Below are 56,291 nucleotides of genomic sequence, written 5' to 3'. Positions count from 1 at the left end.
TCCGTCACGGCGCACCCGGCCGCACAGCCGCAGGTACGCAACTGGCTGGCCGCCCACCTCCCGGGGGCCGTGTGGGAGTCGGCCGCGTCCAACGCGGACGGTGCCCGGCTGGTCCGGGACGGACGGTACGACGCTGCTTTCGCCGGGGAGTTCGCGGCGGCGACCTACGGGCTCGTGCCGCTCGCCACCGAGATCCACGACGCGGTGAACGCGCAGACCCGCTTCGTCCTCGTCGGCCGCCCGGCCCGGCCCGCCGCGCCGACCGGCGCCGACAAGACCTCAGTGGTCCTCTGGCTGGGCGAGGACCGCCCGGGCGCCCTGCTCGAACTGCTCCAGGAGTTCGCGGTGCGCGGGGTGAACCTGATGCTGATCCAGTCCCGCCCGACCGGCAAGGGGATCGGCGACTACTGCTTCGCGGTGGACGCGGAGGGACACATCTCGGACCGGCGGGTGGGCGAGGCGCTGATGGGGCTGAAGCGCATCTGCCCGAACCTGCGCTTCCTCGGCTCCTATCCCCGGGCCGGAGTGGGCCCGGAGGACGTGGGCCCGCTGCGGGTGGGCACCTCGGATCCGGACTTCGCGGCCGCCTCGGACTGGCTGGCCCGTAGCCAGGACGGACGCGTCTGACCGCCGGGACGGAGGGCGCGACCCGCACATCTGCGCGGGCGCATCCACCGATGGTCGTTTACCCACAGAGTTATCCACAGGGCACCGGTCGAACCTGGGGACAAGTCGACACCGGCGTTCGACATCATCGACAAATCACCCCAGGTGATCTCATCGACCCGTGAAGCCTCCCAGGGCTCCCCATGATCCTCATCTAGCCCGTTCGGCTCAATTACCTTGATCAACGACACAGAATGACGAATTACCACTCGAATGAGTGCCCGAAAGGCGGTTTGAAGGATGAATCCACGAGTCCAAGGCCCGCCGGAACCCCTCCTCGATGGTCGACTTCGCGCATCCACAGTTTTTCCACACAGCCTGTGGATAACTAATCCGAACCGCCCCACCCTGTGGACAACCCCGGACGGGGACCGCCCTCAACTCCCCGGCAGGACAGGGCGGTAGGCCAGGGCCGCAGCGGCTTTCCGCCCGGTTCGGGGTAATGAGCCCGCCCCGACGGACGCGCCCCCGGCACCCCGCCCCGCACCCCCTCCACTCACGCACACTCCAGGATCTCTGCTCGGATTCCAGCACCGCGCGCACGTTCGCTCTCCCGGACGAATACCGGCGGACACCCCTCCCACTCGCACCCCGGCCCGCCTCCCTCGCGAAATCCCGGGATTCCCATCAGAGATACCATTCACGGCAATTCGGGCATAGTGACACGCTTGTCACTATCGATTCGAGTAGCCGAAGTCCCACCGGTAGCCTGGTGGGGTGATTGACCTTCGCCTGCTCCGTGAGGACCCCGACCGTGTTCGCGCCTCCCAGCGCGCCCGTGGAGAGGACGTCGCGCTCGTCGACGCCCTGCTCTCCGCCGACGAGCTGCGCAGGTCGTCCGGCGTCCGCTTCGACGAACTCCGCTCCGAGCAGAAATCGCTCGGCAAGCTGATCCCCAAGGCCTCCCCCGAGGAGCGGACGGAGCTGCTCAAGCGCGCCGACCAGCTCAAGGCGGACGTCCGTGCCGCCGACGCCGCGCAGAACGAGGCGGACGCGGAGGCGAAGCGCCTGCTGCTGCAGCTCGGCAACATCGTCCAGGAGGACGTGCCGGTCGGCGGCGAGGAGGACTTCGTCGTCCTGGAGACGCACGGCACCATCCGCGACTTCGGTGCCGAGGGCTTCGAGCCCAAGGACCACCTGGAGCTCGGCGAGGCGCTCGGCGCCATCGACATGGAGCGCGGCGCCAAGGTCTCCGGTTCGCGCTTCTACTACCTGACGGGCATCGGCGCCCTGCTGGAGCTCGCCCTCGTCAACGCGGCCATCGCCCAGGCGACCGAGGCCGGCTTCATCCCCATGCTCACCCCCGCGCTGGTCCGCCCGCGCGCCATGGAGGGCACCGGCTTCCTCGGCCAGGCCGCCGAGAACGTCTACCACCTGGAGAAGGACGACTTCTACCTGGTCGGCACCTCCGAAGTCCCCCTCGCCGCGTACCACATGGACGAGATCATCGAGGCCGACAAGCTGCCCCTGCGGTACGCCGGCTTCTCGCCCTGCTTCCGCCGCGAGGCAGGTACGTACGGCAAGGACACCCGGGGCATCTTCCGCGTCCACCAGTTCGACAAGGTCGAGATGTTCTCGTACGTCGACCCCTCCGACGCCGAGGCCGAGCACCGCCGGCTGCTGGAGTGGGAGAAGCAGTGGCTGACCGGCCTGGAGCTGCCGTTCCAGGTGATCGACGTGGCCACCGGTGACCTCGGGGCCTCGGCCTCGCGGAAGTTCGACTGCGAGGCGTGGATCCCCACCCAGGGCAAGTACCGCGAGCTGACCTCCGCCTCCAACTGCGACAGCTTCCAGGCCCGCCGCCTGTCGGTGCGCATGCGGGACGGCAAGAAGGTCCAGCCGCTGGCCACCCTGAACGGCACGCTCTGCGCCGTACCGCGCACGATCGTGGCGATCCTGGAGAACCACCAGCTCGCGGACGGCTCCGTGCGCGTGCCCGAGATGCTCCGTCCGTACCTGGGCGGGCGCGAGGTCCTGGAGCCGGTCGCCAAGTGACCTTCCCCTTCAAGCTCGTCGCCACCGATCTCGACGGCACGCTGCTCCGCGACGACCACACGGTCTCCGTGCGGACGCGCGAAGCGCTGGCCGCCGCCACCGAGGCGGGTGCCGCGCACATCGTCGTCACCGGCCGGGCGGTGCCGTGGACGCGGCAGATACTGGACGATCTGGGCTACGACGGCCTCGCCGTCTGCGGCCAGGGCGCGCAGGTCTACCACGCGGGCGAGCACAAGCTGCTCACCTCGCTGACGCTGGACCGGCAGCTGGCCGGGCTCGCGCTGTCCAAGATCGAGGCGGAGGTGGGCCCGCTGCTGCTCGCGGCGAGCCGCGACGGGCTGGACGGCGAGGTCCTGGTCGGCCCCGGTTACCGGGTCCACGAGGGCCCGCTGCCGGTGGTCCACGTCGAGGACGCGAACGAGATGTGGGCGGCGCCGCTGAACAAGGTCTACATCCAGCACCCCGAGCTCGACGACGACCGGCTCACCGCCGCCGCCCGGGCGGTCGTGGGCAGCCTCGTCAACATCGTGATGGCGGGTCCCGGTGTCGTGGAGATCCTCCCGCTCGGCCTCAGCAAGGCGACGGGGCTCTCGCTCGCCGCGCGCCGGCTCGGCGTGAAGGCGGCGGACACCATCGCCTTCGGCGACATGCCCAACGACATCCCGATGTTCGGCTGGGCACGGCACGGCGTGGCCATGGCCAACGCGCACGACGAGCTCAAGGCCGTGGCGCACGAGGTCACCGCCTCCAACGACGACGACGGCATCGCGGTCGTCCTGGAGGAGCTCCTCGCCGGCGGAACGCGGTAACGCCACCCGCGCTCGTCCCCGGACGACCCCGTATCCGTACGACCGACTGCCCGCGGCCCGTGAAGGCCGCGGGCAGTCGTGTGTCCGCCCCCTTTCCGTCGGACCTCTACGCTCCCTCTACGCTTCGGGCCGCAGCTCCTTCAGCCGGTGCGCCACGTCGCCCAGCCGGGCGTCGACCCGCCGCACGTCGTGCGCGACGTCGGCCAGCCGGACGCTCATCGCGCCGACGACCTCATGGGTCGCCCCCAGCTTCCGGTCCAGGCTGTCGAACCGCTCCGACATCCGGCGCAGTACCGGCCCCAGCTCCTGGAGAGCCACACCGACTCCGGCGAGGCAGCTCTCGATGCGGGTGACCCTGAAGTCGAGCGAGTCGTACCGCTCCCGGAGGTCGGTCTCGGCGTCGAGGAGGTACGTACGCACGCAGCGGGCGATGTCGCTTTCGCGAAGAAGCATGGCGACGTTGAGGACCGTGCGGCGGGTGTAGAGCGTCAGCCGAGTGGCCGCCTGTGGATAACTTCCGCCCATTCCACCTTCCTGGCCGCTCCATAGGGACAACATGTCCCTATGGAAGGACCGCAGGTCAGAGCCTCGAAGCAGAATCAGACCGTTCTCCTCCATCTCGGCGCGGTGGCGTTGGGTCACCTTCTTCACTGCTTCTGTGGATACTTCGAAGTAACGAGCCACATCCTCTGTGCGAACGTGAATTCCGTCCGGGAGCATGACAAGGCTCTTCACCTTGTCGAGGATGTCGACGCGCACCATCTGCTCGACGCGCAGCGCGCGGGATTCGAGCAGGGCGGCTTCCGTGGGCATGAGCATGCCTTCCGTACGCAGGGAACAGCGAGGGACGGCCCTCTCCCCGGGCGTCAGGGGCGGAGGTCGCTCACGGGTGCCTCTTGCTCGATGACCGGCTGCCTGCGGTGCTCACGCACCGGGGCCGGCATTCCTCTGCTTCACGTACGCGTCGTCGTCACGGATTCCAGTTGCCTCCACGCGTCCGGTCCAACGAATCGGCCTGTCCACGGTCACGCGGGCCGCTCCGGTCGCTCGCGGGGACGCCCTTCCGGAGCAGCCTTCCCGACGGGGCCGGAGAACACGACAACCCCCGTCCGTCGGACGGGGGTTGTCCTGCGCGGAGCCGCCTCACGGGCCGGCCCGCCGCCTCACTCCTCGCCGGCCAGCTTGAGCGTGCGCAGCTTCTGGCCCGCGTACCAGGTGGCGCCGACGGTCACCACGACCAGCAGCACGGTGGCGAGCGGGAGGTGGACCTCGGCGGTGATCGCGCCCTCCGCGCCGGTCTTCTCGGCGACGGCGAGCGCCCACTGCTGCACACTCAGCGTGCGCGCCCCGGGCACCTGGCTGCCGAAGAGGGCCTCCCACACCAGCGCGTAGACCAGGCCGAGCACGACCGCGTGCCGGCTGACCGTGCCGAGCAGCAGGAAGAGCGCGCTGTACGCGATCGACGCGACCAGCGCCCCGACGGTGTACGCCACCGCGATCTGCTGGCCGTTGCCGTTGAGGATGAGCCCCGCGATCAGGGTGGGCAGCGCGGAGAAGACCATCGTGACGGCGATGGCGACGATCAGTTTGGTGAAGATGATCGTGGGGCGCTTCACCGGCTTCGCCAGCAGATAGACGATCGAACCGTCGTCGATCTCGGGGCCGATGGCCCCCGTGCCCGCGATGACACCGATCAGCGGGACCATCACGGCGAGGGCGAAGCCGCCGAGCACGTCCGAGGTGATCTGGTCGTCGGCTCCCGCCAGGACCCGTACCGCCAGCGCGATCGCGAGCAGCAGCGCGGGCAGGACGAACAGGATGGCGGCCCGGCGCCGGCCGAGCAGGGCCCGGTAGGTGAGCCGGGCGACTGTGGGGTCGTACATGACGCTTCACAGCTCCTTTCAGGCCACTGGTCAGGCCGATACGAGGTACGAGAAGACCGATTCGAGGGACTCGTCGGACGGTGAGACGGCCAGCAGCCGGATGCCGCGCTCCTGCGCCACCCGCGGCAGCAGGGTGGTGAAGCGGCCGAAATCGACCGCCTGGATCAGCAGCGCGCCCTCCTGGTGGTCGACCTCGATCCCGGCCGTCGACGGGTCGGCGATCAGGGCCGCCGCCAGCGCGCGGTCGTCGCTGGAGCGCACGAGGTAGCGGTGCGGGCGGTCCGTCATCAGCCGGCGGATCCGCCGGAAGTCGCCGGAGGCCGCGTGCCGGCCGGCCACGATCACCTCGATGTGCGAGGCGAGCTGCTCGACCTCTTCGAGGATGTGGGAGGAGAAGAGCACGGTGCGCCCCTCCCCGCCCATCCGCCGCAGCAGATCCATCAGCTGCATCCGCTGGCGGGGGTCCATGCCGTTGAACGGTTCGTCCAGCAGCAGAACCGACGGGTCGTGGACGAGCGCCGAAGCCATCTTCACGCGCTGGCGCATGCCCTTGCTGTACGTCTGGATCTTGCGGTCCTGCGCGTACTCCATCTCCACCGTGGCCAGCGCGCGCGCCGCCTGCGCCGCGCCCAGACCGTGCAGTTCGGCGTTGGCGACGACGAACTCGCGGCCGGTCAGGAAGTCGTACATGCCCTCCCGCTCGGGGACGATGCCGATCTCCTGGTAGACCGACTCGTTGCGCCAGATCGGGCGCCCGTCGAGGGTGACCGTCCCCGTGGAGGGGGCGAGAAATCCGGCCATCAAGTTGATCAGCGTGGACTTGCCCGCGCCGTTGGGACCGAGCAGTCCGGTGACCCCCGGGCCGATCGTCATACTCACGTCGTTGACGGCGACGACGTTCCCGAACCAGCGGGAGGCGTGGTCGATCTCGATGGTGGTCACAGCCCGACCCTCCGGTAGCGGCGCAGCAGGGCGGCGTACGAGCCGGCGATGAGCGCGAGGACAACGAACAGATAGACCACGCCCAGCGCGGCCCCCGGGCCCTCCCCGCCCGGGAAGGCGGAGGAGGCGCCGAGGAACGCGGTCTGCACCCCGTCGATCAGCGTGATCGGCGAGAACAGCCCGAACCAGGCGACGGCTCCCTCGGTCCCGGTCGAGAACGCGATGGCCTGGACCGTGGAGACCGCTCCGTACGTGATGGTCAGCACGGCGATCACCGCCGCCACTCCGAAGCCCCGGCGCGGGGTGACCGCGGCCACCACCAGCGCGAGTGCGGCGAACAGCACGGACAGCAGGGCCACCGACACCAGTCCCTGGGCGAACCAGCCGGTCTGGTCGCCGAAGTCGAATTTCGCGAGCAGCGAGCCCACGTAGAGGATGAGCAGCGGCGTCCCGGTGAGCACGAAGACGGCGGACGCCATCGCCGCCAGCTTCGCCAGGACGTAGTCGGCGTGCGCGATCGGCCGCGAGAAGTAGAGCGGAACCGTCCGGAACCGCAGGTCCCGCGAGACGCTCTGCGGGGCCTGGGAGGCCACGAACAGCCCGATGACGGCCTGGAGATAGATCGCGTACGAGGTGTACTTCACGACCAGCTTGGTGGCGCCGGGCGCGGCCATCGACACGGCCACGATGATCGCCGCGACCAGGCACATCACCGCGAGCATCAGCAGCGGAAGCACCTTGGACCGGGCGGAACGCCCGAGCCCGAACGCGCCCTTGAGGGACTGGACGTAGAGCGAGCGGCGGGCGTACGCGCGCCCCAGCCTCGGGCCGTCGTAGGAGCGGTAGCCGATGTCGTGGATGCGGGAGGCGTCGCCGGGCAGCGCGCCTCGGCCCCTGGTCTCAGTGCTCATCGGGACCGCTCCCCTTCTGCTGTACGGCTCCGGATGCCGGAACCTGATGGACGGACCCGGGCGCCGGGACCGGGGACGGGACCTGCGGTACGGCTCCGGGGGCCGGGCCGGACGCGGCCTCGGCGACCGCCGGGGCCGGCTGCGCGTTCTCGCCCGTGCGGAAGACCTCGGCGATGTGGTGGCGGCGCTGCTCCATGCGGACGAGCCCGAGGCCGAGACCGGCGACGCTGTCGCGCACCAGGTCGTACGTCTCCTCGCCGGTCGCCTCGACGAGCAGGATGTGACCGGCTCCCGGCAGACCGCCGGTGTCGACGCCGTCGTTCCCGATCAGCTGCACACCGGCCCCGAGGAGCTTGCGGCGCAGCGCGTCGGTGCCGTCCGGATGGGTGTCGCTGTCGGTGACCTCGACCGCGAGCGTGGTGGTGGTCTGGGTGAACTCGCTGGTGGAGCTGGACCGGAGCAGCGTGCCGCCGTCGATGACGACGACGTGGTCGCAGGTGCGCTCCAGCTCGCCCAGGAGGTGCGAGGTGACGAGCACGGAGATGCCGAAATCGGTGTGCACCCGGCGGATGAGCCCGAGCATCTCGTCGCGGCCGACCGGGTCGAGGCCGTTCGTCGGCTCGTCGAGCAGCACCAGCCTCGGGTCGTGGACCAGCGCCTGGGCCAGCTTCACGCGCTGCTTCATGCCGGTCGAGTAGCCCCCGATGGGGCGGTAGCGCTCCTCGTAGAGCCCGACGTGGCGCAGGGTGTCGGCGGTGCGTTCCCGGGCCGCCGTCGGCGGCAGACCGGACATCCGCGCCATGTGGACGACGAACTCGGTCGCCGAGACGTCCGGCGGCAGGCAGTCGTGCTCCGGCATGTACCCGACCCGTTCCCGGATCGCGGCACCGTGCGTGGCGACGTCCAGCCCGAGCACCGAGGCGGAGCCCTCGGTGGCGGGCGAGAGTCCCAGCAGAATCTTGATCAGGGTGGACTTGCCGGCCCCGTTGGCACCCACCAGGCCGGTCACACCCGGTCCGATGTCCAAGGAGAGCCGGTCAAGAGCGGTCACCCGGGGGTACCGCTTGCTCAAGGCGTTCAACGCGATCACAGTCACCTCGACGACGCTAGTGGCGCGGGCATCTCCGGTCGTCAGCCCTGACGGTCGCATACACGTCAAACTTGAGTTGTAGGGACCCGTAGGGGCGTCGGGCGGAGGAGTGACCCGGGTCCAAGGGCGATGGGGCGACCCGCGCGGCTCGGCGAGCGGTGCGGTGCGGTGCGGTGGGGCGACGATCCTCTCTGCGTACCGGATCTCCACAGGTGGTTGTCCACAGGCCCGGCGTCCCTCTTGACCCCTCGGCGGGCCTGGTCACATTCTTCAGTGTCACGTTACTGGCGCGTACAGCTCGCCAAGTGCGCTGTCCGGGCGCCGGGTTCGGACGGCCGGGGCCGAGGAAGACGGGTGGCGCACGAGCGGCGCCCGACCGAGGAGAGGTGGCGGGATGCAACTGCCGGGAGCGCGCGAACGCTGGGTACGCACGGGCGGCATCGAGCTCTGCGTGGCCGAGCTGGGCAATCCGGACCTGCCCACCGTGGTGCTGGTGCACGGCTATCCGGACAGCAAGGAGGTGTGGTCGCGGGTGGCTCCGGCGCTGGCCGAGCAGTGGCACGTGGTGCTCTACGACGTACGCGGCCACGGCCGTTCGAGCGCGCCGAAGCCGCTGCGCGGCGGGTTCACGCTGGAGAAGCTGACCGACGACTTCCTCGCCGTGCTGGACGAGGTGAGTCCTGGCCGGCCGGTGCACCTGGTGGGCCACGACTGGGGTTCGGTGCAGTCCTGGGAGTTCGCCACGGTCGGGCGGACCAAGGGCAGGATCGCCTCCTTCACCTCGATGTCCGGGCCGTCGCTCGACCACTTCGGCCACTGGATCCAGAGCCGGATGGCCCGGCCCACCCCCCGGCGGCTGGTCCAGCTCGCCGGACAGGGCGCCAAATCCTGGTACGTCTACCTCCTGCACACCCCCGTCCTGCCCGAACTCGCCTGGCGCGGGCCGCTGGGACGCCGGTGGCCACGCATCCTGGAGCGCCTGGAGAAGGTGCCCGCGGGCGACTACCCCACCGCCTCGCTGCCCCGGGACGCGGCCCACGGCGCCTGGCTCTACCGCGACAACGTCCGTACCCGGCTGCGCAGGCCGCGCCCGGACGCGTACGCGCACGTACCGGTGCAGCTGATCACCCCGACCGGTGACGCCTTCCTGTCGGAGTACCTCTACGACGACCTGGAGCAGTGGGCCCCGCGCCTGGTCCGGCGCCGACTCCCCGCCCAGCACTGGGTGCCGCGCACCCGGCCGGACCAACTCGTCTCCTGGATATCGGAGTTCGTGACCGCCAACGAGCCCTCGGCGAAGGCCGCCCGTACGACGGCGACGAGCCCGGTGGGGTCCGGACGGCACGCGGACCGGTTCGCCGGCCGGCTGGTGCTGGTGACGGGCGCTGCCGACGGGATCGGACGGGCCACCGCCCTGGCGTTCGCCGAGGCCGGGGCACGGGTGGTGGCCGTGGACCGGGACGCGGCCGGCGCCGCCCGTACGGCGGAGACGGCGCTGCTCGTCGGGGCGCGGGCCGCCTGGGCGGAGACCGCCGAACCGGGCGACGAGCAGGCGGTGGAGAAGCTCGGCGCGAAGGTGGCGGCGGAGTACGGCACCGTCGAGGTGCTGGTCAACCTCGCGGGCACGGCGCCCTCCGGGCCCTTCCTGGAGACCACGTCCGAGGAGTGGCGGGGCCTCCTCGACGCGGGGCTCCTGGGGATCGTCCACAGCTGCCGGGTGTTCGGCGGGCGGATGGCCGAGCGCGGGCAGGGCGGCCACATCGTCAACGTGCTCCCGAGCATCCCCGGCCCGGCGTCCCGGGCACCGGGCGCCACCCCGTACGGCACGGCGCAGGCGGCCGTCCTGGCTCTCAGCCAGGGGCTGCGGGCCGAACTGGCCCCCCGTACGGTCTCGGTGAGCGCGGTACTGCCGGGGGCGGTCGACGCCGGGGCAGGTGTATCCGGGACGCGCGCGGGAGCGGGTATCGGGACGCTCCTCTCCACAAGGGAGGCGTCATCTGCGGGAGTTGGCGCGAGGGCCGTTACGCCGTCACGCCGGGCTCACGGCCGTACTCCGGAGCAGGTCGCCGAGGCCGTGCTGGAGGCGGTGGTCCACGACCAGGCCCTCGCGGTGGTCCCGGGACGGCCGGTGGGCCTCCGCCGGCTGCTCCGGGGCGGCACGGGGGCGCTCCGCAAACGCCGCTAGGCGAGGCCGAGTCGGGAGCACCGCCGTGCGGGCCGACGGGCGCCGCACCCCAAGCCGGGAGCCTGAGGTGCGGCCCACAAGCCTGCGCCGGGGCGGACTTGGCGTCGAGGCGGGTCATTCGAGCTGTGGCGGGGGCGAGTTCCGGGACGGTGGTCGCCGGGAGGCGTCTCGTACGACCGGCACCGGGCGGGCGGCCCGCTCGCTCCGGGCGGCCGCGGCTCCGGAAGGAATGGTGGTGGACACCGCGGAACCCGGAGCGGCTTTCCCCAGCCGCGGAGGGCAGCCTGTGGACAGAACGGCGTTCAGCCTATGAGCTGTTCGCCGCGGTGGAGCGGGATCGGACACCGTCCACACGACGGGCCATCCGGAGGCATTCCGCCTGGGATGGAACGGAAGGAACGGTTCCTCCAGTGGCGCAAGTGGGTTGTGCCGCACGACGCGTGGTCGTCGACCGGCGGCGACGCATGAGCGAGCAGCCCAGAACTGGAGTTGCGGAGATACCCTTTTGGTGACAAGCGGGACATCTCGCCCATTCAACAATCAAGTTGACCAAAAAGCCCATTTCATAGAGGCGTTGTCCACAGATTCGCCAAATACCCTGTGGATAAGTCAAGTTGCTTGTGGATCAAACACAAACGGACTCACCAGTTTCCCGGCGCTCGGAAAATCGGGATGCACCGGCGGAGGGGGCCGGGCACTCTGGCGGGATGGACGACAGACGCACCGTGAAGGTGTCGAAGTACCTCTCCAAGCACCTGCGGCATCAGCCGGAACGCATCGGGCTGACACTCGACCCGAACGGATGGGTGGACGTCGCGGAGCTGCTGGAAGCCGCGGCCCGTCACCACTTCCCGATCACCCGGACCGAACTCGAACACGTGGTGGCGGTGAACGACAAGCAGCGCTTCACCCTGGAGGGGGACCGGCTGCGCGCCAACCAGGGCCACACCGTCCCGGTCGACCTGGACCTGCCGCCCGCCGAACCGCCGCCGTTCCTCTACCACGGCACGGTGGCCCGGTCCCTGGCGGCGATCCGGACCGAAGGGCTGCGCCCGATGGCCCGCCACCACGTCCACCTCTCACCCGACCGGGAGACCGCCACCCGGGTCGGGGCACGGCGGGGCCGACCCGTGGTGCTCTCCGTGGACGCGGCGGCGATGCACCGCGCCGGTCACGTCTTCCGCGTCAGCGCCAACGGCGTGTGGCTGGCGGATTCCGTACCCCCGGAGTACCTGCGCTTCCAGGGCTGACGGGCGCGGGCGTACAACCGCCGCCGTTGCACCGGCCCCCGTGCCCGGCTCCCGGTCAGCCCAGCTGGGCGAGGGCCTCGGTGGCGATCCGCTCGAAGACGGCCGGGTCGGTGGCGAAGTCCGAGTCCGGAATCGGCCAGTGGACGACCAGCTCGGTGAAGCCCAGCTCCTGGTGGCGGCCGGCGAAGTCCACGAAGGCGTCGACCGACTCCAGCGGGCGGTTGCGGTCCGGGGTGAACGCGGTGAGCAGGATCTTGTCCAGCTCCGCGACGTCCCGCCCGGTCTCCGAGCATGCCTTGCCGAGCTTCTCGATCTGGCCGCGCAGCGCCTCGACCGACTGCTCCGGCGTGCCGTCCTCGAACAGCTTCGGGTCGCCCGTGGTCACCCACGCCTGGCCGTACCGGGCGGCCAGCTTCAGCCCGCGCGGTCCGGTCGCGGCGACGGCGAAGGGCAGCCGCGGCGACTGCACGCAGCCGGGGATGTTCCGGGCCTCCTCGGCCGTGTAGAAGGTGCCCTGCTGCGAGACCGCGCCCTCGGTGAGCAGCCGGTCCAGCAGCGGTACGAACTCGCCGAACCGGTCGGCCCGCTCGCGCGGCGTCCACGGCTCCTGGCCGAGCGCGGTGGCGTCGAAGCCGTTGCCGCCCGCGCCGATCCCGAGGGTGACCCGGCCGCCCGAGACGTCGTCGAGCGAGATCAGTTCCTTGGCGAGCGTGACCGGGTGGCGGAAGTTCGGCGAGGTCACGAGGGTGCCGAGGCGCATGGTTCCGGTGGCCACCGCCGCAGCCGTCAGCGTCGGGAGCGCCCCGAACCAGGTCTCCTCCCGGAACGAACGCCAGGAGAGGTGGTCGTAGGTGTAGGCGGCGTGGAAACCGAGCTCCTCGGCGCGCTGCCACTTCGCACGGCCCCCTTCGTGCCAGCGGTCGACAGGGAGGATCACGGTGCTCAGGCGCAGACTCATGGACCGAGCCTACGTCCCCCGCCCCGTCCCCACCGGGTCGAGGCCACCCGATCCGGCCGCACCACCGGCCGCACCACCCACCGCACCACCGACCGCACCACCCACCGCACCACCCACCGCACCACCGACCGCACCGCCGGTTCCGCCGTCGGCCCCACCGGGGCCTTCCACCCCTCGGCTCCTTCCACCCGTCGGCCCGGCGGCCCCGATGCCGCTGCCGGGCCGCTCCCGCCTCCTCGGGGTCCCCAAGACCCTCAAGATCCCCCAGCAGTGCTCTGGCATATGCCAAAGGTCTATCCCCCTGTTCAAGGGCGTGCGCCTCTCATATGTGCGCCCTCCTGCACGCCCGTGCGCCGAATGCGGGAGAATGGACCGGTGACCACGCCTACCGAAGCACCGCCTGTCGCCGTGCCCCGGCTGATAGCCACCGACCTGGACGGCACTTTGCTGCGTGACGACAAGACCTTGTCGTCACGCACGATCGCCGCGCTCGCGGCGGCAGAACGGGCGGGCGTGCACGTCCTCTTCGTCACCGGCCGCCCGCCCCGCTGGATGGACGCGGTCGTCTCCCATCTGCCGGGGCACGGGACGGCGATCTGCGCGAACGGCGCCGCGGTGGTCGACCTGAGCGCCGGCGGCCGGCTGATCAAGGTCCACCCGCTCGGCCGGGCGGAGGCGCTCGACGTCGCGCACCGGGTACGGGCCGCCGCGCCCGGCACCACGTTCGCGGTGGAGTTCACCACCGGCTTCCACCACGAACCGCTCTACCCGCCGTTCCGCCAGGACCCCGGGTCGGTGGTCGCCCCCGTCGAGAAGCTGCTGGACGAGCGGACACCAAGCACGGGCGCCCCGGTACTGAAGCTCCTGGCCCACCACACCGCGATCGCCCCCGACGCGTTCCTCGCCCTGGCCCGCGAGGCTGCCGGGGACCGGGTGTCCTTCACCCGGTCCAGCCCCTCCGCCCTGCTGGAGGCCGGCGGGGCGGGCGTCTCCAAGGCCCGCACGCTCGCGGAGTACTGCGCGGAGCGCGGGGTGCTCCCCGAGGAGGTCGTCGCCTTCGGGGACATGCCGAACGACGTCGAGATGCTGAACTGGGCCGGCACCTCGTACGCGATGGCCAACGCCCACCCGGCCGCGGTCTCCGCCGCGTCGGGACGGACGCTCACCAACGAGGAGGACGGTGTGGCGGTCGTCCTCGAACGTCTCCTCGCCGCCCGCTGAAGCCTGGCCGCTGAAGCCCTGGTCGCTGAAGCCCGCGCCCGCTGAGGCCTGGACACTCAAGCCCTCGTCGCCCCGGCCCGCGCCCGCTGAAGCCTGGTCGCTGAAGCCGTACGCGCCGGCCGAGTCCCCGGGCCCCTCAGAGGGGAGCCTCCCAGGTCACCGACGTACCGCCGCCGCCTTCCCCGAGTCCCGGGCCGAACCAGCTGGCTCCGCCCAGCGACTCCGCCCGGCGGGCCAGATTGCGCAGCCCGCTCCGCCGGCCGCCCTCCGGGATGCCGACCCCGTCGTCGGAGACGGTCAGCCGGACGGCGTCCCGCCCGTCCGGCAGGGTGGCCGTGGCGTCGACGACCACGTCGATCACCGAGGCCTGGGCGTGCCGGAAGGCGTTGGAGAGGGCCTCGCGCAGGGCGGCGATCAGGTTCTTACCGGTGGACTCGCTCACCAGGGTGTCGATCGCCCCGAGAAAGCGGTGCGAGGGCGTGAAGCCGAGGGGGACCGCCGCCATGTTGAGCTCGCGCAGCACCCGGACGCGCAGTCCGGACGGCGCCTCGGCCGGCTCCTGCTGGAGGGCGAAGATGGCGGTGCGGATCTCCTGGATGGTGGTGTCCAGCTCGTCCACGGCGCGGCCGACGCCCTCCTGTACCTCCGGCACCACCGACCGGCGCTGGGCACTCTCCAGCATCATCCCGGTGGCGTACAGCCGCTGGATGACGAGGTCGTGGAGGTCCCGGGCGATCCGGTCCCGGTCCTCGTACACCGCGAGGCGCTCCCGGTCGCGCTGCGCCTCCGCCATCATCAGGGCGAGCGCGGCCTGCGCGGCGAACTGCGTGGCCAGGGTCCGTTCCGCCTCGTTGTACGGGCGCTGCCCCTGCTTCCGGGGCATGGACAGGGCGCCGAGCATCCGGCCGCCGCTGCGCATCGGCAGCAGCATGTTCGGGCCGTACTGCTCGGACGCGCGGCTGATCAGGCGCGGGTCGGTGGCGGCGTCGTCGATGAAGACGGGTTCCCCGGCGAGCAGCGCGGACACCACCGGACTCTCCGGGCCGATGATGACGCCCAACGAGGTGGACGGATCGTCGGAGGCCACCGCGACGACCTCCAGCCCGCCGGCCCCGTCCTTTCCCACCGGCAGCAGTACGGCACCGGTGGCCGAGCCGGCGAGCCTGCGGGCCTGTTCGGCGACGACGCTCAGGGCGTCGTCCGCGTCCCCGCCGGCGAGCAGCGCCGTGGTGACCGCGACCGATCCGTCGATCCACCGTTCGCGCCGACGGGCGGCCTCGTAGAGGCGGGCGTTGCCGATGGCGATGCCCGCCTCCGTGGCGAGCACCCGGACCATGTGCAGGTCGTAGTCGTTGAACGTGCCGCCGTGGTGCTTCTCGGCGAGGTACAGATTGCCGAAGATCTGCCCCTGGACGCTGATGGGTACGCCCAGGAAAGTGCGCATCGGGGGATGACCCGGCGGGAATCCGGCGTAGCGCGGATCGGTGGTCAGGTCGGCCAGCATCACCGGAGCGGGGTCGTGGATGAGCGCCCCGAGGAGTCCCCTCTGCCCGCTCGGGGGCCGCCCGATCGTGTGCGCCTCCTCGTCCGGCATGCCGTGGGTGACGAAGTCGAGGAGCCCTTCGGCGGACTCGTCCACGACGCCGATCGCGGCGTACCGGGCGTGGGCCAGTTCGGCGGCGGTCTCGCAGATGCGGTCGAGCGTGGAGTGCAGCTCCAGCCCGGTACCGACCGACCGCATGGCCTCCAGCAACTGCGGCACGCGGGCGGTGAGCTCGGGGGAGAGACCCCCCAGATCGCTGGCGGCCCGGGCGGCGGCTTCGAGGGCCTCCGGGTCCCAGGCGCTCCGGCTCGGCCCGTCCGCCCCGCCCCGGCCCGCCGCGCCCTGGTGCCCCTGCCGCTCTGCCATGCGTCGAGCGTACGAAGGGACCCCGCGCACGGAAAGTCGGGATTGCCCCGTTCCCCGACCTGGGCACGCCCGGTCCCGGCACGCTCGGACGTGGGCCGTCCGGGCCGGCTCCGGCGTGTCTCGGACGACGGCTGACCGGGCCGGTCCAGGCGCCTCTCAGACGCCGGCCATCCGGGTCGGCTCCGGCGGGCGGACCACGCGCGGGCCGGCCTCGCGTTCGCGCTCCAGCATCCGGCGCAGCGGTCCGTCCACCGCGGCGAGCTCGGCGTACGCGCCCCGCTGGACCACCCGGCCGCCGTCCAGCACCACGATCTTGTCCACCGCGTCGAGGCCCGCCAGGCGGTGGGTGATGAGCACGGTGGTACGTCCCCGGGTGACGTCGAGCAGGTCCGCGGTCAGGGCGTCGGCGGTGGCGATGTCGAGGTGCTCGGCGGGCTCGTCGAGCACGAGGACGGGGAAGTCGGCGAGGAGGGCGCGGGCGAGCGCGAGGCGCTGCCGCTGGCCGCCGGAGAGCCGGGCGCCGTGTTCGCCCACCAGGGTGTCGAGGCCGTCCGGCAGCGAGTCGGTCCAGTCGAGCAGCCGCGCCCCGGCGAGCGCGTCCCGCAGGTCCTCCTCGGTGGCGTCGGTGCGGGCGAGCCGCAGGTTCTCCCGCACCGAGCTGTCGAAGACGTGCGCGTCCTGGGCGCAGAGCCCGACGTACGTACGGACGGTGTCGCCGTCGAGCGCGGGGGCGTCCGTGCCGCCGAGCCGGTAGGTGCCGCTCTCCGCGTCCAGGAAGCGGAGCAGGACCTGCGCGAGGGTGGTCTTGCCGGAGCCGGACGGACCCACGACCGCGATCCGGCGCCCCTGCTCCAGGGTCAGGTCGACCCCGTCCAGGGCGGGCCGGTCCGCGTCCGGGTAGCGGGCCGTCAGGCCCCGTACCTCCAGCGGGAACGGGGTGGCGGGGGCCGGGGCGGGGGCGGAGGGTTCGCGTACCGGTACGGGGGCGTCCAGCACCTCGTACACCCGCTCCGCGCTCCGGCGGGCGCGTCGGCGGTACTGCACGGCGAGCGGCATCCCGTTCACGGCCTCGAAGGCGGCGAGCGGGGTGAGCAGGACGACCGCGAGTTCCAGGCCGCCGAGCCGGCCGCTCTGCACGGCGGGCAGCGCCACCAGCGCGGAGGCGACCACGGTCAGCCCGCAGAGGAGCGAGGAGAGGCCGCCGCCCAGGGCCGTGGCGGAGGCGGCACGGGCGGCGATCCGGGTGAGGACCCCGTCCGCCTCCCGCACCCGCGCGGTGCGCGAGGGCAGGGCACCGGCGACGGTCAGTTCGGCGGTGCCTCCGAGGAGGTCGGTGACCCGCACGGCGAGATCGGCGCGGGCCGGGGCGAGCCGGCGTTCCGCCCGGCGGGCGACCGCACCGCTGACCAGCGGCACGCCCGCTCCGGCGAGGAGCAGGCCCACGGCGAGGACCACGCCCGCCTCCGGGAGGAGCATCCCGAGGAAACCGGCGGAGGCCGCGCCGACGACCACGGCGGTACCGGCGGGGAGCAGCCAGCGGAGCCAGTAGTCCTGGAGCTCGTCGACGTCCGCGACCAGCCGGGTGAGCAGGTCGCCCCGGCGGGTGGTGCGCAGTCCGGCGGGCGCGACGCGCTCCAGTCCCCGGTAGACGGCGACCCGCAGTTCGGCGAGGAGCTGGAGCACGGTGTCGTGGGAGACGAGGCGTTCGGCGTAGCGGAAGAAGGCGCGGCCGATGCCGAAGGCGCGGGTCGCCGTGACGGCGACCATGAGGTAGAGGACCGGGGGCTGTTCGGAGGCGCGGGAGATCAGCCAGCCGGAGACCGCCATCAGCCCCACCGAGGAGCCGAGCGCGAGACTGCCCAGCAGCAGGGCGAGGGCGAGCCGCCCGCGCCGGGCGCCCGCCGCCTCGCGGATCCGGGCGAGCACCTTGCCCGTACGGGTGGTGGTCTCCCGGAGCGCCGCGGGGGCCTCCACCGCCGGTGCGGCGGCGGGTGCGGGCGGGCGCACGGGGTCCGGGACGGCCCGCCGGGGCACCTCCGCCCGACCGGTCTCCGGTCCGGTCGCGGGCGGTACCGGCGTCGCAGCCGCTTCCGGCGTCCCGGCCGGTGCGCGCGTCACGGCCGGTTCCAGCGTCACGACCGGTTCCAGCGTCACGATCCGGTCGGCCAGCGGCAGCAGTGCGGGGCGGTGGGCGACCAGCAGGACGGTGCGGCCCTCGGCCAGCCGTCGTACGGCGTCCACGATGCCCGCCTCCGTCCCGCCGTCCAGGCTCGCGGTCGGCTCGTCGAGCAGCAGCACCGGCCGGTCGGCGAGGAAGGCGCGGGCCAGCGCGAGACGCTGGCGCTGCCCGGCGGAGAGCCCGGCGCCGTCCTCGCCGAGGAGGGTCTGCCCGCCCTCGGGCAGCGCGGCGACGAACGCGTGGGCGCCCGCGTCCCGCAGGGCGGCCTCCACGGCGGCGTCGTCGGCGTCCGGCCGGGCCAGCCGTACGTTCTCCGCGACGGTTCCGGCGAAGAGGACCGGGCGCTGCGGGACCCAGGCGACGCGCTCGCGCCAGCGTTCGGGGGAGACGGTGGCGAGATCCACGCCCCCCACTCGTACGGTCCCCTCGTCCGGCGCCCTGAACCCGAGGACCACGTCGAGCAGGGTGGACTTGCCGGCCCCGCTCGGGCCGACCAGGGCGACGGTCTCCCCCGGCGCGACCACCAGCGAGGCACCGGCCGGCGAGGGCTCGGTCCGGCCCGGGTGCCGGACGGTCACCCCGTCCAGCTCGATACGGAGCGATTCCGGCACGTCCGCCGTACCGGCCGCCGGGAGCTCGGTCTCCAGCACCGCGAAGATCTCCTCCGCGGCCGACAGCCCTTCCGCCGCCGCGTGGAACTGCGCGCCGACCTGGCGGATCGGCAGATACGCCTCGGGGGCGAGGATCAGCACCAGCAGGCCGATGTACAGGTCGAGTTCGCCGTGGACCAGCCGCATGCCGATGGTGACGGCGACCAGGGCCACCGAGAGGGTGGCCAGCAGCTCCAGCGCGAAGGAGGAGAGGAACGCGATCCGCAGGGTCCGCACGGTCGCCAGCCGGTACTCCGAGGTGATCTTCCGGATCGACTCGGCCTGGGCCTTGGCCCGGCCGAAGACCTTGAGCGTGGGCAGCCCGGCGACCACGTCCAGGAAGTGGCCGGAGAGCCGCGAGAGCAGCCTCCACTGCCGGTCCATCCGGGACTGGGTGGCCCAGCCGATCAGCATCATGAAGGCGGGGATGAGCGGCAGCGTGACCACGATGATCGCGGCCGACACCCAGTCCTCGGTGACGATGCGCGCGAGGACGGCGACGGGCACCACCACCGCGAGGCCGAGCTGCGGGAGATAGCGGGAGAAGTAGTCGTCGAGCGCGTCGACGCCCCGGGTGGCGAGGGCGACGAGCGATCCGGTGCGCTGTCCGTCCAGCCATCCGGGGCCGAGCTGCGCGGCCCGCTCCAGGAGCCGGCCGCGCAGTTCGGACTTGACCGCCGCACTCGCCCGGTACGCCGCCAGTTCGGTGAGCCAGGCGACCAGCGCCCGGCCCGCCGCGACGACGGCCAGCAGGATCAGGGGCGTACGGAGACCGGAGACACTCAGCCCGTCCTCGAACCCGCCGACCACGATCTCGGCCACCAGCATCGCCTGAGCGATGACCAGCACCGCGCCCACGGCGCCCAGAGCCACCACGGCGACGAGGAAGAACCGGGTGGCCCGGGCGTACCGGAAGAGACGCGGATCGATCGGTTTCACGTGAAACATCCCCTGAGGTCGGTGCCGCCGGTTCGCCGGGTGACCGGCGGCGGCGCGTACTCGGCGGCGGCGCGTACTCTGCGCCGGTGCCGGCGGCGACCGGTCGGGCCGCCGCCGGGCAGGGCGCTCAGTGCGCGTCGGCGATGTGCTGGGTGCCTATGCGCTTGCGGAACACCCAGTACGTCCAGCTCTGGTAGAGCAGGACCAGGGGCGTGGCGATCCCCGCGCACCAGGTCATGATCGTGAGCGTGTAGGGCGTGGACGAGGCGTTGGTGACGGTGAGGCTCCACGCGCTGTTCAGCGAGGACGGCATGACGTCCGGGAAGAGCGCCAGGAAGAGCATCGCCACGGCGGCGGTGATGGTGAGGCCCGAGAGCGCGAACGACCAGCCCTCACGCCCCGCCGCGATGGCCGCGATCGCGCCGGCCAGGGCCAGGACGGCGACCACCGTCGCGAGGAGCGACCAGCCGTCTCCGGTACGCGCCTGCGTCCAGATCAGGAACCCCAGCGCCAGGACCGCGGTGAGGAACCCCAGCCGCAGGGCGAACCTCCGGGCCCGTACGCGGATCTCCCCGACCGTCTTCAGCGCCGCGAACACCGCGCCGTGGAAGGTGAAGAGGGTGAGCGTCACCGCCCCGCCGAGCAGCGCGAACGGGTTGAGGAGGTCCCAGAACCCGCCCACGTACTCCATGTGCGCGTCGATCTTGACCCCGCGCACGATGTTGCCGAAGGCCACGCCCCAGAGGACCGCGGGGATCAACGAGGTCCAGAAGATCGCGTGTTCCCAGTTGGTCTGCCAGCGCTCCTCCGGTCGCTTCGCCCGGTACTCGAAGGCGACGCCCCGCAGGATCAGGCAGAGCAGGATGACCAGCAGCGGCAGGTAGAAGCCGGAGAAGAGGGTGGCGTACCAGTCGGGGAAGGCCGCGAAGGTGGCGCCTCCGGCGCTGAGCAGCCAGACCTCGTTGCCGTCCCAGACGGGCCCGATCGTGTTGATCAGGACCCGCCGCTCCTTGCGGTCGCGGGCCAGCGCCTTGGTCAGGACCCCGATGCCGAAGTCGAAGCCTTCCAGGAAGAAGTAGCCGGTCCAGAGGACGGCGATGAGGACGAACCAGACGTCGTGGAGTTCCATCGTTCCGCTCCTTCCTCTCAGTACGAGAAGGCCATCGGCCGGTCGGCGTCGGCGGCGTCGTGACCGCCGATCGTGGCGGGCGGGTTGAGGTCGTCCTCACTGAGCTCCGGAGGCCCGGCCTTGATGTACTTCACGAGCAGCTTGACCTCGACCACCGCGAGGATCGCGTAGATCAGGGTGAAGGCGATCAGGGAGGCGATGACCTCACCCTGCGAGACCCCGGGGGAGACGGCGTCCTTGGTCTTGAGGACCCCGAAGACGACCCAGGGCTGCCGCCCGGTCTCGGTGAAGATCCAGCCCCAGGAGTTGGCGATCAGCGGGAAGAGCAGGGTCCAGAGCGCGGTCATCCAGTACAGCCTGGCGAACTTCGGGCTGAGGGCCTTGTTCTTGAAGAGGACCAGATGCGGCACCTCGTCGTCGCCGGTCCGCATCCCCGGCGGCAGCATGAACTTCTTCCGGGTCAGCCAGAGTCCGAGGATGCCGAGGCCGAAGGAGGCCATCCCGAAGCCGATCATCCAGCGGAATCCCCAGAAGGCGACCGGGATGTTGGGCCGGTAGTCCCCGGGTCCGTACTTCTCCTGCATCTGCTGGTTCAGCTCGTTGATGCCCGGGATGTACGAGGTGAAGGTGTCGTCGGCCAGGAAGGAGAGCACCCCGGGGACCGAGATCTCCACGTCGTTGCGGCCCTCGGAGACGTCGCCCACCGCGAAGATCGAGAACGGCGCGCCTTCCTGCCCCTCCCAGAGCGCCTCGGCCGCGGCCATCTTCATCGGCTGCTGCTTGAACATGACCTTGCCGAGCACGTCTCCGCTGATGGAGGTCAGCAGACCGGCGACGACCACGGTGATCAGACCCAGCCGCAGCGAGGTCCGCATGACCGGGATGTGCTTCTTCCGCGCCAGGTGGAAGGCGGCGATCCCGACCATGAAGGCACCGCCGACGAGGAAGGCGGCCGTGATGGTGTGGAAGAACTGGGCGAGCGCGGTGTTCTGCGTCAGCACCTGCCAGAAGTCGGTGAGTTCGGCACGGCCGCGCTTCTCGTTCATGCGGTAGCCGACCGGGTGCTGCATCCAGGAGTTGGCCGCCAGGATGAAGTACGCGGAGAGGATCGTGCCGAGCGAGACCATCCAGATGCAGGCCAGGTGGATCTTCCGGGGCAGCTTGTCCCAGCCGAAGATCCAGAGCCCGATGAAGGTGGACTCGAAGAAGAAGGCGATCAGCGCCTCGAAGGCGAGCGGGGCACCGAAGACGTCACCGACGAACCGCGAGTAGTCGGACCAGTTCATGCCGAACTGGAACTCCTGGACGATGCCGGTGACGACACCCATCGCGATGTTGATCAGGAAGAGCTTGCCCCAGAACTTGGTGGCCTTGAGGTACTTCTCCTTGTTGGTCCGGACCCATGCCGTCTGCAGCCCCGCCGTCAGCGCGGCGAGGGAGATCGTCATGGGGACGAAGAGGAAGTGGTAGACGGTCGTAATGCCGAACTGCCAGCGCGCCATCGTCTCGGGCGCCAGAGCAAGTTCCACGTCGTCGTCTCCTTACGTCGCCGTAGTGACAGCCGCGGTTCGCCCGCTTGGTCCCTCCCATTACGGGATCAAACGGGTGCGCTTGTGAACGCGTTCACATTCACAAGCAAAAGTATGGCGCACGCGCTTCCGGATCTTCGAACGGGGGGGTCCCCTGAGAGCGACGGCCCCGAGGAGCGGCGGCCGACGGGCAGCCGGCCGGGTCCTCCCCTCTGAAGCTGCCCACCGCGCGCCGGACAGAACCCGCGCACCGACGCTTTCCGGACAGTGGCGGGGAGCACCAGGCAGCGGGGCGGGAGAAGCGGGCCCTCACACCCGTGGCCCCGGCCCCCCGGAAAAAACGGGAGCCGGGGCCACGGGTGCGGGGTCACAGAACGCGGATCACGAGGCGCGGATCACAGGACGCGGGTCACAGGACGCGGGTCGCAGAACGCAGGTCGCAAGGCGCGAGCCGCGCTACAGCTGCGCGCGGAACGCCTCCGCCGCCTTCAGGAAGAGGTCGTTGGCCTCGTCCTCGCCGATCGTGACCCGTACGCCCTCACCGGCGAACGGCCGCACGACCACGCCCGCCCGCTCGCAGAAGGCGGCGAAGTCGCCCGTACGCTCACCGAGCCGGAGCCAGACGAAGTTGGCCTGGCTCTCCGGCACCGTCCAGCCCTGCGCGAGCAGCCCGCGGTGCACCCGGTTCCGCTCGGCCACCAGCGAGCCCACCCGCCCCAGCAGTTCGTCCTCGGCCCGCAGCGAGGCGATCGCCGCGTCCTGGGCGATCCGGCTCACGCCGAAGGGCACGGCCGTCTTGCGCAGCGCCGCCGCCACCGGCTCGTGCGCCACCGCGAACCCGACCCGCAGTCCGGCCAGCCCGTACGCCTTCGAGAAGGTGCGCAGCACCGCGACGTTGGGCCGGTCGCGGTAGATCTCCAGGCCGTCCGGCACGTCGGCGTCACGGACGAACTCCTTGTACGCCTCGTCGAGCACCACCAGCACGTCGGAGGGCACCCGGTCGAGGAAGCGCTCGAGTTCGGCCCGGCGCACCACCGTCCCGGTCGGGTTGTTGGGGTTGCAGACGAAGATCAGCCGCGTCCGGTCCGTGACGGCGTCCGCCATCGCGTCCAGATCGTGCACGTCCCCGTCGGTCAGCGGCACCTTCACCGAGGTCGCCCCGCTGATCTGCGTGATGATCGGGTACGCCTCGAAGGAGCGCCAGGCGTAGATCACCTCGTCGCCGGGGCCGGACGTGGCTTGAAGCAACTGCTGTGCCACGCCCACCGATCCGGTGCCGGTGGCGAGGTGCTCCAGGGGCACACCGAACCGGTCGGCCAGCTCGGCCATCAGGCCCGCGCAGGACATGTCCGGGTAGCGGTTGAGCTCCGAGGCGGCCGCCAGCGCGGATTCCAGCACCCCGGGCAGCGGCGGATAGGGGTTCTCGTTGGAGGACAGCTTGAAAGCGACCGGCCCGTCCTGGGAGGCCGCCCGGCCCGGCACATAGGCGGGGACGCCGTCCAGCTCGGGGCGCAGCTTGGGGCTCTTCTCGCTCACCACAGGTCCTCCTCGACCATCGACGCACGGAGTCGACGCACAGAATCGACGCACAGATGCGTCTCACCTTATGAGGAGCCGCCCGGAGCGACCTGCCGCCCGGGAACCTCCACGGAACTCGTCCGCAACGCCCGTCGACGAGGCCGCCCACGGAGCCGTCCACGGCGCCGTTCACGGATCCGGCCGGCGCGCGTCGCCATCGGCCTCTCCGGCGGCCTCCCCACCGGGGGGCGCACGCATGTTTCTTCGCGCGCCGGTGGCTCGCGCCGTAGCGCGCGTCCCTCGAAGTGGTGAGTTGAGGACTCTTCCCGCCACCACTCCGTGAGCAGACTCAGCCCGATGGATACATGACACATCCGGCAGGTCGCCGCCAACTCCCTTGCTTTGCAAGGCAATCATTCCTCAATGACCTTGCAGAAACGTGTCTGTCAACAGTTGCATATGCGTCCGGCCCACTGGGGCTCCTGAGCCCTACTATCGGCTCGCCATGACAGCAGCAGGGAAGCACCAGGTGAGCCGGACGGAGACCCCCCGGCGCAGCGGCCGGCCAGGACGCGCGGGTATCCGCGACGTGGCCGCCGCCGCGGGGGTCTCGATCACGACCGTCTCCGACGCGCTCAACGGCAAGGGCAGGCTCCCGGACGCCACCCGCCGCCACGTCCGCGAGGTCGCAGAACGCCTGGGCTACCGCCCCTCGGCCGCGGCCCGCACGCTCCGCACGGGCAAGTCGGGCCTGATCGGCCTGACCGTGACCACGTACGGGGATGAACCTTTCACCTTCACCGAGTTCGCGTACTTCGCGGAGATGGCGAGGGCCGCGACCTCGGCCGCGCTCGCCCGGGGGTACGCCCTCGTGATCCTGCCCGCCACCTCGCGCCACGACGTCTGGTCCAACGTGGCCCTGGACGGGACCGTGGTGATCGACCCCTCGGACCAGGACCCGGTGGTCACCGAACTGGTCCGCCAGGGCCTGCCGGTGGTCTCCGACGGACGGCCCGCCGGAACGCTCCCGGTCACCGCCTGGGTCGACAACGACCACCGCGCGGCCGTGCTCGACCTCCTCGACCACCTCGCAGCGGCCGGCGCCCGCCGGATCGGGCTGCTCACCGGCACCACGACCGACACGTACACCCGGCTCTCCACCACCGCGTACCTGCACTGGTGCGAGCGCGTGGGCCAGGATCCGGTGTACGAGTCCTATCCGGCCCACGACCCGTGCGCCGGGGCGGTCGCCGCCGACCGGCTGCTCGCCCGCCCCGACCGGCCGGACGCCGTCTACGGCCTCTTCGACCCCAACGGCACCGACCTGCTCGCGGCGGCACGCCGGTACGGCCTGCGCGTCCCCGAAGACCTGCTGCTGGTCTGCTGCAGCGAGTCCACGGTCTACGCCACCACCGAGCCGCCCATCACCACGCTCTCGCTGAAACCGCGCCGTATCGGGACCGCGGTGGTGCAGCTCCTCATCGACGCGATCGAGGGTGTCGAACACGACGGTCCGGTCGAGCAGGTGATACCGACCGAGCTCATCGTCCGGACCTCCTCGCAGCGCCGGCCGCCCCGCACGACGGTCAGCGCGCCACGCTCTCCGAGCAGGGACTGAACGGATTAATCCGGACCAATGGACAGGTGAACGGCGCACCCGCCCGGATTCACCGCCCCTGGTGCGTCACACGGGGCGATCCGCGTTCCTATGATGGGCGCACGACACCGCGGACCACCTCTACCAGGCAGGGCCCGTCAGGTGTACGGCGGCGCGACGGTGGTGGAGGGGTCGATGACTCAGGGGGCCGGTCAGGAACCCGTGGTGCGTACGGCGACGTTGCGCGACTTCCGCGTTCCGCCGTACGCGCGAACGCCCGTGCCCGGGGGCGAGCCGCATCCGGAGGGTGCGCTCGCCCGTCCCGGCGACGTACACCCCGAGGACGCGCTGCCGGAAGGCAACGTGCATCCCGGCAACGCGCTGCCCGACGGCGGCGTGCCGGAGGGCTACACGCCGACCGAGCGCGACCTGCCCGTGATCACCCCGGCCGGGGTGCCCGTCGTGGCTCCCGTCCCGGGCACGGGCCCCGGCGGTACGGACGGGCTCGGGCCGCTCTACGTCGTCGGCGACGTGCACGGCTACCTCGACGAACTGAAGGCCGCCCTCTCGGACCAGGGCCTCATCGACGTCAACGGCAACTGGTCGGCGGGCAACGCCCGGCTCTGGTTCCTCGGCGACTTCACGGACCGGGGCCCCGACGGCATCGGGGTCATCGATCTGGTCATGCAGCTCTCGGCCGAGGCCGCCGCCGCGGGCGGCTACTGCAAGGCGCTGATGGGCAACCACGAGCTGCTGCTCATCGGCGCGAAGCGGTTCGCGGACACTCCGGTGAACTCCGGCGCCGGCACCGCCACCTTCCAGGCCGCCTGGCTGCTCAACGGCGGCCAGAAGCACGACATGGAGCGGCTGCGCGACGTCCACCTGCAGTGGATGTCCCGGCTGGACGCGGTCGTGGAGGAGGACGGGCATCTGCTGATGCACTCCGACACGACGGCGTACCTCGACTACGGGGCGACCATCGAGGACGTCAACGACACGGTCCACGCCATCCTCACCCGTAACGACGCGGACGAGTGCTGGGACCTGTTCCGCAAGCTCACCAAGCGGTTCGCGTTCCGGGACGACGGCGGCGCGCAGGCGGTACGCGAGCTGATGGCCGCGTACGGGGGCCGGCGGGTCGTCCACGGCCACAGCCCCATTCCGTACCTCCTGGGCGAGGTCGGGTCGGAGGACGGCGAGAACGGCGCGGGTCCGGTGGTGCACGGACCGCACGTGTACGCGGACGGTCTGGCCATTGCCATGGACGGCGGCGTGACCATGGCCGGAAAGCTACTGGTCGCCCAACTCCCCCTGCATGACTGACGGTCCACCGGGTAGGGCTCCGTCGACCTGATCGTTCGCGGTCGGCGGGCCTTTTTCCGGAAACACCCTGTCACCCCTCGCCCTGGGCGCTCTACCATCGGCGTATCAGTAGCAGGCTCTCCTCCGTTTCGTCCGGAATGCCCCGTCATGTGCGGGCTCTCGGGCGCCACGGAGCATCGGGGGATGCAGATGACAAGCGCTCCGCACCTGCTGGCCGAAGACGGGCCCGAGTACGAGCGGATCCTCGGCGACGCACTGCGCCACGCGCACGAGCGGCCGGATCTGGACGGAGTCGGCGAACGGCTCAACCGGGAGCAGTTGCGGACCATGGCGCTGAGCGCCACCGCGCTGATCACCGCGGCCGCCGCCACCGAGTACGAGCACTACGTGAAGGCGCGTGGGGAACTCCGCGTCCCCACCGGCGACGCCGACCAGGAACCCGACGAGGTGCGGGTCCCGCCGGAAGCGACCGGCGAGAGCGTGGGCGTCGGCGCGGTCGTCACCGTGCTCGCCCCGCTTCTCGCGGGCTCCGCGGCGGTGATCTTCCTGGTGGTCGGCTATCTCCTCCGGGCCGTGAGCTCCTCACTGGCCGTCGCGGGCCCGATGGTCACCGCGGGCTGGCTCTTCGCGGCGCTCACCGCGCTGGCGATCCTCGCGGCCGCCGTCGGACTGCTGGTCACGGCGCTCCGTAACGGCACCGACGATCCGGCCGCCGGCCTGGAGGAGGACGAGAACGTGCCGGAGGAGGTCGCCCGGGCCAGGGAGGCCTGGCGGCACGCCCTGCTGGAACGCGGCATACTCCCGTTCCTCCGCGACGCGCTGGACGACCCGACCGCCGCGCCGGCCGCCCGCACCCCGCGGCCGTCACCGAACCGCATCCCGAAGATCGGGTACAGCAGCCCGGATTTCTCGACCCCGCAGGACGGCTCGCGCCACAGCCCCCGGCCGTCCTTCACCAGCCCCGACTTCAGCAGCCCGGATTTCAGCAGCCCGGACTTCGACGGTCCGGGCTTCGGCGGTCCGGACCGGGACGGCTCCGCACCCTGAGGCCGGCCCACGGGACCGTGCCTCTGCCCGCGGCGCCGGCCCCGTGAAGGCCACCCCGGGTGGGCGCCGGCCCCGTGAAGGCCACCCCTCCCGTGAAGGCCTACCGGGCGGGTGCCGGCCCCCTGAAGGCCGGCACGACCCCGGCTCAGTCGGCCAGCGGCAGGTAGACCCGCCCGCCGGAGGCCGCGAACTCCTTCGACTTCGCCAGCATCCCCGCCTCGATCTCCTCCTCGGAGGCGGACGGCGCAAGATCCGGCGCGAACTGCTCGGTGATGCTCCGGCTGATCTTCATCGAGCAGAACTTCGGCCCGCACATCGAGCAGAAGTGCGCCGTCTTGGCCGGTTCGGCGGGCAGCGTCTCGTCGTGGAACGCGCGGGCCGTGTCCGGGTCGAGCGCCAGGTTGAACTGGTCCTCCCAGCGGAACTCGAACCGGGCGTCCGACAGCGCGTCGTCCCACTCCTGCGCGCCCGGGTGGCCCTTGGCCAGGTCGGCGGCGTGGGCCGCGATCTTGTAGGTGATGACCCCGGTCTTCACGTCGTCCCGGTCGGGCAGTCCCAGGTGCTCCTTGGGCGTCACGTAGCAGAGCATCGCCGTGCCCCACCAGGCGATCATCGCCGCGCCGATCCCGGAGGTGATGTGGTCGTACGCCGGCGCGACGTCGGTGGTCAGCGGGCCGAGGGTGTAGAACGGCGCCTCCTCGCAGATCTCCTGCTGGAGGTCGATGTTCTCCTTGATCTTGTGCATCGGGACGTGCCCCGGGCCCTCGATCATCGTCTGCACGCCGTACCGCTTGGCGATGGTGTTGAGCTCGCCGAGGGTGCGCAGTTCGGCGAACTGCGCCTCGTCGTTGGCGTCGGCGATGGACCCGGGCCGCAGCCCGTCCCCGAGCGAGTACGTCACGTCGTACGTCGCCAGGAGCTCGCAGAGCTCCTCGAAGTTCTCGTAGAGGAACGACTCCTTGTGGTGCGCGAGGCACCAGGCCGCCATGATCGAGCCGCCCCGGGAGACGATGCCGGTCTTGCGGCGCGCCGTGAGCGGGACGTACGGCAGGCGCACGCCGGCGTGCACCGTCATGTAGTCCACCCCCTGCTCGGCCTGCTCGATGACCGTGTCCTTGTAGATCTCCCAGGTCAGCTCCTCGGCCCGGCCGTCGACCTTTTCGAGGGCCTGGTACAGCGGGACGGTGCCGATGGGCACGGGGGAGTTCCGGAGCACCCACTCGCGGGTGGTGTGGATGTTGCGGCCGGTGGACAGGTCCATGACCGTGTCGGCGCCCCACCGCGTCGCCCAGGTCATCTTGTCCACCTCCTCCTCGATGGAGGAGGTCACGGCCGAGTTGCCGATGTTGGCGTTCACCTTCACCAGGAACCGCTTGCCGATGATCATCGGCTCGATCTCCGGGTGGTTCACGTTGGCGGGCAGCACCGCCCGGCCGGCCGCGATCTCCTCACGTACGACCTCGGGGTCGACGTTCTCGCGGATCGCGACGTACTCCATCTCCGGGGTGATCTCCCCCCGCCGGGCGTAAGCGAGTTGGGTGACGGGGCGGCCGTCGCGGCTGCGCCGGGGCGCGCGGGCGCCGCCGGGGAAGAGCGCGTCGAGGTTGCGCAGGCCGTCGCGCGAGGCGGGCGAGCGGCCGTCGTCCTCCGGACGGACCGGGCGCCCCTCGTACTCCTCGGTGTCCCCCCGGTCCTCGATCCAGCCGCCGCGCACGGAGGCGAGACCGCGGCGGACATCGGTGGTGACGGCGGGATCGGTGTACGGACCTGACGTGTCGTAGAGCGTCACGTCCTTGCCGTTGGTCAGGTGCACCTGACGGACCGGCACCCGGAGGCCGGGGCGCGAGCCCTCGACGTATCCCTTGTGCCAGCCGATGGACCTTCCCGCCCCGACGCTCTCGTTCGTCGTGGAGGCAGGCGTGCGTGTGTCCGATGTGGTCATGAGACCTACTCCCTACGCCGGCATTACCCGGTAACAGGTTCAGCGGTCGGCGCAGCGTTTCCCGTGAGGATTCACGAGGTCAGCGCCCTCTCAGCCCGGTGCTCCGAGCTCCCGCGTGTGCAAAGGTGCCACCACGCTAGCGCCCTCCCGGCCATGCTGACCAGGGGGCCTCCCCCGTTCTTGCGATGATCGCCCGGTGACCTCCTCCCAGGACCATCCCGAACCTCAGGACCACTCACACGGCCATACGCACAGCCATGGCCCCGCGGCACCCGTCTCGACCCATCTGCGCAAAGTCATCGCCTGCGTGCTGATCCCCTTCGCCGCGGCGGTGGTCGTCGGCCTGGCGGTGCTCTGGCCCGGCGGCACTCCCGCGCACGAACGCACCGGTGTGGGCTTCGACCGGCAGACCGAGCAGGGAGAGGTGGTGAAAGTGGAGCGGGTGAACTGCGCGGACGTCAACGCCGCCCAAGTACCCGCCACGGGCGGTACGTCGACGGACTCCGTGCCGGGTGCGGCGGCCGAGGGGACCGGCGACTGCAAGAAGGCCACCATCGAGGTGACCAGCGGCAAGGACAAGGGCCGCACCTTCGCCGAGATCGTCCAGCCGGAAGCGTCACGCCAGTTGAGCGAGGGTCAGGGGGTGGTCCTGGCGTACGCGCCGGACGCGCCGCACGACCTGCAGTACTCGGTCACCGACGTGGACCGGAAGCTGCCGATGGCGCTGCTGGCGGGCATCTTCGCCGTCGCCGTCGTGGTGGTGGGACGGCTGCGCGGGGTGATGGCGCTCGTGGCACTCGCCGTCTCCTTCGCCGTGCTGACCCTGTTCATCCTCCCGGCGATCCTGCAGGGGTCCAACCCGCTGCTGGTGGCGGTGGTCGGGGCGAGCGCGATCATGCTCATCGCGCTGTACACCTGCCACGGAGTGACGGCGCGGACCTCGGTGGCGGTGATCGGCACGCTGATCTCGCTGGTGCTGATCGGGCTGCTGGGCTCGGTCTTCATCGACTGGGCGGGACTGACCGGCAACACCGACGACAACACCGGCCTGATCCACGGCCTCTATCCGGACATCGACATGAGCGGTCTGCTCCTGGCCGGCATCATCATCGGTTCGCTCGGGGTCCTGGACGACGTGACGGTCACCCAGACGTCGGCCGTGTGGGAGCTGCACCAGGCGAACCCGACCATGGGGGCGCGCGGGCTCTACGGAGCGGGCATCAGGATCGGGCGCGACCACATCGCCTCGGTGGTCAACACCCTGGTGCTCGCGTACGCGGGCGCGGCGCTGCCCCTGCTGCTGCTGTTCACCATCGCGCAGAGCAGTGTGGGCACGGTCGCCAACAGCGAGCTGGTGGCCGAGGAGATCGTCCGTACTCTCGTCGGCTCGATCGGACTGGTCGCCTCGGTGCCCGTCACGACGGCGCTCGCCGCTCTGGTGGTGTCCGCGGACCGCACAGGGCTCGGCGCGGAAGCCGGAGCTCCTGCACCCGTACGGACCGGGAGGGGCCGCCGCCGCAAGAAGTGAGCTCGGGAGAGAGCGTGAGGGCCCAAAGACCAGCGGGCTGACAGCCTGTCAGCCCGCGTTCTGCTCCTCGGCGAGGATCCTTCCGAGCGCCTCTTCGAGGTTGCCGTCGAAGTCACCCTGCGTGTGCTCCTGCCCCAGTGGCACCAGCTTGTCCGTCCGGTCGAGAAACGCCACCAGCGGCGCCGTGCCGGCCCGGAACAGCGCCCGGTCCGCCCCGACCTGGAGCCGGATGTGCACGTCGCAGAGCCCCTCTGGCTCGGTGGGACCGATGTGCACATCACCGTCGCCGCTGGGACTGTTGAGGCCGTCGAGCAGGAGCTCACGGCCAAAAGCCCAGGTGACCGGGGCATCACCCGGCAGGTGGAAGGTCATACGGATCGCGTACGGATCGCTCACCTCGTAACGGAGCTCCACCGGAATACGGAACGAGAGCTCCTCCGAGACGAGGAAACTCATCATGACCTCTGCTTGAACCGACTCGCGCATCGTTCAACCCCGCAGTAGATGAATCTGGCCAGGAATGATCCCCCATGGCCCTATTGACGCCATCGTGGTGCACGCGATAGCAGATCACAAGGAGTGATTTTTCAGATACTGATAGAGAACACGAACGAACGCAAGAGCCGCGCCACTTCGCCACGTAGTTGTTCGACTGCGGGGAGCAACTGCTCCTGGCGGTCCAGGGGTAGAGAAATGGCCATCGCCGCGACGGCCGAACCTGCGGTGATGGGGATGGCGGCGCAGACCGTTCCGAGTGCGTACTCCTGTCGCTCAATGACAGGTTTCATACGCTCCATCGAACGCAATCGCTCAAGTAGGACCGGGCGATCTCGCACTGAGTAACGGGTCAACGGACGCACCGGATGGCGGAGCAGATGGTCCTCCCGCGCCTTCTCGTCGAGCTGTCCGAGCAGACACTGACCCAGCGCGTGGGCGTGCCCGGTCTCGGCGAAGGGGGCCCACTCGTCGACGGCGGGCGTCTCGGCGGAGTCCGCCACGGCGACCAGCTCGATCTCGCCCTCGCGGTAGACGGCGCAGTACACCGGGGCCCCCAACTCGTCGCACCAGCGCGCGAGGGAGTCGTTGAGCCTGCCGCGCCTGCTCTCCTCGGCCGCCCGGCCGGACATCCGCTCGGCGGCGGCACCGAGGACGAAGACACCGTTCTCCCGCCGGAGGTAGCCCTCGTGGGCCAAAGTGCGCAGCAGGTGATAGGTCGTCGGCAGGGGCAGTCCCGCTTCCCGCGCGAGCTGCTTGGCGGGAGCGCCGTCCTGATGGGCGCCCACCGCCTCCAGCAGTCTCAGGGCCCGCTGGACCGAACCGATCAACGTCGGGACAGTGGTGGTCGATGCCGTGGTCACGGTCACCCCCAGGCATGGTGACGGGCAGTCAGCCCTCCCGTGGAGGCCGCCCCCACGGGCGTGCCGCGAGCCCGGGCGCACACTCGACTGTCGCGGAACCATTGGTCAGGATGGTGACGGACAGTTACTTCCCCAGGCGGCGGCAGCGAACCGTCACTGTAGCCGCAGGGGCCATTCGTGGGGCGGTTTCGAGCCTCGCTTAGCTCTGCCGGGCTAATCCGCGCCACTCTCCGTGATCAACACGCCCGACGCGGTCTCCTCGGCGGGCGGTGGGCCGGGAGGTACCGCGTCGCCGCGTCGCCGGTTCGCCGGTTCGCCGGTCCGCGTCTACCAGTCGCGCCGGGAGTCCGAGGAGGACGAGAAGAACTTCCGTACGACGAAGATCAGACCGCCGACGAGGATGACGAACAGAAGCAGTTTGAAGAGCAGGGTGACCACGAAGGTCACCACGCTGGCGATCAGCCCGCCGAACACGGCGATCGCGATCACCGGCACCGCGATCCACTTCACCCACCAGGGCATACCCGCGAATATCTCCCGGACCGCCATCGTCCTACCTCGTCTCTCGTGTCCCTGTCCCGTCGGACCGGGGGTTCCCGGTCCCGGTCCCCGGCCTCCCGGTCACCGACACCGATGCTAGGGCGGAGAGAGCGGCGACGGGCGGTCCGCATCCCCCGGACTCCCCTGATCGATCCCCTAGGGTCTTCCGTCCGGATCGGGCCGGACCAAGCCCGATCGGGCCGGGTCGGAGGACAGCCGAGCCGCGGGCTCGGGGCTCAGGCCTCCGGCGGAGAGAAGACCACCATGACGCGCAGGTCCTCGGTGATGTGGTGGAACTTGTGGGCCACACCGGCCGGCACGTACACGACGCTTCCCCGGCCCACCTGGGTCGTCTCCATGCCGACCGTGATCGACGCCCGCCCGCTGACGACGAAGTACACCTCGTCCTGGCCGTGCGGGCTCTGCGGATCGAGGGACCCGGCGTCCAGCGCGTACAGCCCCACGGACATGTTCCGCTCACGGATGAACTGCAGGTAGGCGCCGTCGTTGGCGGCTCGTTCCGCTTCCAGCTCATCGAGCCTGAATGCCTTCATGACGGTGCGCCCCTCGTGGTCGTCCGGGGTTCCTGTACGGACGGTGTACCCCGTGCTCGGTGTCTGCCACGATCAGACACATGAAGAATTTCGTAGTCAAGACGACCGCCAACGCGGCCGCTCTGGCCGTGGCCATCTGGCTGCTCCAGGACATCACGCTGACCGGTACGGGCACCGGCCGGAAGGTTCTCACCCTCGTCCTGGTCGCGCTCCTCTTCGGCCTGGTCAACTTCCTCGTCAAGCCGGTCGTCAAGCTCCTGACGCTGCCGCTCTTCATCCTCACCCTGGGTCTGATCACCCTGGTCGTCAACGCCCTCATGCTGAAGCTGACTTCGTCGCTGGCCGGAGCGGTCGACCTGAGCTTCCACGTGGACGGCTTCTGGACGGCCGTGCTGGGCGGCCTGATCGTCTCCGTCGTCTCCTGGGCCCTGCACGTCGTCCTCCCCGACGAGGACTGAGACGCTCTTACGGACTTCGCTCCCGGGCTGAGAAAGTGTATGCAAGCACCGGCGACGGCCCGGGAAGGAAGCAAGGAGCGCAGCATGAGCAGCATCGGCGACGGAACGCGGGCGGTACGAGCGGGTCTCCCCGAACCGCAGCAGTACGAGCCCACCCTTCCCGGACCGGTCTTCGCCGCGCACTTCCACCTCTCGGGAGAGCCGGTCGGGCCGTACACCTACGGCCGGGAGACCAACCCGACGTGGACGCACCTGGAGAAGGCCATAAGTGAGCTGGAAGCGCCGGGGGAGGAGGTCGTGACGACCGTCTTCGCCTCCGGCATGGCCGCGATCTCGGCCGTCCTGTTCTCCCAGACCCGCGCCGGCGACGTCGTCGTCCTGCCGAACGACGGCTACCAGGCGCTGCCGCTCGTACGGGAGCAGCTGGAGGCGTACGGCGTGGAGGTCCGCACCGCGCCCACCGGCGGCGACGCCCAGCTGGCCGCCCTCGAAGGGGCCAAGCTGCTCTGGATCGAGACCCCGTCCAACCCGGGCCTCGACGTCTGCGACGTCCGGAAGCTGGTCGAGGCGGCCCACGCCAACGGCACCCTGGTGGCCGTCGACAACACCCTCGCCACGCCGATCGGCCAGCGGCCCCTGGACCTGGGCGCCGACTTCGCGGTGGCCAGCGACACCAAGGGCATGACCGGCCACGGCGACATCCTGCTCGGCCACGTGACCTGCCGCGACGCCGGCCTCGCCGCGGGGGTTCGCCGCTGGCGCAAGGTGGTCGGCGCGATCCCCGGCCCCATGGAGGCCTGGCTCGCGCACCGTTCGCTCGCCACGCTCCAGCTGCGCATCGAGCGCCAGTGCGCCACCGCGCTGACCCTGGCCGAGGAGCTCAGCAAGCGGTCCGAAGTGACCGGGCTGCGCTACCCGGGGCTCCCCTCCGACCCCTCGTACCCGGTCGCCGTGCGGCAGATGCGGCGCTTCGGCTCCGTGGTCTCGTTCGAGCTGGCCGACCGCGAGACCGCCGAGCGCTTCCTGGAGGCGCTGCGGCTGGTCGACGACGCCACGAGCTTCGGCGGTCTGCGGTCCACCGCGGAGCGGCGCGGGCGCTGGGGCGGCGACGCGGTGTCCGAGGGCTTCATCCGCTTCTCGGTCGGCGGCGAGGACCCGGACGACCTGCTCGCCGACGTGGCGCAGGCCCTGGACGCGGCCACCCGCTGACCGGCTGGTCGTACGTACCGCGGCCCCGACGGTCACGCCGGGGCCGGGCCGGGCTCCGGTGCGCGCGGAGGGACGTCTCCGAGCGCGCCGGAGCCTTTCCGGTTCCCGGGAGCGCGCGGGCGTGACGGCTCCCGGGACCACGCGGGCGCGTCCGGACGGCGGGCGGATGCTGCTGCCCGCCGTGCGGGCCACGGGCCGCGAGGAGTTTCAGAAGGGTGCCGGCGGGCCACTCTCTTGCCATGACCGAACGCCCTGTGGTCAAGCGCACCGCACGCGCCATCCTGCTGGACGGCGACCACCTCGTCCTGATCAAGCGGACCAAGCCGGGGGTCGACCCCTACTGGGTGACGCCCGGCGGCGGGGTCGAACCCGAGGACGCGACCGTCGTCGACGCCCTGCACCGCGAGATCGACGAGGAGCTGGGCGCCAAGATCGTCGACGTGGTGCCCTGCTTCGTCGACACCGTCGAGCACATCGCGGACGGCGGGGCGGCGGGGGTGAAGGTCCAGCACTTCTTCGTCTGCCGGCTGGCCTCGATGGACCTCTCGAAACGCCATGGCCCGGAGGTCGAGGCCCCCAGCGGGGAGTACGAGATCGTCCGGATCCCCTTCAGCCGGGTCGGGATCGCCGCCGTCCACCTCGTCCCCCTCTCCCTCCGCCACTACCTGGACGGCAACATCGAGGGCGTACGGGCCATGCACGCACCCGACCTGGGCTGATTCAGGCCTGGCCTGGCAGCACCGGCTCCTCGACCGGATCGTGGTGGATGCGCGCCGCCGGGACGCCCGCGTCCCGCAGGACCCGCACCCCGCTGCGGATCATGCCGGGCGGCCCCGCCAGATAGGCGTCCCGTTCGTTCCACGGTCCCGTCTCCCGTACCGCTTCCGGAATCTCGCCGGTCCGGCCGCGGGTCGGGCCGGCGGCGACCACCGGGTGCACGGCGAGCCAGGGATAGGTCCGCTGGAGCCGCAGCATGGCGTCGAGATCGTAGAGGTCGCGTTCGCTGCGGGCCCCGCAGAAGACGTCGACGCGTCGGCGGTCGCCGTGTTCGGCGACATCCTCCACCAGCGCTCTGACGGGTGCCATGCCCGTACCGCCACCGAGGCAGAGCAGCGCGGTGTGCGTGGTGTGGTCGACCGTCATCGTCCCCTCCGGGGCGCCGATCCGCAGCACGTCCCCCGGCTCCGCCCGGTGGACCAGGGCGCGGGAGACCCAGCCCGCCTGGACCGCCCTGACGTGGAAGGTGAGCAGGCCGTCGGGACGCGGCGCGGAGGCGAAGGAGTACGGCCTCCAGACCCGCGGCCACCAGGGCGTCTCCACCGCCGCGTACTGCCCGGCGAGGTAGGGGTAGGCGCGGTCCGGTCGCACGGTGATCACCGCGATGTCCGGGGTTCTCCGCTCGTGCGCGACGACCTCTCCCTGCCACCAGGCCGGGGACCGCTGTTCCTCCTCGGCCGCCGCGTCGATCATGATCTGCGAGATGGCCGTGTAGGCCCGTACCCAGGCCGCCTCGCTCTCGGCGTTCCAGGTGACGGGCGCATGGCGGCGCAGAGCGTCCAGCAGGGCTTCCCCGAGGGCGGGGTAGTGCGTGGGGTGCGTGCCGTACCGACGGTGCCCCCTCCCCAGCGCCGAGAGGTACGCGGTCAGCGCCACCCGGTCGTCGAGGCGGTCGGCGGCGGTCAGCAGAGCGCGGAAGAGCCGCTCGCGCTGCACGTCCATGGCGGCCGGGAACATCTCACGCAGTTCAGGGCGGTGCAGGAAGAGCACCGCGTAGAAGTGCGCGGTGGCCCGGTCTGCGCCAGATTCCGCCGGATCAGTACCGCGTCGGCCGACGGAGTGCCGTCCTGCCGAGGAGGGGCGGGGCGCGGAGAGCGGGCGGTCCGCCGTCGGCGGGGCGGCGGAGGTGCGGTGGGTGGCTGCGGAGATTCGGCAGCCGGATTACTGGTCGGAGCGTCCATGACTGTGCCTCGCCTCGAACTGTCTCTCGGTCGACTGACTGGCCCGACACGGTTCGCGGCTCCCCGGTCCGCAGTCTGCCGGATCCTTCGGCACAACGGGCGCATCACGGGAATTCCGGTACGCCTCGTCGCCGTCGGCGTGGCCGGGGTGCGTGTTTCACGTGAAACACGGGTCACGGCCGGGCGTGCCACGGGCCCCCGTAGGTCCTCGCACCGACGCCCGACCGCCTACCGGAAGGCGTACGGACGGCGAGCCACCCGGAACAGGCGCGGAAAACCTTGGCGAAGGAAGCGACAAAACGGTGGACGGGCCGCCTCGGTGTCGGAGAGCCTGGCTCCCATGCCCAGCATCCGGCACGGCCTGCCCGACGACCTGCCCATCCGGCACCTCACCAGGGGCGACCTGATCGCCTGTGCCGATCTCAGCGAGGACCGGGGCTGGCCCCGGGACGAACACCGGTGGGGCCTGCTCCTCGGGGCGGGTACGGGGTACGGCATCGACGACCCCGCGGGGAAAGGGCTGGCGGCCGCCTGTGTGGTGACCTCTTACCAGCCGTCCCACGCGGCGCTCGGCATGACGCTCGTCGCCGAGCGGTTCGCACGGCAGGGCCTGGGCCGGCGTCTGCTCCTGCATGTCCTCGCGGAACACGGAGAGACTCCGCTGACCCTCTTCGCGACGGATCAGGGGCGGCCCCTCTACGAAGGGCTCGGCTTCGCGGTGGTGGGGAGTGTGGAGCGGTCCGTGGGACGGTTCCTGCCGGAGGACGTCCCGGTGCGGGCCTCCGAAGAGGCGGACGGCTCGTCCGCCCCGACGACGCGTCGGGCGACGGCCCGGGACCTCCCGGCGATCATGGCGCTCGATGCCTCGGCCTTCGGCGCCGAGCGGACCCAGATGCTCGCGCGGCTCCCCGCCTTCTCGGACCACTTCCGGGTCGCCGAGCGGGCGGGTGAGCTGGTGGGGTTCGCCGCGCTCTGGCCCAGCGACGGGAGTCATGTGATCGGGCCGCTCGTCGCACCGGACTCGGACACCGCCAAGGCGCTGGTGGCCTCGCTCGCCTCGGAGACGGACCTCGTGCTGCGGACGGAGATCGACACCCGCCACACCGAGCTGCGTGGCTGGCTCGCCGAACGCGGCTTGGCGGCAGTGTCCCGTACGGCGGTGATGACCAGGGGGTGCCAGGACGTGCCCGGCGACTGGAGCCGCAGGTTCGCACCGCTGACGATCGCGACCGGCTGACACGACGGGCCGCCGTCCTGCGGGTGCCGGCAGCCGTCCGGCGGGTGCCGCTGCCCCGAAGCCCCGCGGCCGTACGGGCAGCGGGGCTTCGGGGCAGCGGGGCGTCCGGGAGAACCGTCAGACCAGCGAGGCGACGGCGCCGGTGGCGAAGCCGTGGTCCTGCTCGGGGGCACCGCCACCGACACCCACGGCGCCGATCAGCTGACCGTCGCGGTGCACCGGCACGCCGCCCGCGATGAAGAGCAGCGGGCGGTCGAGCGCGGTGGTGAGCGAGTGGAAGATCCCGCCGGGCTGGACGGCGTCCACGAGGTCGGCCGTGGGGGAGTTCAGCTGCAGCGCGGTGTAGGCCTTGCGGGTGCTGGTCTCGCCCGCGATGAGAACGGCGCGGTCGTCCCGGCGGAAGGCGAGCAGGTTCCCGCCGGCGTCGAGCACGGTGACGGCGGCGGCGACACCGGCCGCCTCGGCGGCGGTACGGGCGGCCTCGATCAGGGTCTCCGCGTCCTCGATGGTGAGCGGGGCGACGGCGGTGCGGGTGGTGGTGCTCATGGTGTTCTCCTGCGTGATCCGTGATGGGGGTGGGGAAGGCGGGCGCTCGCGCGAACCGCCCGGAGGGGGTGAGTCAGGACCGGGCCGCGGTCGCGGCGGCCGGTTCGGGGGTGTGCGAGGCGACGATCCGGCCGTCCCGTGCCTGGCGGCGCTCCAGCAGGCTGGACAGCACGGCGAGGATCAGGGCGGCTCCCGCGAGTGCGGCGCCGACCCAGTTGGGTGCGGTGTAACTGAAGCCGGCCGCGATCACCATGCCGCCGAGCCAGGCGGAGAGCGCGTTGCCCAGGTTGAAGGCGCCGATGTTGACCGCCGAGGCCAGCGTCGGAGCACCCGAAGCCTGGTCCAGCACCCGCTTCTGCAGGGGCGGCACGGTGGCGAATCCCAGGGCGCCGATGAGGACGACGGTGACGGCTGCGGCGACCTTGTTGTGCGCGGTCACGGTGAACAGGGCGAGCACGACCGCGAGGGCCCCGAGCGTGACGAAGAGCATCGGCATCAGATGCCGGTCCGCGAACTTTCCGCCCAGCAGGTTGCCGGCCACCATGCCGATCCCGAAGAGGACCAGCAGCCAGGTGACCGAGGACGGCGCGAAGCCGGCGATCCCGGTCATCATCGGGGTGATGTAGGTGATCGCGGCGAAGACGCCGCCGAAGCCCAGCACGGTCATGGCCATGGCCAGCAGGACCTGCACGTTCCGGAAGGCCGCCAGCTCATGACGGAGCCGTACGCCTTCGGGACGGGGCTGCTCGGGTACGAGCTTCGCCACGCCGAGCAGGCCGAGCACGCCGAGGGCGGCGACCACGAGGAAGGTGACCCGCCAGCCGGCGGTCTGACCGATGTACGTGCCCAGCGGAACACCGACCACGTTGGCGACGGTGAGTCCGGTGAACATCATGGCGATGGCACCGGCCTTCTTCTGCGGGGCCACCAGATCGGCCGCGACGACCGATCCGATGCCGAAGAAGGCTCCGTGGGCGAGCGAGGCGATCACGCGTCCGACGATCATGACGCCGAAGACCGGGGCCAGGGCCGACACGATATTGCCGATGATGAAGAGGCCCATCAACAGCATCAGCATGCGCTTGCGGCTGACCTTGGTGCCCAGCAGCGTCATGAGCGGGGCGCCCACGACCACACCGAGCGCGTACCCCGTGACCAGGAAGCCCGCGGTCGGGATGGACACCTGGAAGTCCGCGGCCACCTCGGGGAGCAACCCCATGATCACGAACTCGGTGGTCCCGATTCCGAAAGCCCCGATGGCGAGGGCTAGAAGCGCCAGCGGCATGGATTCACCTCTCCTGAAGATTGCGTCTGCGCCTTACGAGCGTCCACAATAATTGCAGACGCTGGTTAATTGCAAGCGCGGGCTATTGCGTACGTCCCCTATCCTGGAGGCAAGCAGCTCCCGCACGGAGGAGAGACGATGACCGCGACGGACCCCGCCCTGACCGCCCTGTCGCAGGGCTGGTGCGCTCTTTCCCTGCTGCACGGAAGGATCGAGGCGCACATCGAGCGGGCCCTGCAGACCGGTCACGACCTCAGCGTCCGCGAGTACTCGCTGCTGGACGTCCTGAGCCGGCAGCACCAGGGCCCGGGCGGCCATCTCCAGATGAAGCAGGTGGCCGACGCCGTCGTGCTCAGCCAGAGCGCCACCACACGCCTGGTGACCCGCCTGGAGGACAGGGGACTGCTCACCCGGTACCTCTGCGACACGGACCGCCGGGGCATCTACACCGACGTGACGGAAGCGGGCCTCGCCCTGCTCACCGAGGCCCGGCCCACCAACGACACCGCCCTGCGGGACGCCCTGGACGAAGCGGCCGAGCACCCCGAACTGGCGCCGCTCGTGAGGGCGGTCGAGGGGCTCAAGGTCCCGGCGTAGACACTCTCCGGCGGAGCGGGAGTACCGCCCCGACGGGGAGCCACGGCACGCGCTGCGTAGGGTGCCGATCATGACGGAACTGCTGATACGGCCCGCGACCTTGGCCGACGTCCCGGCCATCGTCTCGATGCTCGCCAACGATCCCCTGGGCGCGCAGCGCGAGTCGCCCGACGACCTCTCACCGTACGAGAAGGCGTACCGCCGCCTCACGGACGACGCGAACCAGTATCTGATGGTCGCCGTACGGGGCGACCAGGTGGTGGGCACGGCCCAACTCACCATCATTCCCGGCCTGTCACGGCGGGGTGCCACCCGTTCCGTCATCGAGGGTGTCCGGGTGCACAGCGAGGAGCGCGGCAACGGACTCGGTACCCGGCTGATCCAGTGGGCCGTGGACGAATCCCGGCGCCAGGAGTGCCAGTTGGTCCAGCTGACCTCGGACGCGACCCGGACGGATGCGCACCGCTTCTACGAGCGTCTCGGCTTCACCCCGAGCCACGTGGGATTCAAGCTCGCGCTCTGAGCCCGCCGTTCACCGGCCCAGGGCTGTCCGGTCCGGTGTTTCACGTGAAACACCGGACCGGACGGGGCGCACCGGATGCTGCTCTCAGCGAGCCAGCCCTCGCCAGCCCTCCGGGTCCACGCCCCCGGGGATGGCGGCCGCCGGGTCGTAGGGCTCACGGGTGAAGACGAAGGAGCCCAGGTCGAGATGGGCCACCGACCCGTCGGCGTTCCGCACGATCCGCAGCCGCTCCCCCGCGTGGTACCCGTTGAGTCCGGTCCAGCTGCCGTCCGGCTCAGCCCGGAGTTTCGCACCCCGGCCGGAACCGGTCAGCGGAGCCAGTTCCAGGCAGCGGTCGTCGAGCAGCTTCACCACGTACCGCTGGGTGCCCCAGTACCAGGGTCCGGTCAGGGCCAGCAGGTCCTGGTCGACCTCCGGCAGCGGGCGCCAGGGTTCCGGGATGCGGGGCTCCACCTCCGCGACGATCCGCACGAGGTCCTGGGCCACCTCGGTGATGGGGGGCCCTGAGGTCGCGTTGGTGAGCACGACGGCGGCCACGTCGTCCTCCGCGCACACCCAGAGGCAGGCCAGGAAGCCGGGCAACGAACCCGAGTGCCCGAAGAGGGTGCGCCCGTCCCGGTGGACAACCTGGAGCCCGAGCCCGTACGTACCCGTCCAGTCGCCGCTTTCGAGCGGCACCGAGGGGGCCCGCATCTCCCGGACCGAGGAGGCGCTCAGGACCCGGTCGTCCCCCTCGGCGAGGAAGCGGGCGAAGGTGAGCAGGTCTCCCACGGTCGACCAGAGCTGCCCGGCGGGGGCCATCAGCCCCAGGTCATGGCTCGGCTCGGGCAGCAACACGTCGGCCCACGGGTGCACGGCCCAGCCTCCCGCGTGCGGAGCCTGGGGGTCCGCGCTCGTACGACGCATCCCCAGCGGCTCAAGGATCTCGCGCCGCAGCAGCGCCTCCCAGGAGTCCCCGCGCACGGCCTCGACAAGGGAACCGAGCACGGTGTACCCGGGGTTCGAGTAATGGTGACGGAGACCGGCCGGGTGCCGGACGGGCTGCTCGCCGAGGACGGCGGCCAGGTCGGGGCGGGTCTCCCCCGGCGTCCGCTCCCACCACGGGGACGGGGTCTCGGCGGTGAGCCCGGCCCCGTGGCCGAGGAGCTGACGGATGCTCACGTCCCCGACGCCCGAGCCCGGCAGGTGCTTCTCCACCTGGTCGTCCAGATCGAGCAGCCCCTCGTCCCTCAGCCGGAGCACCAGGACGGCGGTGAAGGTCTTGGTGATCGAGCCGATCCGGTACTGCGTGTCGCTGTCGGGCTCATGTCCGTCGACACAACTGCGCCCCCCGCTCCAGCCGATCCGTCCGTCCCGGAGCACTCCGGCCACCATCGAGGGGGTGCGCCCCTCCCGCTGGGCGGTGGCGGTGCGGTGCAGCAGGGCCCGTCGGGTGGCCGGCAGCAGTTCTTCGTTCCATGACGTCATGGAACGAAGAATGATCGAAAGCGGCGTCGCCTCGCGAATCCATTCCGCTCCGAAGCGCCCTGGCCGGTGCACCGGCCAGGGCGCTTACACGGGTCAGGGCGCGGACGCACCCTCGCGGGCCTGGGTGGCGGTGATGAACCCGGTCAGCGACGTACGCGCGTCCGACAGCGCGGAGATCCGGTCGTCCAGACCCCGCAGGTGATCCTGGAGAACCTCCAGCCTGCAGCCGTCGACCGTGCCGTCCCCACCGACGCACGGCAGCAGATCCCGGATGACCCGGGTCGGCAGACCCGCGTCCAGGAACGAGCGGATGCGGCGGACTGCGGCGGGGGCGCCGTCCTCGTAACGGCGGTGGCCGCTCGCGAGGCGGTGGGACTCCAGGAGGCCCTGCTCCTCGTAGTAGCGCAGCAGCCGGACAGAGGTACCCGTCACCTCGGACAGCTCACCGATCTTCATGTGGCGCTCCTCACAACCGCTTGAACCTCACACGGATGAGAGATCCTACTGTCGCAGCCATGACGAACACACGGAACACGGCTCGCCCCATCGCCCTCTACGGATTCCTCCGGCCCCGGCCGGAGCGCGCGGACGAGGTCCGGCGCATTCTCCTCTCCTTCGTGGAACCCACCCGGCAGGAACCCGGCAACCTGCAGTACCACCTGCACGAGCACGAGGACGGCCGCTTCTTCCTGTACGAGGTCTGGCGCTCCCAGGAGGACCTCGACCGCCACAACGCGACGCCCCCGCTGCGCGCCTTCCTGGAGAACCTGCCGACCTACCTGGAGGGACCCTCGGACGGCTTCTTCAACACCATGATCAGCCCGTACGAGGAAGGTGTACCGGTCCCCGCGTGAAGACGCAGCGACGGGCCGCCCGGTCCACGGCATCCTGCGGACGGGTCCTGGCGGTCAGTAGCTCCAGCTGTAGAGGCCGCCACCCGTGGTGACCGCGGATGCCGCCAGCCGGGACACTCCTCGCAGGACCGCCGGCAGATCATCGTCGGTCATCTCGTCCCCGTCGTCAGCTCTGAGCCTCGCGGTCCAGCGGACCCCGAGCTCTTCCAACTCGGTCGGGTTGGCGTCGGCCAGCGCCCGGACCAACCGCGGCGGCAGAGCGAACACCTCGATGCCATCGTTCAAGGGCGCGGTGACCCACTCCGGCCAGGGCCGCCACGCAAGGAGCTGCTCGATCGGCGGGACCTCGGCAGAGGGCTCCACGAAGTACATGTCCCACTCCGCGATGGCACGGTCCGGCTCCATGAAACGGCAGGCCACCGAAGCAAACGCCGGGCCAGGTCCCCGACGGCGTGTCGCGGCGGCGCTCTCGTCGTCCGGAGCGAGGAAGAACACGATGTCGTGAGCCATCTCAGCATGGTGGCAGCCGGCCGAGCCGAGCGCCTGCCCCGCCCAGAAAGCTGGTCTCCGTCCCGCGCCCTGTTGGCCACGGGGTGTCGCCACGCGTCCCGGGAACCCGCGAAAGCGGCGGATCAGGTCTGTGCCATGTCCACGAAGCGGGAGTAGTGGCCCTGGAAGGCCACGGTGATCGTCGCGGTGGGGCCGTTACGGTGCTTGGCGACGATCAGGTCCGCCTCACCGGCGCGGGGCGATTCCTTCTCGTACGCGTCCTCACGGTGCAGCAGGATGACCATGTCGGCGTCCTGCTCGATGGAGCCGGACTCACGGAGGTCGGAGACCATCGGCTTCTTGTCCGTCCGCTGCTCGGGACCTCGGTTCAGCTGGGAAAGCGCGATGACCGGGAGCTCCAGCTCCTTCGCGAGCAGCTTGAGGTTTCGGGACATGTCCGAGACCTCCTGCTGACGGCTCTCGGCGCGCTTCGCGCCACCGGACTGCATCAGCTGGAGGTAGTCGATGACCACCAGCTTCAGGTCGTTGCGCTGCTTCAGACGACGGCACTTCGCCCGGATCTCCATCATGGAGAGGTTGGGCGAGTCGTCGATGTACAGCGGGGCAGCCGACACGTCCGGCATCCGCCGGGCCAGCCGGGTCCAGTCCTCGTCCGTCATCGTGCCCGAGCGCATGTGGTGCAGCGCCACCCGTGCCTCCGCCGAGAGCAGACGCATCGCGATCTCGTTCCGCCCCATTTCCAGGGAGAAGATCACGCTCGGAAGGTTTCCCTTGATCGAACAGGCCCGGGCGAAGTCCAGCGCCAGGGTCGACTTACCCATGGCGGGACGGGCGGCGATGACGATCATCTGACCGGGATGCAGGCCGTTGGTCAGCGCGTCGAGATCGGTGAACCCGGTCGGGACACCGGTCATCTCCCCGCTGCGGGAGCCGATCGCCTCGATCTCGTCGAGCGCCCCCTCCATGATGTCGCCGAGCGGCAGATAGTCCTCGCTGGTGCGCTGCTCGGTGACGGCGTAGATCTCGGCCTGGGCGGAGTTGACGATCTCGTCGACGTCCCCGTCGGCCGCGTAGCCCATCTGTGTGATCTTCGTACCTGCTTCGACCAGGCGGCGCAGTACGGCACGCTCGTGGACGATCTCGGCGTAGTACGAGGCGTTCGCCGCGGTCGGCACCGACTGGACGAGGGTGTGGAGGTACGGGGCGCCGCCGACCTTGGTGATCTCGCCACGCCGGACCAGCTCGGCGGCGACCGTGATCGGGTCGGCCGGCTCGCCCTTGGCGTAGAGATCGAGGATGGCCGTGAAGACGGTCTCGTGGGCGGGGCGGTAAAAGTCGTGCCCCTTGATGACCTCCACGACCTCCGCGATGGCGTCCTTGGAGAGCAGCATGCCGCCGAGCACCGACTGCTCGGCGTCCAGGTCCTGCGGGGGAACCCGCTCGAACCCCGGGGAGCCGCCGTCCCAGCCGCTGTCGCGGTCCCGGTCGTGCTGGTCGTCCCGTCCGCCGCGGTCACTACGCTCACCGCGACGCTGGCGGGAGACAGGCAGCCGGTCACTGGGACCGACGTCGGCCCAGGGCTCGTCCAAAGGCTCGGGAATGCTCACCGGGCCACCTCCTCCCGTCCGCTTCGCGGACCTAGCCATGCCACTCTTTCTTACGGCACGGCACCGACAAACAGGACACCCGACTCCGCTTCCGGCGCTTCGATCTCAACGCGTTCGCGAGCACGGTCGGAGTACGGGCGACGGTCCACGGTAGGCCGCTCAGCACCGTCAGCCAATCTGGTTATCCACAGGGCATGTGGACGACCGACCAGATGCTGTGGAGAAGTCCGCCGTTCCTGTGCACGGAGCGGGGGACAGCACTGTGGACAAACTCATAGCATCAGCGTGCACACACCCCTGACCTGGCTTTTCTCCGTCCACTGACTGTGGGGGAGAAAAACTTTCCCGCATCGCTCAAGATCATCACGAACGGCGCGTGGCCCAGTGCACAGCCCTGGCAAAAGTAAGGATCACAAAGGGCTTGCATGTATTACCTGTGGAAGATTGGATTGGCTCTCATGACCAAGGCCCCCGCGACAACCGCATCCGGTCGACGACGGCACGACCGGGAGATCATCGCCCTCGCCGTGCCCGCCTTCGGCGCACTCGTGGCCGAGCCTCTCTTCCTCATGGTGGACAGCGCGATCGTGGGCCACCTCGGCACCCGGCAACTGGCCGGGCTCGGGGTGTCCGCCGCTCTCCTGTCGACCGCCGTCAGCGTCTTCGTCTTCCTCGCCTACGCCACCACCGCGGCCGTCGCCCGCCGCCTCGGCGCGGGCGATCTCGCCTCCGCGATCCGACAGGGCATGGACGGCATCTGGCTCGCCCTGCTCCTCGGCGCCCTGGTCGTCGCCGCCGTTCTTCCCACCGCGCCATGGATCGTCGACATCTTCGGCGCTTCCTCGACTGCCGCCCCGTACGCGACGACCTACCTCCGCATCTCGACGCTCGGGATACCGGCCATGCTCGTCGTGCTGGCGGCGACCGGGGTACTCCGCGGACTCCAGGACACCCGCACCCCGCTCTACGTCGCCATCGGGGGCTTCTCCGCCAACGCGATCCTCAACGCGGCCCTGGTCTACGGCGCCGGCCTCGGCATCGCGGGGTCCGCCTGGGGCACCGTGATCGCACAGATGGGCATGGCTGCCGCCTACCTGACCGTGGTCGTCCGCGGAGCCCGCCGGCACAAGGCGTCGCTCCGTCCCGACGTGGCGGGCATCCGCGCGAGCGCCCAGGCGGGTGTCCCGCTGCTGATCCGTACGCTCTCGCTGCGCGCGGTACTGGTCATCGCCACCGCGGTCGCCGCGCGCCTCGGTGACGTGGACATCGCAGCTCACCAGATCGTCCTCTCGCTCTGGACCCTGACAGCCTTCGCCCTGGACGCCATCGCCATCGCCGGCCAGGCGATCATCGGGCGGTATCTCGGTGCCGACGACGCGAAGGGCGCACGCGAGGCGTGCCGCCGGATGGTGGAGTGGGGCCTCGCCGCAGGGGTGGTGCTCGGCGGCCTCATCGTGCTCGCCCGGCCTCTCTTCATCCCGCTCTTCACCAGCGACCCCTCCGTACGCGACACCCTGCTGCCCGCGCTGCTGGTGGTGGCGGTCTCCCAGCCGATCGCTGGCGTGGTCTTCATCCTGGACGGCGTACTCATGGGCGCCGGGGACGGGCGGTATCTGGCGCTGGCCATGATCGTCACCCTGGCCGTCTTCGCCCCGGTCGCCCTGTTGATCCCCACCCTCGGCGGCGGGCTCACCGCACTCTGGTGGGCCATGGACCTGATGATGGCCGTCCGGCTGATCACCCTCTGGCTGCGCGCCCGCTCGGGACGCTGGGTCGTCACCGGCGCCACCCGCTGATCCGGCCCCGGGCGAGGCAGGGGCTCAGGACTCAGGGCTCAAAGCTCAGAGCTCAGGAGCTGCTCAAGGGGTCAGAAGTTCGGAGACGAAAGCCATGTTTCACGTGAAACAGCCGGGCCTCCCCCAGAAGCTCATGTTTCACGTGAAACGACGTCACCTGAACGACCGCGCGGAAGACGACCACGCGGGAAACGACCGCGCGGGAAACGACGAAGGGCCGTACCCCGCGGGGTACGGCCCTTCACCTAACTCGTACGAGCACTGCCTCAGGCAGCGACAACCTCGACGCCGAGCTGCGCCGCAACCTCAGGGTGCAGGCGCACGGACACCTGGTGTCCGCCAAGGGTCTTGATCGGCGAACCGAACTCGACACGACGCTTGTCGACCTCCGGGCCACCGGCAGCCTTGATCGCCGAGGCGACGTCGGCCGGGGTGACGGAGCCGAAGAGGCGGCCGGCGTCGCCGGAGCGAACAGCCAGACGGACCTTCACGGACTCGAGCTTGGCCTTGATCTCGTTGGCCTGCTCGATCGTCGCGATCTCGTGGATCTTGCGGGCGCGGCGGATCTGCGCCACGTCCTTCTCGCCGCCCTTGGTCCAGCGGATGGCAAAGCCACGCGGGACCAGGTAGTTGCGAGCGTATCCGTCCTTGACGTCGACGACGTCGCCGGCGGCACCGAGGCCAGTGACCTCGTGGGTGAGGATGATCTTCATGTTTGCGTCACCCTTCCCTTATCGCGCGGTGGACGTGTAGGGCAGCAGCGCCATCTCACGGCTGTTCTTGACTGCCGTGGCGACGTCACGCTGGTGCTGCGTGCAGTTGCCGGTAACGCGGCGGGCACGGATCTTGCCGCGGTCGGAAATGAACTTCCGCAGCATGTTCGTGTCCTTGTAGTCCACGTACTGGGTCTTGTCCTTGCAGAACGCGCAGACCTTCTTCTTAGGCTTGCGCACAGGCGGCTTCGCCATGGTGTTTCTCCTGTGTGATCAAGAAGTGGGGGTACGAGCCGGACCTAGAAAGGAGGCTCGTCCGAGTAGCCGCCGCCGCTGGAACCGCCGGAGCTTCCGCCCCAGCCGCCCTGGCCCCCGCCCTGCTGGCCGCCGGAGGGTGCGCCGGTTGCCCACGGGTCGGCGTCGGGAGCGCCGCCGCCGCCCTGCTGGCCACCGCCACTGGGACCGCCGCCCCAGTTGCCGCCGCCCTGCTGGCCGCCGCCGTATCCACCCTGGCCGCCCTGGCCACCCTGGCCACCGCGACCAGCGGTCTTGGTGACCTTGGCCGTGGCGCTCTTCAGGCTGGGGCCGACTTCGTCGACATCCAGCTCGTAGACCGTGCGCTTGACGCCCTCACGGTCCTCGTAGGACCGCTGCTTCAGCCGGCCCTGCACAATGACGCGCATGCCTCGCTGAAGCGACTCCGCGACGTTCTCCGCCGCCTGACGCCAGACCGAGCAGGTGAGGAACAGGCCTTCGCCGTCCTTCCACTCATTGGTCTGCCGATCGAAGATGCGGGGTGTGGACGCGACACGGAACTTCGCGACCGCCGCACCGGACGAGGTGAAGCGCAGCTCGGGGTCGTCGACGAGATTGCCGACGACCGTGATGACGGTCTCGCCTGCCATGGATGAACCTCTCGGCGGGGATTGCTTGCTGCTTGCTGCTACTCGAACCCGATGACCACTGAGCTAGAAGCTCAGTGGGTCTCGGGACGGAGGACCTTGGTCCGGAGGACCGACTCGTTCAGGTTCATCTGGCGGTCGAGCTCCTTGACGACCGCAGGCTCGGCCTGCAGGTCGAGGACCGAGTAGATGCCCTCGGGCTTCTTCTTGATCTCGTAAGCGAGCCGACGACGGCCCCAGGTGTCGACCTTCTCAACCTTCCCGTTGCCCTCGCGGACGACGGAGAGGAAGTTCTCGATCAGGGGAGAGACAGCGCGCTCCTCCAGATCGGGGTCGAGGATGACCATCACCTCGTAGTGACGCATGTGGAACCCACCTCCTTTGGACTCAGCGGCCACGGTCGTTCCGTGGCAGGAGGGTCGTGATGCGTACGCATCGGTGTCCGTCGGGTGAAACAGCGGACTCGGCGGGCTCCTCGGAGGGAGGGCCGCCGGGCAGGCTCAAGGCAGACACCGGTGCAGACCGTACAGACTACCTGCCATGGGCCCCCGGGTTGAAATCCAGGGCCAAGGATGCGCAATCTGTACATATCGGATGTGAGCGGCGTCTCAGTGCGCCGCCCCTTCGGCAGGAGGCACTTTCATGGCCCAGGTAGCGCACACCCGCCCGCGGAACCGCCCCACCGGCTCCCTCTTCGCCACGGACGGCAGGCCCCATCCGCTCCAGGACACCCTGATGGTGGTGACCGGGGTGCTCGGTGTCCTCGCCTTCGTGACGGCCATGTTCCACAACCTGCACCTGCTCAGCTCATGGGCCGGGCTCGTCGGCATCCTGGTCGGCGGCTACGGGATGTGGATTTCCAGGACGACCTGGGAGCGGTTCGCCCTGATCATGGGCATCGGCTCCTCCGCCGTGGGCTTCTACCTCGGAATGGCCCACGGAGGGCTGTTCGGCGGCGTGATCAGCTGACCACCGCGTTCCCGTCCTCGGACGGTCCGGCCCGCTCCCGTCAGGGCCCCGGCGGCAACCCGCCGGGGCCCTTGCGTGACCGGCTCGCGGCCAAGTGCCGTACGGGCCAGAACGGGCGCTCCCCGCTCACAGTAGGCTTCGGCGCGAGAGCCGGAGCCCCTGACCGATGGGGACACACCTGCCGAGGAGCGCCCCGCATGAGCCTGACCCTGAGGACCATCAGCCGCGAGCAGCATCTGGCGTACATCCAGAGCCTGCCCGCGGCCAGTCACTGCCAGGTCCCGGCGTGGGCTGACGTGAAGACGGAGTGGCGGTCGGAGAGCCTCGGCTGGTTCGACAAGGCCGGTCAGATCGTCGGCGCCGGACTGGTGCTGTACCGACAGCTCCCCAAGATCAAGCGGTACCTCGCCTACCTCCCCGAGGGCCCGGTCATCAACTGGTACGCGCCCAACCTGGACGAGTGGCTCCAGCCGATGCTCGCCCACCTCAAGCAGCAGGGCGCCTTCTCGGTGAAGATGGGCCCGCCGGTCGTCATCCGCCGCTGGGACTCCACCGCCATCAAGGCCGGCATCCAGGACCCGGACGTGAAGCGTCTGCGGGACGTCGAGGCGACGGTCATCGAGCCGCGCGCGTTCGAGGTCGCGGACCGGCTGCGCAAGATGGGCTGGCAGCAGGGCGAGGACGGCGGCGCCGGCTTCGGTGACGTGCAGCCCCGCTTCGTCTTCCAGGTGCCGCTGGCGAACCGCTCCCTGGAGGACGTCCTCAAGGGCTTCAACCAGCTGTGGCGCCGCAACATCAAGAAGGCCGACAAGGCCGGTGTCGAGGTCGTCCAGGGCGGCTACGAAGACCTCGCCGAGTGGCAGCGGCTCTACGAGATCACGGCCGTGCGCGACCACTTCCGCCCGCGCCCCCTCTCGTACTTCCAGCGCATGTGGTCCGTCCTCAACTCCGAGGACCCCAACCGGATGCGGCTGTACTTCGCCCGCCACAACGGGGTCAACCTCTCGGCCGCGACCATGCTCGTCGTCGGCGGACACGTCTGGTACTCCTACGGCGCCTCCGACAACATCGGACGCGAGGTCCGGCCCTCCAACGCCATGCAGTGGCGCATGCTGCGCGACTCGTACGCGATGGGCGCGACCGTCTACGACCTGCGCGGCATCAGCGACTCGCTCGACGAGACCGACCACCTCTTCGGCCTGATCCAGTTCAAGGTCGGCACCGGCGGCGAGGCCGTCGAGTACGTCGGCGAGTGGGACTTCCCGCTCAACAAGCTCCTGCACAAGGCGCTCGACATCTACATGTCGCGACGCTGACGCGGCAGGTCCGGCCAACGACCGGGCCCGTTCGCTCCGTTGGATCCCTCCGTACGTTCTGCGATCTTCAGACACACCGCAGCCACCAGAAAGGTTCCGGGCCGGCCATGGCGCTCTCCCTCTACGTCGACACCGCGCGCTGGCGGGCGCACCAGAAGTCCGTGATCGATCAGTTCCCGGGGCTCGTGCCGGTCTGCAAGGGCAACGGTTACGGCTTCGGGCACGAGCGCCTGGCCGACGAGGCCATCCGCTTCGGCTCGGACATGCTGGCGGTCGGGACGACCTACGAGGCCGCCCGGATCAAGGACTGGTTCAGCGGGGACCTGCTCGTCCTCACCCCGTTCCGGCGGGGCGAGGAGCCGGTTCCGCTGCCCGACCGCGTGATCCGCTCGGTCTCCTCCGTCGACGGGGTGCACGGACTCGTCGGCGCCCGGGTCGTCATCGAGTGCATGAGCTCGATGAAGCGCCACGGGGTCAAGGAGGAGGAGCTGGGCCAGCTCCACGCCGCCATCGAGGACGTACGTCTCGAAGGCTTCGCGCTTCACCTCCCGCTGGACCGCACCGACGGTTCGGACGCGGTGGAGGAGGTCATCGGCTGGATGGACCGGCTGCGCAACGCCCGGCTGCCGCTGCACACCATGTTCGTCAGCCACCTCAAGGCGGCGGAGCTGGCCCGGCTGCAGCAGCAGTTCCCGCAGACCCGCTTCCGTGCCCGCATCGGCACCCGGCTCTGGCTCGGCGACCACGAGGCCACCGAGTACCGCGGGGCCGTGCTGGACGTGACCCCCGTCGTCAAGGGCGACCGCTTCGGCTACCGGCAGGGCAAGGCCGCGTCGGACGGCTGGCTCGTGGTCGTCGCCGGCGGTACGTCGCACGGGGTCGGTCTTGAGGCCCCCAAGGCCCTGCACGGCGTGATGCCGCGCGCCAAGGGCGTCGCGCGGGCCGGGCTGGCCACGGTCAACCGCAACCTGTCGCCGTTCGTCTGGTCGGGCAAGCAGCGCTGGTTCGCCGAGCCGCCGCACATGCAGGTGTCGATCCTCTTCGTGCCGTCGGACGCGCAGGAGCCGCGGGTCGGCGACGAACTCGTGGCACATCTGCGTCACACCACCACGCAGTTCGACCGTCTCGTCGAGCGCTGACGGAACCTCGGGGCGGGGCCGGCCGGCGTCAGTCGCCGGCCCCGCCGCCGCGCACCGCTCCCCAACCCGCCGGTTCGCCCCAGAACTCCTCCTCGTCGAACTCCCGGGTGCCCATGGGGGCCAGTACGAACACGTCCGGCGCCCCGTCGAGCACACCGCCCGAGGGGTCGTCCGAGCCGTCCTGCCGCACCACGTCCCGGTCCGGCCGCACGATGTCCCGTACGACCAGGGCGACGAGGTAGAGCGTGCCCAGCAGGTGCAGGACGACGGCGAGCTGGTAGCCGTCCTGCGGCAGGCCCTGGTGCTTGTCACCGCTGCTCGAATAGGCGAGGTACATCCAGATGCCGAGGAAGTACAGCACCTCGCACGCCTGCCAGATCAGGAAATCCCGCCAGCGCGGACGTGCCAGCGCGGCGAGCGGGATGAGCCAGAGCACGTACTGCGGTGAGTAGACCTTGTTCGTCAGGACGAAGGCAGCCACCACGAGGAACGCGAGCTGGGCGAACCTCGGCCGGTGCCGCCCCGCGAGCGCCAGCGCCGCGATGCCGAGGCAGCAGAGCCCCATCAGCACCACCGAGGCCGTGTTCACCACGGAGACTTCGATGGGCCGTTCGATGCGCTGCGAGAGGACCAGCCAGAACGACCCGAAGTCGACGGAACGCTCTTGGCTGAACGTGTAGAACTTCTTCCACCCCTCGGGGGCGTACAGCATCACCGGCAGGTTCACCACCAGCCAGGCCGCCGCGGCCGAGAAGGCGGCGACGAGGAACGGCCGCCACTTCCCCGCGCGCCAGCAGAGCAGCAGCAGTGGTCCGAGCAGCAGGACGGGGTAGAGCTTCGCCGCCGTCGCCAGGCCGATCAGGACACCGAACGCCACCGCCCGCCCGCGCGACCACATGAGCATCGCCGCGGCGGTCAGGGCGACGGCCAGCAGGTCCCAGTTGATCGTGGCGGTGAGCGCGAAGGCGGGCGCCAGGGCGACCAGCAGCCCGTCCCAGGGACGGCGGCGGTGGGTGCGCGCGACGCACACGACCGCCACGGCCGCGCAGATCATCAGCAGGCCGGCGTTGACGAGCCAGTACATCTGCTCGCGCTGCATCATCGGGTCGGTGTCCGGGGTGAGCGTGAGCCAGGAGGCGACCTGCATGAACAGCCCGGTCAGGACCGGGTATTCGAGGTACTGCATGTCCCCGCCGAGCCGGTCGAAGTACGGCAGCAGCCCGTCCGCGAAGCCCCGTCCGACGAACAGGTGGGGGATGTCGGAGTAGCAGGCGTGCGTGTACTGCGAGCTGGCGCCCCTGAACCAGGCCCAGTTGTAGCAGGGGAGTTTCTGCACCATGCCGAGCGCGAACATCCCGATCGCCACCAGGGCGACCACGCGCACGGCCGTCAGCCCTCCGCCGCCGAATCGTGCGAACCGGCCCGCCGGTCCGCCGATCAACTCGCTGCCCGCAGCGGCGATCTCGTCCCGTCGCGTGGGTGCGACGGCCCGCTCCTGGTCCTCGATGGTCTCTTCTGCGCTTGGCATGCGCCACATCCTGCCGTACGGGGCTGTGCGGGAGGCGGGGGACCGCCGGACACGGCGGAGGGCCGCCCGCACCTCGCCAGGTGCGGACGGCCCTCGGAGACGGCCCTGATCGGGAGCCGGCAGTTCGGCTATCCGTTGCCGTTGCCGTTGCCCCGGCTCGAACCGAAGATGTCTCCTACGTCGTCGGCTTCGTCGGTGGCGGTCGCCGTGGGATCGGTCCCGGTCGTCGTGCCGTCGGTGTCCGTGCCGGCCGCCGCTCCCGCCGTGTCCGTACCGGCTGCCGCTCCGGCATTGGTCCCGTCTGGGACGCAGGTGCTCCAGCCCCAGGTCTTGCAGGTCTCGGTCGGTGCCGGGGTGGTGGGGGGAGCGGTCGTCGGAGTGGGCTCCTCGGACGGCTCCTCGGACGGTGTGGGAGACGCGCTGGGGGTCGGCGAGGGGGACGGGCTCGGGCTCGCGCCGCCGCCGTAGACCTTCTCGCCGATGGGTTCGGGAGTGGGGAACTCCACGACCTTCGTGCCCTTCACCGCGTCGACCATGTAGTCGTGCCAGACCTGCGCGGGGAACGACGCGCCGTGGATCTTCTCCTGGCCACCGGTGCCGAACATCTTCTGGAAGGCACGGTCCTTGTGCTTCTCGTTGTCGTCCATCCGGAACATGCTGATGGCGGTGGAGATCTGCGGGGTGTACCCGACGAACCAGGCCGACTTGTTCTCGTCCGTGGTGCCCGTCTTGCCCGCCACTTCCCGGCCGGGAAGCTGGGCGGAGGTGCCCGTGCCGTGCTCGACGACGTTCTTCAGCACGTCGGTGACGTTGTCGGCGACGGCGGAGTCGAAGGCGGTCTTGGTCTTCTTCTCGTGCCGGAAGACGACCTCACCGCCCTGCTTGACCTCGGTGACCGAGAAGGGCTCGTTCTGCTTGCCGCTGGTGGCGAACGTGGCGTACGAGGCCGCCATCCGGATCGCGCTGGGGGAGGACGTGCCGATGGAGAACGACGGAACGTGGGAATCGGCCATGTAGTCGTCGTCGCGCAGGCCCGCCGCCATCGCGACGTCCTTCACCTTGTCCGTACCGACGTCCATGCCTAGCTGGACGAAGGGCGAGTTGATCGACTCCTGCATGGCGTACCGCAGGTCGACATCACCGTAGGAGGTGTGGTCGTCGTTGGTCTGAAGCCACTGCTTGCCCTCCTCGTTCTCCCAGGGCGTCCCCGTGTAGTCATTGATCTTGAGCTCGTTGTCGCCGTTGTAGATGCTCTTCGGCGAGACCGGGGTGCGCTCGGACTCGCTCTGGACTTCGCCCCCTTCGGGGTCCCGCTTGCCGTACTCCATGGCCGCGGCGAGCACGAACGGCTTGAACGTCGAACCGACCTGCGCACCCGTGGGGTTGGCGTTGTTGGTGTAGTGCTTGGTGGCGTCCTGCCCGCCGTAGATGGCGATGATGGCACCGGTGGCGGTGTCCACCGACGCACCGCCGAACTGGACGTTGGTGTCGTACTCCGGACGCTTCTTGGGGTCGATGTTCTCGTCGTAGACCCGCTTGACGGCGGTGTTGAGCTTCTGGACCTTCTTCTTGTCGAAGGTCGTGTGGATCTCGAAGCCGCCCTGGGCGAGGGTGTCGGAGGTGAGTCCCTTGACGTTGTCCAGGACGTAGCTCTTGGCCAGGTCGACCAGATAGCCCGTCTGACCGCTGAGCTGCGCGCTCTTCTTCGGCGCGACCGGCATCGGGAACTCGGTGTACTTGGCCCGCTCCGCCGCGGAGAGGTGGCCGTCCTTGACCTCCTCGTCGAGAATCCAGCCCCAGCGCTTCTTGGCCCGGACCAGGTTCTTCTCGGCGGTGGCCTGCTCCGGGTCCACCTCGGGAGCACCGGCCGGGTCGTAGTAGCTGGCGCCCTTCAGCAGGGTGGCCAGGAAGGCGCACTCGCTCGGGTTCAGCTCGGTGGCGTCCTTGCCGTAGTACGTACGCGCCGCGGCCTGGAGCCCGGAGGCACCCCGGCCGTAGTAGGAGACGTTGAGGTACCCCTTCATG

At 70.6% G+C, this 56,291-nt stretch carries 50 protein-coding genes (2 of these 50 running past the window's edge); 21 read left to right on the top strand and 29 right to left on the bottom strand.

Going from position 1 to position 56,291, the window contains the following annotated elements; translation table 11 throughout:
• The 3 genes from pheA to ACWCWD_RS04780 all read left to right on the top strand — a co-directional run.
• Window positions 1–627: the 3' portion of a prephenate dehydratase gene (pheA, locus tag ACWCWD_RS04790; protein ID WP_450770236.1), read on the top strand. 309 nt of this gene lie to the left of the window's left edge; the window shows 627 of its 936 coding nt (coding positions 310–936); its start codon lies off the left edge, out of view; the stop codon is at window positions 625–627.
• Between the two features lie 756 nt (window positions 628–1,383).
• Window positions 1,384–2,661: a serine--tRNA ligase gene (gene serS / locus ACWCWD_RS04785; protein WP_450770234.1), complete on the top strand. Its 1,278-nt coding sequence runs from the start codon at window positions 1,384–1,386 to the stop codon at window positions 2,659–2,661.
• Window positions 2,658–3,470: an HAD family hydrolase gene (locus ACWCWD_RS04780; RefSeq protein ID WP_450770232.1), complete on the top strand. Its 813-nt coding sequence runs from the start codon at window positions 2,658–2,660 to the stop codon at window positions 3,468–3,470. Before serS ends, ACWCWD_RS04780 begins: the two co-directional genes overlap by 4 nt.
• 117 nt (window positions 3,471–3,587) lie before the next feature.
• Here the strand turns inward: ACWCWD_RS04780 and ACWCWD_RS04775 are convergent, their stop codons facing one another.
• From ACWCWD_RS04775 to ACWCWD_RS04755, 5 genes are all read right to left on the bottom strand, one after another.
• The gene (locus tag ACWCWD_RS04775) at window positions 3,588–4,283 is read right to left on the bottom strand and encodes a hypothetical protein (RefSeq protein WP_450770231.1); all 696 of its coding nucleotides are present in this window, start codon (window positions 4,281–4,283) and stop codon (window positions 3,588–3,590) included.
• Between the two features lie 350 nt (window positions 4,284–4,633).
• Window positions 4,634–5,353 (bottom strand): ABC transporter permease, encoded by a 720-nt coding sequence (locus ACWCWD_RS04770; protein ID WP_450770230.1) that lies wholly within the window; start codon window positions 5,351–5,353, stop codon window positions 4,634–4,636.
• Between the two features lie 30 nt (window positions 5,354–5,383).
• The gene (locus ACWCWD_RS04765) at window positions 5,384–6,295 is read right to left on the bottom strand and encodes an ABC transporter ATP-binding protein (protein WP_450770228.1); all 912 of its coding nucleotides are present in this window, start codon (window positions 6,293–6,295) and stop codon (window positions 5,384–5,386) included.
• Complete coding sequence (locus ACWCWD_RS04760) at window positions 6,292–7,206, bottom strand: ABC transporter permease (protein ID WP_450770227.1); 915 nt, start codon at window positions 7,204–7,206, stop codon at window positions 6,292–6,294. The genes ACWCWD_RS04765 and ACWCWD_RS04760 overlap by 4 nt, the downstream gene beginning before the upstream one ends.
• Complete coding sequence (locus ACWCWD_RS04755) at window positions 7,196–8,257, bottom strand: ABC transporter ATP-binding protein (RefSeq protein WP_450770381.1); 1,062 nt, start codon at window positions 8,255–8,257, stop codon at window positions 7,196–7,198. The genes ACWCWD_RS04760 and ACWCWD_RS04755 overlap by 11 nt, the downstream gene beginning before the upstream one ends.
• A 433-nt stretch (window positions 8,258–8,690) precedes the next feature.
• Here ACWCWD_RS04755 and ACWCWD_RS04750 point away from each other — a divergent pair, with 433 nt between their 5' ends.
• Complete coding sequence (locus tag ACWCWD_RS04750) at window positions 8,691–10,481, top strand: SDR family oxidoreductase (protein WP_450770226.1); 1,791 nt, start codon at window positions 8,691–8,693, stop codon at window positions 10,479–10,481.
• A gap of 707 nt (window positions 10,482–11,188) precedes the next feature.
• Entirely contained in the window at window positions 11,189–11,731 is a 543-nt protein-coding gene (locus ACWCWD_RS04745; protein ID WP_450770225.1) for an RNA 2'-phosphotransferase, read from the top strand.
• 55 nt (window positions 11,732–11,786) lie between these two features.
• Here ACWCWD_RS04745 and ACWCWD_RS04740 read toward each other — a convergent pair whose 3' ends face one another.
• Window positions 11,787–12,689, bottom strand: coding sequence for an LLM class flavin-dependent oxidoreductase (locus ACWCWD_RS04740; RefSeq protein WP_450770223.1), 903 nt, complete (start codon window positions 12,687–12,689; stop codon window positions 11,787–11,789).
• Between the two features lie 357 nt (window positions 12,690–13,046).
• On the opposite strand from ACWCWD_RS04740, the gene ACWCWD_RS04735 reads away from it, so the two are divergent.
• Window positions 13,047–13,910 (top strand): Cof-type HAD-IIB family hydrolase, encoded by an 864-nt coding sequence (locus ACWCWD_RS04735; RefSeq protein WP_450770222.1) that lies wholly within the window; start codon window positions 13,047–13,049, stop codon window positions 13,908–13,910.
• 136 nt (window positions 13,911–14,046) lie between these two features.
• Here the strand turns inward: ACWCWD_RS04735 and ACWCWD_RS04730 are convergent, their stop codons facing one another.
• The 5 genes from ACWCWD_RS04730 to hisC all read right to left on the bottom strand — a co-directional run bounded on the left by ACWCWD_RS04730 (window position 14,047) and on the right by hisC (window position 23,781).
• The gene (locus tag ACWCWD_RS04730; RefSeq protein WP_450770220.1) at window positions 14,047–15,819 is read right to left on the bottom strand and encodes a sensor histidine kinase; all 1,773 of its coding nucleotides are present in this window, start codon (window positions 15,817–15,819) and stop codon (window positions 14,047–14,049) included.
• Between the two features lie 156 nt (window positions 15,820–15,975).
• The gene (gene cydD, locus ACWCWD_RS04725) at window positions 15,976–19,587 is read right to left on the bottom strand and encodes a thiol reductant ABC exporter subunit CydD (protein WP_450770218.1); all 3,612 of its coding nucleotides are present in this window, start codon (window positions 19,585–19,587) and stop codon (window positions 15,976–15,978) included.
• A gap of 127 nt (window positions 19,588–19,714) precedes the next feature.
• On the bottom strand, window positions 19,715–20,716 hold the full coding sequence (gene cydB, locus ACWCWD_RS04720; protein ID WP_450770216.1) for a cytochrome d ubiquinol oxidase subunit II: 1,002 nt from the start codon (window positions 20,714–20,716) through the stop codon (window positions 19,715–19,717).
• Window positions 20,717–20,733: 17 nt separating this feature from the next.
• Window positions 20,734–22,245: a cytochrome ubiquinol oxidase subunit I gene (locus ACWCWD_RS04715; protein WP_450770215.1), complete on the bottom strand. Its 1,512-nt coding sequence runs from the start codon at window positions 22,243–22,245 to the stop codon at window positions 20,734–20,736.
• Between the two features lie 456 nt (window positions 22,246–22,701).
• Window positions 22,702–23,781: a histidinol-phosphate transaminase gene (gene hisC, locus ACWCWD_RS04710; protein WP_450770214.1), complete on the bottom strand. Its 1,080-nt coding sequence runs from the start codon at window positions 23,779–23,781 to the stop codon at window positions 22,702–22,704.
• Window positions 23,782–24,268: 487 nt separating this feature from the next.
• Here hisC and ACWCWD_RS04705 point away from each other — a divergent pair, with 487 nt between their 5' ends.
• The 3 genes from ACWCWD_RS04705 to ACWCWD_RS04695 all read left to right on the top strand — a co-directional run bounded on the left by ACWCWD_RS04705 (window position 24,269) and on the right by ACWCWD_RS04695 (window position 27,730).
• Window positions 24,269–25,381 (top strand): LacI family DNA-binding transcriptional regulator, encoded by a 1,113-nt coding sequence (locus ACWCWD_RS04705; protein WP_450770212.1) that lies wholly within the window; start codon window positions 24,269–24,271, stop codon window positions 25,379–25,381.
• Between the two features lie 174 nt (window positions 25,382–25,555).
• Window positions 25,556–26,683, top strand: a complete 1,128-nt coding sequence (locus ACWCWD_RS04700; RefSeq protein ID WP_450770211.1) for a metallophosphoesterase — start codon at window positions 25,556–25,558, stop codon at window positions 26,681–26,683.
• A 183-nt stretch (window positions 26,684–26,866) separates the two neighbouring features.
• Window positions 26,867–27,730 (top strand): hypothetical protein, encoded by an 864-nt coding sequence (locus ACWCWD_RS04695; protein WP_450770209.1) that lies wholly within the window; start codon window positions 26,867–26,869, stop codon window positions 27,728–27,730.
• A 145-nt stretch (window positions 27,731–27,875) separates the two neighbouring features.
• Here the strand turns inward: ACWCWD_RS04695 and thiC are convergent, their stop codons facing one another.
• Window positions 27,876–29,672, bottom strand: coding sequence for a phosphomethylpyrimidine synthase ThiC (thiC, locus tag ACWCWD_RS04690; RefSeq protein ID WP_450770208.1), 1,797 nt, complete (start codon window positions 29,670–29,672; stop codon window positions 27,876–27,878).
• 196 nt (window positions 29,673–29,868) lie between these two features.
• Between thiC and ACWCWD_RS04685 the strand changes: the two genes are divergently transcribed.
• Window positions 29,869–31,200 carry a YibE/F family protein gene (locus tag ACWCWD_RS04685; protein WP_450770206.1) on the top strand — a complete coding sequence of 444 codons (1,332 nt, stop codon included), beginning with the start codon at window positions 29,869–29,871 and terminating at the stop codon, window positions 31,198–31,200.
• A gap of 48 nt (window positions 31,201–31,248) precedes the next feature.
• Here the strand turns inward: ACWCWD_RS04685 and ACWCWD_RS04680 are convergent, their stop codons facing one another.
• From ACWCWD_RS04680 to ACWCWD_RS04665, 4 genes are all read right to left on the bottom strand, one after another.
• Window positions 31,249–31,686 (bottom strand): SsgA family sporulation/cell division regulator, encoded by a 438-nt coding sequence (locus tag ACWCWD_RS04680; RefSeq protein ID WP_266706557.1) that lies wholly within the window; start codon window positions 31,684–31,686, stop codon window positions 31,249–31,251.
• 101 nt (window positions 31,687–31,787) lie between these two features.
• On the bottom strand, window positions 31,788–32,558 hold the full coding sequence (locus tag ACWCWD_RS04675; RefSeq protein WP_323180473.1) for an IclR family transcriptional regulator: 771 nt from the start codon (window positions 32,556–32,558) through the stop codon (window positions 31,788–31,790).
• Window positions 32,559–32,885: 327 nt separating this feature from the next.
• Window positions 32,886–33,107: a DUF5326 family protein gene (locus ACWCWD_RS04670; protein ID WP_390964061.1), complete on the bottom strand. Its 222-nt coding sequence runs from the start codon at window positions 33,105–33,107 to the stop codon at window positions 32,886–32,888.
• Between the two features lie 227 nt (window positions 33,108–33,334).
• Entirely contained in the window at window positions 33,335–33,652 is a 318-nt protein-coding gene (locus ACWCWD_RS04665) for a cupin domain-containing protein (RefSeq protein ID WP_450770205.1), read from the bottom strand.
• An 80-nt stretch (window positions 33,653–33,732) separates the two neighbouring features.
• Between ACWCWD_RS04665 and ACWCWD_RS04660 the strand changes: the two genes are divergently transcribed.
• From ACWCWD_RS04660 to ACWCWD_RS04650, 3 genes are all read left to right on the top strand, one after another.
• Window positions 33,733–34,110 (top strand): phage holin family protein, encoded by a 378-nt coding sequence (locus tag ACWCWD_RS04660; RefSeq protein ID WP_327176782.1) that lies wholly within the window; start codon window positions 33,733–33,735, stop codon window positions 34,108–34,110.
• Window positions 34,111–34,194: 84 nt separating this feature from the next.
• Complete coding sequence (locus ACWCWD_RS04655; protein WP_450770204.1) at window positions 34,195–35,319, top strand: cystathionine gamma-lyase; 1,125 nt, start codon at window positions 34,195–34,197, stop codon at window positions 35,317–35,319.
• 239 nt (window positions 35,320–35,558) lie between these two features.
• Window positions 35,559–36,038: an NUDIX domain-containing protein gene (locus ACWCWD_RS04650; protein ID WP_450770202.1), complete on the top strand. Its 480-nt coding sequence runs from the start codon at window positions 35,559–35,561 to the stop codon at window positions 36,036–36,038.
• A 1-nt stretch (window position 36,039) separates the two neighbouring features.
• Here ACWCWD_RS04650 and ACWCWD_RS04645 read toward each other — a convergent pair whose 3' ends face one another.
• Window positions 36,040–37,086 (bottom strand): globin domain-containing protein, encoded by a 1,047-nt coding sequence (locus tag ACWCWD_RS04645; RefSeq protein WP_450770200.1) that lies wholly within the window; start codon window positions 37,084–37,086, stop codon window positions 36,040–36,042.
• A 531-nt stretch (window positions 37,087–37,617) separates the two neighbouring features.
• Between ACWCWD_RS04645 and ACWCWD_RS04640 the strand changes: the two genes are divergently transcribed.
• A complete protein-coding gene (locus tag ACWCWD_RS04640; protein WP_450770199.1) occupies window positions 37,618–38,514 on the top strand; it encodes a GNAT family N-acetyltransferase in 897 nt (298 codons plus the stop codon).
• 117 nt (window positions 38,515–38,631) lie between these two features.
• Here the strand turns inward: ACWCWD_RS04640 and ACWCWD_RS04635 are convergent, their stop codons facing one another.
• Together ACWCWD_RS04635 and ACWCWD_RS04630 are read right to left on the bottom strand one after the other, a co-directional pair.
• Window positions 38,632–39,060, bottom strand: coding sequence for a GlcG/HbpS family heme-binding protein (locus ACWCWD_RS04635; RefSeq protein WP_450770197.1), 429 nt, complete (start codon window positions 39,058–39,060; stop codon window positions 38,632–38,634).
• 73 nt (window positions 39,061–39,133) lie between these two features.
• A complete protein-coding gene (locus ACWCWD_RS04630; RefSeq protein ID WP_450770196.1) occupies window positions 39,134–40,345 on the bottom strand; it encodes an MFS transporter in 1,212 nt (403 codons plus the stop codon).
• A gap of 138 nt (window positions 40,346–40,483) precedes the next feature.
• Between ACWCWD_RS04630 and ACWCWD_RS04625 the strand changes: the two genes are divergently transcribed.
• The gene (locus ACWCWD_RS04625) at window positions 40,484–40,942 is read left to right on the top strand and encodes a MarR family winged helix-turn-helix transcriptional regulator (protein ID WP_450770194.1); all 459 of its coding nucleotides are present in this window, start codon (window positions 40,484–40,486) and stop codon (window positions 40,940–40,942) included.
• Window positions 40,943–41,012: 70 nt separating this feature from the next.
• Complete coding sequence (locus tag ACWCWD_RS04620) at window positions 41,013–41,465, top strand: N-acetyltransferase family protein (RefSeq protein WP_450770193.1); 453 nt, start codon at window positions 41,013–41,015, stop codon at window positions 41,463–41,465.
• A gap of 84 nt (window positions 41,466–41,549) precedes the next feature.
• Here ACWCWD_RS04620 and ACWCWD_RS04615 read toward each other — a convergent pair whose 3' ends face one another.
• Window positions 41,550–42,932 (bottom strand): serine hydrolase domain-containing protein, encoded by a 1,383-nt coding sequence (locus tag ACWCWD_RS04615; RefSeq protein WP_450770192.1) that lies wholly within the window; start codon window positions 42,930–42,932, stop codon window positions 41,550–41,552.
• 93 nt (window positions 42,933–43,025) lie between these two features.
• On the bottom strand, window positions 43,026–43,388 hold the full coding sequence (locus ACWCWD_RS04610; RefSeq protein ID WP_450770190.1) for a MerR family transcriptional regulator: 363 nt from the start codon (window positions 43,386–43,388) through the stop codon (window positions 43,026–43,028).
• A gap of 59 nt (window positions 43,389–43,447) precedes the next feature.
• Between ACWCWD_RS04610 and ACWCWD_RS04605 the strand changes: the two genes are divergently transcribed.
• A complete protein-coding gene (locus ACWCWD_RS04605; RefSeq protein ID WP_450770189.1) occupies window positions 43,448–43,786 on the top strand; it encodes a putative quinol monooxygenase in 339 nt (112 codons plus the stop codon).
• A gap of 54 nt (window positions 43,787–43,840) precedes the next feature.
• Here the strand turns inward: ACWCWD_RS04605 and ACWCWD_RS04600 are convergent, their stop codons facing one another.
• Both ACWCWD_RS04600 and dnaB read right to left on the bottom strand, forming a co-directional pair.
• Window positions 43,841–44,296, bottom strand: coding sequence for a hypothetical protein (locus ACWCWD_RS04600; RefSeq protein WP_450770187.1), 456 nt, complete (start codon window positions 44,294–44,296; stop codon window positions 43,841–43,843).
• Window positions 44,297–44,418: 122 nt separating this feature from the next.
• Window positions 44,419–45,885 carry a replicative DNA helicase gene (dnaB, locus tag ACWCWD_RS04595; RefSeq protein WP_450770379.1) on the bottom strand — a complete coding sequence of 489 codons (1,467 nt, stop codon included), beginning with the start codon at window positions 45,883–45,885 and terminating at the stop codon, window positions 44,419–44,421.
• Between the two features lie 476 nt (window positions 45,886–46,361).
• Between dnaB and ACWCWD_RS04590 the strand changes: the two genes are divergently transcribed.
• Window positions 46,362–47,699, top strand: coding sequence for an MATE family efflux transporter (locus tag ACWCWD_RS04590; RefSeq protein WP_450770185.1), 1,338 nt, complete (start codon window positions 46,362–46,364; stop codon window positions 47,697–47,699).
• A gap of 266 nt (window positions 47,700–47,965) precedes the next feature.
• On the opposite strand, the gene rplI is transcribed toward ACWCWD_RS04590, so the two are convergent.
• The 4 genes from rplI to rpsF all read right to left on the bottom strand — a co-directional run bounded on the left by rplI (window position 47,966) and on the right by rpsF (window position 49,679).
• Window positions 47,966–48,412 (bottom strand): 50S ribosomal protein L9, encoded by a 447-nt coding sequence (rplI, locus tag ACWCWD_RS04585; RefSeq protein WP_266706586.1) that lies wholly within the window; start codon window positions 48,410–48,412, stop codon window positions 47,966–47,968.
• An 18-nt stretch (window positions 48,413–48,430) separates the two neighbouring features.
• Window positions 48,431–48,667 carry a 30S ribosomal protein S18 gene (rpsR, locus tag ACWCWD_RS04580; RefSeq protein WP_003967857.1) on the bottom strand — a complete coding sequence of 79 codons (237 nt, stop codon included), beginning with the start codon at window positions 48,665–48,667 and terminating at the stop codon, window positions 48,431–48,433.
• 44 nt (window positions 48,668–48,711) lie between these two features.
• Window positions 48,712–49,317, bottom strand: a complete 606-nt coding sequence (locus ACWCWD_RS04575; protein ID WP_390964077.1) for a single-stranded DNA-binding protein — start codon at window positions 49,315–49,317, stop codon at window positions 48,712–48,714.
• A gap of 71 nt (window positions 49,318–49,388) precedes the next feature.
• Window positions 49,389–49,679 (bottom strand): 30S ribosomal protein S6, encoded by a 291-nt coding sequence (rpsF, locus tag ACWCWD_RS04570; RefSeq protein WP_266706588.1) that lies wholly within the window; start codon window positions 49,677–49,679, stop codon window positions 49,389–49,391.
• A gap of 277 nt (window positions 49,680–49,956) precedes the next feature.
• Here rpsF and ACWCWD_RS04565 point away from each other — a divergent pair, with 277 nt between their 5' ends.
• The 3 genes from ACWCWD_RS04565 to ACWCWD_RS04555 all read left to right on the top strand — a co-directional run bounded on the left by ACWCWD_RS04565 (window position 49,957) and on the right by ACWCWD_RS04555 (window position 52,738).
• Entirely contained in the window at window positions 49,957–50,283 is a 327-nt protein-coding gene (locus tag ACWCWD_RS04565; RefSeq protein WP_450770182.1) for a hypothetical protein, read from the top strand.
• A gap of 197 nt (window positions 50,284–50,480) precedes the next feature.
• Window positions 50,481–51,599, top strand: a complete 1,119-nt coding sequence (locus tag ACWCWD_RS04560) for a lipid II:glycine glycyltransferase FemX (RefSeq protein ID WP_450770181.1) — start codon at window positions 50,481–50,483, stop codon at window positions 51,597–51,599.
• 107 nt (window positions 51,600–51,706) lie between these two features.
• Complete coding sequence (locus tag ACWCWD_RS04555; RefSeq protein WP_390964081.1) at window positions 51,707–52,738, top strand: alanine racemase; 1,032 nt, start codon at window positions 51,707–51,709, stop codon at window positions 52,736–52,738.
• A gap of 28 nt (window positions 52,739–52,766) precedes the next feature.
• On the opposite strand, the gene ACWCWD_RS04550 is transcribed toward ACWCWD_RS04555, so the two are convergent.
• Together ACWCWD_RS04550 and ACWCWD_RS04545 are read right to left on the bottom strand one after the other, a co-directional pair.
• Entirely contained in the window at window positions 52,767–54,266 is a 1,500-nt protein-coding gene (locus tag ACWCWD_RS04550; RefSeq protein WP_450770179.1) for a glycosyltransferase family 87 protein, read from the bottom strand.
• A gap of 128 nt (window positions 54,267–54,394) precedes the next feature.
• A protein-coding gene (locus ACWCWD_RS04545) for a transglycosylase domain-containing protein (protein WP_450770177.1) crosses the window boundary here: on the bottom strand, window positions 54,395–56,291 show its 3' portion. The gene runs 833 nt beyond the window's last position; only the last 1,897 of its 2,730 coding nucleotides appear in the window; its start codon lies off the right edge, out of view; its stop codon occupies window positions 54,395–54,397.

The sequence above is a fragment of the Streptomyces sp. NPDC001493 genome, assembly GCF_053597235.1.
Note: the sequence above shows the minus strand (reverse complement) of the source record. Positions and strands in the feature narration are given on the sequence as shown.

Bases quoted from the DNA above. Each gene is read 5' to 3' on its own strand.
- ACWCWD_RS04640 (WP_450770199.1), top strand. From the start codon at position 37,618: ATGCCCAGCATCCGGCACGGCCTGCCCGACGACCTGCCCATCCGGCAC.
- ACWCWD_RS04735 (WP_450770222.1), top strand. From the start codon at position 13,047: ATGCGGGAGAATGGACCGGTGACCACGCCTACCGAAGCACCGCCTGTC.
- ACWCWD_RS04665 (WP_450770205.1), bottom strand. From the start codon at position 33,652: ATGAAGGCATTCAGGCTCGATGAGCTGGAAGCGGAACGAGCCGCCAAC.
- ACWCWD_RS04745 (WP_450770225.1), top strand. From the start codon at position 11,189: ATGGACGACAGACGCACCGTGAAGGTGTCGAAGTACCTCTCCAAGCAC.
- ACWCWD_RS04740 (WP_450770223.1), bottom strand. From the start codon at position 12,689: ATGAGTCTGCGCCTGAGCACCGTGATCCTCCCTGTCGACCGCTGGCAC.
- ACWCWD_RS04620 (WP_450770193.1), top strand. From the start codon at position 41,013: ATGACGGAACTGCTGATACGGCCCGCGACCTTGGCCGACGTCCCGGCC.
- ACWCWD_RS04705 (WP_450770212.1), top strand. From the start codon at position 24,269: ATGACAGCAGCAGGGAAGCACCAGGTGAGCCGGACGGAGACCCCCCGG.
- ACWCWD_RS04730 (WP_450770220.1), bottom strand. From the start codon at position 15,819: ATGGCAGAGCGGCAGGGGCACCAGGGCGCGGCGGGCCGGGGCGGGGCG.
- thiC (WP_450770208.1), bottom strand. From the start codon at position 29,672: ATGACCACATCGGACACACGCACGCCTGCCTCCACGACGAACGAGAGC.
- ACWCWD_RS04630 (WP_450770196.1), bottom strand. From the start codon at position 40,345: ATGCCGCTGGCGCTTCTAGCCCTCGCCATCGGGGCTTTCGGAATCGGG.
- ACWCWD_RS04650 (WP_450770202.1), top strand. From the start codon at position 35,559: ATGACCGAACGCCCTGTGGTCAAGCGCACCGCACGCGCCATCCTGCTG.
- ACWCWD_RS04590 (WP_450770185.1), top strand. From the start codon at position 46,362: ATGACCAAGGCCCCCGCGACAACCGCATCCGGTCGACGACGGCACGAC.
- ACWCWD_RS04560 (WP_450770181.1), top strand. From the start codon at position 50,481: ATGAGCCTGACCCTGAGGACCATCAGCCGCGAGCAGCATCTGGCGTAC.
- ACWCWD_RS04655 (WP_450770204.1), top strand. From the start codon at position 34,195: ATGAGCAGCATCGGCGACGGAACGCGGGCGGTACGAGCGGGTCTCCCC.
- ACWCWD_RS04680 (WP_266706557.1), bottom strand. From the start codon at position 31,686: ATGCGCGAGTCGGTTCAAGCAGAGGTCATGATGAGTTTCCTCGTCTCG.
- ACWCWD_RS04625 (WP_450770194.1), top strand. From the start codon at position 40,484: ATGACCGCGACGGACCCCGCCCTGACCGCCCTGTCGCAGGGCTGGTGC.
- ACWCWD_RS04770 (WP_450770230.1), bottom strand. From the start codon at position 5,353: ATGTACGACCCCACAGTCGCCCGGCTCACCTACCGGGCCCTGCTCGGC.
- ACWCWD_RS04550 (WP_450770179.1), bottom strand. From the start codon at position 54,266: ATGCCAAGCGCAGAAGAGACCATCGAGGACCAGGAGCGGGCCGTCGCA.
- rplI (WP_266706586.1), bottom strand. From the start codon at position 48,412: ATGAAGATCATCCTCACCCACGAGGTCACTGGCCTCGGTGCCGCCGGC.
- ACWCWD_RS04670 (WP_390964061.1), bottom strand. From the start codon at position 33,107: ATGGCGGTCCGGGAGATATTCGCGGGTATGCCCTGGTGGGTGAAGTGG.
- ACWCWD_RS04605 (WP_450770189.1), top strand. From the start codon at position 43,448: ATGACGAACACACGGAACACGGCTCGCCCCATCGCCCTCTACGGATTC.
- ACWCWD_RS04610 (WP_450770190.1), bottom strand. From the start codon at position 43,388: ATGAAGATCGGTGAGCTGTCCGAGGTGACGGGTACCTCTGTCCGGCTG.
- ACWCWD_RS04635 (WP_450770197.1), bottom strand. From the start codon at position 39,060: ATGAGCACCACCACCCGCACCGCCGTCGCCCCGCTCACCATCGAGGAC.
- rpsF (WP_266706588.1), bottom strand. From the start codon at position 49,679: ATGCGTCACTACGAGGTGATGGTCATCCTCGACCCCGATCTGGAGGAG.
- ACWCWD_RS04575 (WP_390964077.1), bottom strand. From the start codon at position 49,317: ATGGCAGGCGAGACCGTCATCACGGTCGTCGGCAATCTCGTCGACGAC.
- ACWCWD_RS04750 (WP_450770226.1), top strand. From the start codon at position 8,691: ATGCAACTGCCGGGAGCGCGCGAACGCTGGGTACGCACGGGCGGCATC.
- ACWCWD_RS04555 (WP_390964081.1), top strand. From the start codon at position 51,707: ATGGCGCTCTCCCTCTACGTCGACACCGCGCGCTGGCGGGCGCACCAG.
- ACWCWD_RS04700 (WP_450770211.1), top strand. From the start codon at position 25,556: ATGACTCAGGGGGCCGGTCAGGAACCCGTGGTGCGTACGGCGACGTTG.
- ACWCWD_RS04615 (WP_450770192.1), bottom strand. From the start codon at position 42,932: ATGACGTCATGGAACGAAGAACTGCTGCCGGCCACCCGACGGGCCCTG.
- ACWCWD_RS04695 (WP_450770209.1), top strand. From the start codon at position 26,867: ATGCAGATGACAAGCGCTCCGCACCTGCTGGCCGAAGACGGGCCCGAG.
- ACWCWD_RS04565 (WP_450770182.1), top strand. From the start codon at position 49,957: ATGGCCCAGGTAGCGCACACCCGCCCGCGGAACCGCCCCACCGGCTCC.
- ACWCWD_RS04760 (WP_450770227.1), bottom strand. From the start codon at position 7,206: ATGAGCACTGAGACCAGGGGCCGAGGCGCGCTGCCCGGCGACGCCTCC.
- ACWCWD_RS04775 (WP_450770231.1), bottom strand. From the start codon at position 4,283: ATGCCCACGGAAGCCGCCCTGCTCGAATCCCGCGCGCTGCGCGTCGAG.
- cydB (WP_450770216.1), bottom strand. From the start codon at position 20,716: ATGGAACTCCACGACGTCTGGTTCGTCCTCATCGCCGTCCTCTGGACC.
- rpsR (WP_003967857.1), bottom strand. From the start codon at position 48,667: ATGGCGAAGCCGCCTGTGCGCAAGCCTAAGAAGAAGGTCTGCGCGTTC.
- ACWCWD_RS04660 (WP_327176782.1), top strand. From the start codon at position 33,733: ATGAAGAATTTCGTAGTCAAGACGACCGCCAACGCGGCCGCTCTGGCC.
- ACWCWD_RS04600 (WP_450770187.1), bottom strand. From the start codon at position 44,296: ATGGCTCACGACATCGTGTTCTTCCTCGCTCCGGACGACGAGAGCGCC.